This is a genomic window from Leptospira kmetyi serovar Malaysia str. Bejo-Iso9, assembly GCF_000243735.2.
Taxonomy (GTDB): Bacteria; Spirochaetota; Leptospiria; order Leptospirales; family Leptospiraceae; genus Leptospira; species Leptospira kmetyi.
Map to the genome: position 1 here is coordinate 565,001 of NZ_AHMP02000003.1, position 56,316 is coordinate 621,316.

Genomic DNA, 56,316 nt, shown 5'->3' on the forward strand with positions numbered 1-56,316 from the left:
GGCCGGTTTTCCCGCTTTTAAAAGATCGAGAATCTTTTCCAAAACGACCGCGATTTCCTGGGCTTCTTTGTTTCCATTCTTCGCGTTTTTTGCGACTCTTTGGTATTGTTTGTCCGCACTGTCCAAATCGGCGAAGATCAATTCCATGTTTACCACAGCCGCGTCGTCGACCGGGTTCACCTTTCCGTGAACGTGGGTTACGTTTTCGTCTTCGAAAGCGCGCACAACGTGGCAGATCGCGTCGACTTCCCGGATATGGGAAAGAAATTTATTTCCAAGTCCTTCTCCTTGGCTCGCGCCTTTTACAAGACCGGCGATGTCGACGAATTCGATGATTGCAGGAACGATCTTTTGCGGCTTTGCGATTTCGGCCAATCGATCCAGTCTGGAATCCGGAACTTCCACGATTCCTTTGTTCGGTTCGATGGTGCAGAATGGATAATTTTCCATCTGTGCGCCCGCTTTGGTAAGCGCGTTGAAAATAGTGGATTTACCTACGTTGGGAAGGCCTACGATGCCGCAATTCAGACTCATGGAGTCCAGATTTTCCGGGGTCGGTCTATGCGAAAAGTAAAATCGTCATTCCAGTTCCCAGGATTTCCCGGAACCGTCGCTGTTGAGAGAAAAACTTTCCTGCTTCAGTCGAATCAATCGATTTCCCCGAAAGAAAAAATTCAAAACGGAAACTCCGTTCGGAATTCCGGGAGATGCACAACCCGTATAATAAATTCCTTCGTTGAATTTCAGATCCTGAGGCGAATTCAAAAGCCGGATCAAAGTGGCTTCTTCCGTTTTTCCGGAAAAAGCCGAAGACCATTCTTCCGCGGTTTGATCTCCGGTTAAGAATAGAATCTTATCCGATTCCCAAGGAAACTCGATCGCGTTCGTGAGAGTGGAAAACCAAAACTTCAAAGAATCGAATTGCAATTCGAAAGAAGAAGATTCGTTTTTTTTCGGATCGGAATTTTCTTTCATCGAGTTCTTTGTTTCCGAGGAAGAATCTTTGCTCGGTTCCGTTCTCTTTGCGGATTTTTTCGCGGTGGAATTGCCTTGATTCTTTTTTGTTTTCGAGGTTTTGTTTTTCGTTTTAACGTTCTTTTTTTTAGAAGCGGCGTTTTCCGAAGATTTCTGAGGAATCGATTCTTTAGGATCGGGTTCTTTGTTTTCTACATTTGAATTCGTGGGCGTGGATTCTTTGGTTTTCGTTTTTGAATCCGTCGAAGTTGGAACCGAAGTCGACACTGGTTTAGAAACGGAAGTCGAATTCGTTTGGGTTTTGGGAGAATCCTTTGCTACATTCGCTTTTTTGGGTTTTGTTTTTTTCTTTTTCGATTTTGAAGAAGATTTTTTTGATTTCGGCGGAATGTTCGTAGGCTTGGACGTTTCAACTTTCTTTTCGGAAGCAAATGCGATCCAAGGCAAGGTCTTGTTTGCGGAAGAAGGCAAATTCTCCGTTATGTTTTTGGGAAAGATATAAAGATCGTATCCGTTTTGCGCGGCGAGATTCAGTTGTTCGCTCGGGATCTCGGAAGCAAAGGAACCGTAACCGACAAGAAATGCGGTTCCGTTTTCTTGCGCGCGTTTGTTTTTGAGTCGTTTGAAAAACAACGAAGTCGATTTGTAAAACCGGGGTTTATCCGCCTTGGAAGAAGGTTCGCAAACAAATACGACGCTTACGGGGCGGTCTCTAAGACCACCCGTTTCCGAAAATACATTCTGAAAACAGAATATACTTAGAATCAGAAGAACTGCGACGGCTTGTCTACGCGCGGATCGGAACATCGGCGATCGTTTAAAGTCCCACGGATTTCAAAAGTGATTTTTCGAACTTCAGATAATTCTTTTCTTCCTTTTCCTGAAAGAACGCATAACGCGTTTTGTATTCCGGATCTTCCGCCGCGAGAGAACTCTGCATTTCGGCGAGATGAGATTCTTCCTCTTTGAGGATCGCTTTTAAACTTACTGGAATTTTATTTTCTTCCAAAATCCGATCGTATTCTTGATACAAAAAGTCCGCTCTTTCTTCGATAAGATGGGTCACGTAAAGATAGGAAAGAAAGGATTGTCGTTTGCCTTTGATTCCGGCGGAGTTTAGGTTTTTTAAAACCATTCCGTCCAGTCTTTGAAAGTATAAAAACGCCGGAAAACCGCAGTGAAGATTCTCGGATTGATAATCGGGGCAGGAACCCGGTGAAATTCTTTCGCTCATTCTTTTGAAAAAATGCGCGTGTCTCGCTTCTTCCGATGCGTGTCTGAGAATCATTTCTCCCATTCCGAAGCCGCTTTGGGTCGCGAGAATTTTTCGGGAACCCATATGTTCCAAGAACGAAATCGTATTCAACCATCTGGAATGTTGCGCGGGATCTTGGATGATTTTTTCGAGAAAAGAACGGATCGCTTCCGTGGATACGGGAGTTTTTGTCAAAGCTACGGTCATAAGCGTATCCTTCGGGACGCGGCGAAAAAATCATCGCTTTTTAAACTTTCCGTTGGATTTTATGTAGGAAAAGAATTTTGGAATTTTAAAAATCCCATCCCACATGAACATAACTCTAACATCTCTCAGGCAGTACGGAAGTCTCATCAAGTTTTCTCATACCCTATTCGCCCTCCCGTTTGCGGGAATCGCGTTTACGCTCGCTTTCTTAAAAACATACGGAAGATCGGTTTTGGATTGGATCGTTCTTTCGATTCTCATTTTGTTATCCATGGTTCTCGCGAGATCCGCGGCCATGGGTTTTAACCGAATCGTAGACACCGACATAGACGCGAAGAACAAACGAACGCAGGACCGAGAAATTCCTGCGGGGAAGATTTCCAAAAAATCCGCGATCGGTTTCGTGGTTTTATCTTCTCTCGGATTTTTTATCGTGAGTTGGTTCATCAATCCGATGGCCTTCGGACTTTCCTTTCCGACCTTGATCATTCTTTTGGGATATTCTCTCGCAAAACGATTCACTTGGCTTTGTCATTTTATTTTGGGATTTTCCATCGGTCTTGCACCTCTGGCGACTTGGGTTGCGATTCGCGAAGAAATCGTTCTCGAGCCCTTGCTTTGGACGATCGGACTCGCTTTGAACTTGGCGGGATTCGATATTCTGTACGCGCTTCAGGATCAGGACTTCGATCGAAAGGAAGGATTGTATTCCGTTCCCGCGAAGTTCGGAAGAAAAAATTCTTTAACGATCGCGATTGTAAGTCACGTTCTTTGTATCGGTTTACTTTTTTATGCGGGAATCGTTTCCGGACTCGGTCCCGTGTTTTTGATTTTTTTGGCGATCACCGGATATCTTTTGTTCCAAGAACATAAGATCGCAAGGGCCGCTGGGGAGAATTTTTTTCCGCCCAAGTTCTATCAGATTCATTCGTATATTTCTTTGGTTCTTTTCGGCGGTTTGTTGCTCGATCGATTTTTTTACCTCGTGGTTTTAGGTTAGAATGAAACTCGTTTTAGGAATGGCGGGGGCCAGCGGTTCCATCTACGCGGAACGGTTTATAAAAGCCTTATATACTCTGGAAGGAACCACGTTTTTTATCTGCAGCTCCGCTTCTTTGCGCGTTTTCAGGGAAGAGATGGAATGTAAGGTTTCCTCTCCTCGGGAACTTTTGGATTTTATCGAAAACAAATACTCGATTCAAAATTCCAAACATACATTCGAAATCCGTAATTTTGCGGACATAGGCGCGGATATCGCGTCGGGTTCCAATCCTTGGAACGCGATGGCCGTCCTTCCGTGCTCGATGAAAACGATCGCGTCGATCAACGCTGGTTTGACGGAGAATCTGATCGAAAGGGCCGCCGACGTGACCTTAAAGGAAAGAAGAACTCTCGTCCTCGTTCCGAGGGAAGCTCCTTACAATCGGATTCATCTCAAGAACATGTTGGAACTTCACGACGCGGGTGCGACGATTCTTCCGGCTTCTCCGGGATTTTATCAAATGCCGAAGACTTTGGAGGATTTGGGCGATTTTATCAGCGAAAGAGTTTTTAGACTCTTGGGTATGGAATTGGATCTATACCCAAGATGGACTCCTCGGATTTCGGAAGACTAAAACGAATTCGTTTTAGTCGTTTTGTTAAGCGAAATACTCGATGTCGTGAATCTTCTTTTTCAGAGTGGAAGCGTCTTCGTAGTTTTCTTTGGAGATCGCGTTGAACTTCTGAAGATACAAGCCGATCAATTCTTCTCCGGTTTGTCCCGGTAAGGACAAGGCCTTTTTGAAGTTATCCAAATCGAACTCAGGATGTTTCGTGGAAAAATTCTCCACAAGCTGATCCATTTTGATCAACGAAGCTTCTCTTGCGATTCCGGTGGATCTTCTGATTTTCAGGGAAAGATTTGCGAGAGCGTCCAGATATTCCCGGACTCCGCTTTCCTCTTCCGGAAAACTGACCTGTCCTCCGCCTACTTCCCGATTTTTACAGATCTCCACGTATTTGATGACTACGCTATTGAACTGATCCATTCTTTCTTGGATGTAATCGTTGGAAGCTTCTTTAGACGCGGGCATTTCGAAATCGCGGATTTTGATCACGTCGTATTTCTCGATATTTTCGGAAATGACCTTCTTCAATTCTTCATAACTTTCCAACGACACGGGTGGAAATGTTACGACGGGAAAATTTTCGCCGATTTTTAGAAAGCTGACCACTACGTTAGACGCGATGATCTTTCCTCCGGGGCTGAGAGGGTTTTCACCAAATACGTTGCAATATACGATCAAATTGCCCGTAGGGTTTTTTTCGGATCCCTTTTCAAACTTCAAGGTTCACCTCCCATCTCTATGTACAACAGACTCCAAAGCGCGTATTATTCCCACTTTTTTATTTCTTCATTTAAGTTATCGAATATACTTTTGTAAGCTTGATACACGGGACCGTTTTTATCTTTGAGTACGACGGGTTTGCCGTCTTCGCCCGCGTTCATAATGTCCATTGTCAAAGGAATGCCACCGAGTAAGCTTGCCTCGGATGATTCGGCTAACTTCTGCCCTCCGCCCTTGCTAAATATGGCAGAAGCGTGTCCGCACTTCGGACAAATGAATTCGCTCATGTTCTCCACGATTCCAAGAATCGGAACTTTCACCTGAGAAAACATCGCGGTAGCGCGAGTCGCATCCAAGAGCGCAACGGATTGCGGAGTTGTTACGATGACCGCTCCGTTTAAGTCGATCAACTGCGCGAGAGAAAGTTGCACGTCACCGGTTCCGGGTGGAAGATCGATAAAAAGATAATCGAGTTCATCCCATACGATGTCGTATAAAAATTGTTCGACCGCTTTGCCGAGCATCGGTCCTCTCCAGACCACGGGTTGTTTTTCATCGATTAAGAACGAGAATGAAATCAGTTTGATTCCGTCCTTTTCCAAAGGATAGATCTTATCCTCTTCGGCTTTGAGAGCGACTCTTCCGTTGACTCCGAACATCTTTCCGACGGAAGGTCCGTAGATATCCGCGTCTAAAATTCCTACTTTGTAACCGAGAGAAGCCGCGGTCGCCGCGAGATTTACGGTCACGGTGGATTTACCCACGCCGCCTTTTCCGGAACCGATCGCGATCACTTTTTTAACTCCGGGAATTTTATTGGAATCGTCGAGCACGAGTTTCGGATCGACTTCGAACTTGATCTTAACCTTTCCGACTCCTTCGAGTTTGGTCAGGGTCTGACGGATCTGCGCCTCGAGTCCGATTTGAATTCTTCTGTCTTGGCTCGGGGTTTTCAGGAGAATATTCGTTTCTCCTTCTTGAATGTCCAGGGAACCGACCATACCGAGGGATACGATATCCTTTTTGAGTTCGGGGTGTTTGATCTTTGTGAGTTCTCTTTGAATTTTGACTGCTTCGATTGTTGCCATTCTATTCCTTTTCCGAGTAGGAAACTAGGGGAGCTTCCGTAAATTTAGACTGTTCCGTATTATAAGTATATCTTTGAATTTTGACGTTGCGTTTTTGAATTTCCAAGGTGTGAAATCCGCATTCGTGACGACGATCCGAAAGCCTTGTGCTGGACGCCGAATTCACAACGTAATAAGGCAATTCTTCTCCGGGTTGTTTTACCCAATTCGTGTGAACGTGCCCGTGTAGATACGCAAGAGGAGGTTTTTCCTTTAAGAGAGAAGCCACCTCTTCCCGATTGAGAAGTTTATGATGAACCGTTTCCTGTCTGTCCGCGGGATTCCAAATCGGATGATGACAAACCAAAACGTAATCGCCGATTTTTTTCTCCGTGAGAATTTTTTTTGTCTGCGTCACGACTTCCGGTTGAATTCTTCCGTACGCATCGAGAATCGAAAGAGGAACGCTCGAATCCCAACCTACAAAATGAAGATCGCCGATTTTTTTGATTCGGATATAATGCGCGTTATGCGAAATTGATTGGCCGGAAAGATCCGAAAAATATCTTTCGTAAAACGCGTTTTCGCCTACGGACTGTTTCATGTAACGATCGTGGTTGCCGGGAATGTAAAAAACCTTTTCGCGGGGCAGTTCGCTTAACAATTTTCCGGCGGTTCTAAATTCTTCCTCGTGCGATACGTTTGTGATGTCGCCGGATACTACGATCGCGTCCGGTTTCGTTTTTTGGATAAACCCGAGAATGGATTCCCAGATCTCTTTCGGATATTTTTTCTTTCTTCTCAGATTGTAGTTCAGGTAGCCTACGAACATCTTTCCTTTGAGTTGAAAGAAGGGCACTGGGGTCGGAAAGTGTAAGTCTGAAAGGTGAACGATCTTCATTCGGCTTTGAAAAGTTCTAAGATTCCCAACACATCGCCTTTACGAACGATAGATCCTTTCTCTTTTATAATTTGCGTTAGTTTTCCTTTGACGGGAGACTCCATCGGGAAGCAAGCCTTGTCGGTTACGAGCTCTAATACTTCCTGACCGGGTTCTATGGAGTCACCTAACTTCGAATTCCAATGAACAAGTTCGATCTTATCGGTATCGCCTAGGTCCGGCGTGATCAATTCAAAAATATCGGATTTTGGTTCCATGATTTAAAACAAACTTGCGTAAAAGACTTTGCGCATCAATGATACCTAAAAAACTCGGTGGGGATATATGGCAAACCAGAAAACAGCGCTGAAAGGTAGCGAGATTCTGAAAAATATCGAGGCTTTAAAGAAGAAGAAATTCTTTCACCTTGAACTCAAAGGTCTTACAAAACCCACCCGCGATATCTTATCCGAACTCGTAAACGGAATCCTCGATGAAATCGGTGCGAACCCTTTGGCGGGTTTTCATCTCTTTAGCGGTCTTATGGAGGCCCTACTCAACGCGATCAAGGCAAACATCCGCCACATCATCTTCCGAGACGAACTCTTAAAAAAATTAGCCGAGGGAGAATCCAGTCATCAAGACGCGGAAGAACTTTTGGAAATCATCATGGAAACCTCTCTTCTTCGGGACGCGATGCATCGTTATATCGTTCCCGATAAGGTGAAAAAACAAGTGCAGAGCGTTTTATCCTTAGAGGATAAGATTCGCACGAAGAAAAAGGTTCTTTCGGAAACCGAAAAGGTTTTTTTAACGGACGTTCGCGCAAAGATCAAGAAATACAATATGAATATCTCTTTGAAAATTCGGATCACTCCGGAAGAACTCAGCTTTCGGATTCGAAACGATTCTCCGATCCATCATTTGGATTTTCAAAGAATTCAGGATTCCAGAATCAAACATAAGGAACTCTTCGATCAAGGCAATTCGGCCGATTTTTTCCGTCCGGAATTCTTGAACGAAAAAGAAAGCGCGGGTTTCGGAATTGCGATGATCGACGAAGGATTTTATTCCATCGGTTTGAATCCGTTGGATCTTCTTACGATCACATCCGGAGCAAGAACCACGACCGTTTACATGAAGTATCCGATCGCCGGTTTAAAAATGGATTTTTGAGATAGATTCGATTTCGATTTTTTTGAATTTCTTCGTTTTGTTTTGTTAAGCGACTTCGGAAAGTCGCTTAACAATTCTTAGATAGAAAAATCGAACCTGGATTCGCGTTCTTTCTCGGCATCTCGTTTCCCGTTCGATCCTTGATTCTTTTATTTAGGATCGATCCGATAGATCTTGCCGCTTCCGAAATCGCTTAAGTAAACTTTTCCCGCCGCGTCTTTTCCGAAAGAAGAAATCAAAACCGGCCATTTCCCTAACGTATAAACTTTTTTGGCGGGTTGACCGGAAACCTCGGGAAGTTCCAAAGCCCAGATTCTTCCGGAAACGAAATCCGCAAAAACGTATTTTCCGTTTAAATCAGAGATCGCCTTATTTGAGTAAACGTATCCGCCCGTGATCGATTGCCCTTCTTCCCTTCCGTATTCATAGATCGGATCGCTAAGGCCCTCTTGGCTGCAATTCTGCTTCGGTTCGAAACAATGGGAGGCTTCTTTAATATTCCATCCGTAGTTTTTTCCGGCTTCTACGATGCTTACTTCTTCCCAAAGATCCTGTCCTACGTCGGCTACGATCAATCTTCCTTGAGGATCAAAGCTATATCTCCACGGATTTCTAAAACCGTATGCGAACGTCTCGGGAGCGCAACACGCGTTGTCGATAAAAGGATTGTCCTTCGGAACCGAATATCCTTTTCCACCTTCGGGAGAATTCACGTCGATCCGAAGCATACTTCCGAGTAATGTTTTCGGATTTTGTCCGTTCTTTTTCGGATCGTCCTTCCAACCGCCGTCGCCCCAACCTACATACAAGTAACCGTCCGGTCCGAACGCGAGTTGTCCCGCATTGTGATTCGGATACGGTTGAAACACTTCCATCACGATTCTTTCGGACGTGATTTTGGATTTATCCAATTCTTTCGGAGAAGAAACGATCCATTCGCTCACACGGCTTGTGTCCTTTCCGTTTACCTTAAGAACGTAGTTGAGATAGAGTTTTCCATTCTTTGCAAAGTCCGGATGAAACGCGAGACCGAGAAGTCCTTGTTCCGCTTCGGAAAGAACATTCAAAGTCAATAATATTCCGCTTTCGTTTTTGCGAACCTTGCCCCAACGTAAGGTCCCTTTTTGTTCCGTGACGAGAAAGGTTTCGTTTTCTCCCGGAGGGAATTGAATGTCCGTGGGTTGTTGAAAACCCGCCGAAACTTCTTTCAGAGAAATGACTATTTTTTCCTTGGTTGCGTCTTTACCCGAATAGTTCGGTTGGAGAAGATTCGGATCGCCTTCGGACTTGTACTTATCGGGCGCGCCCAATACTTCTACGAGGGTTTTTTGAATCCATTCGCAACCGTTCAAAAATGCAAGCGACGCAAACAGAACGAAGGCGATGGAAATTTTTTTCCAATCGGGACGAAAAGGAAACCTAACGTTTGAAATTTGTAATGGAGATTGCATGGACCTATATGCCTCTCTTTTTCAAAAGAGGTCAAATAGAATCCGTGTTCTTTTTTTAAAGAATATACTGACTCAGATCCTTATCCTGAATCACACCTTGCAAACGATCGGCGACGTATTTACCGTCGATCTTTACCTTTCTCTGATTTTCCGGAAGATCCGGGCCTTCGAAACTAACTTCTTCGAGAAGACGTTCCAAAATCGTGTTGAGTCTTCTGGCTCCGATGTTCTCGTGTTTTTCGTTCATGTCGTAGGCGATTCTTGCGATTTCCTGAATTCCATCGGGCGAGAATTCCAAATGAATCCCGTCCGTGGAAAGCAAAGCTTCATACTGTCTTGTCAAAGAAGAACGAGGCGCCGTGAGAATTTTTTCAAAGTCTTCTCTGGAAAGTTTTTCCAGTTCGACTCGGATCGGAAATCTTCCCTGCAACTCCGGAATCAAATCCGAAGGTTTTGTCATATGAAACGCGCCCGCCGCGATAAAAAGAATATGATCGGTTTTGACAGGACCGATCTTTGTGTTTACCGTCGCACCTTCGACGATGGGAAGAAGATCTCTTTGAACCCCTTCTCTCGAAACGTCGGCTCCGCTTTTTCCTTCCCTTCCCGCGATCTTATCGATTTCGTCCAGAAAGATGATTCCCATCTCTTCCACTCTGCGGAGCGCTTCTCTTTGCACCTTGTCGGGATCTAAAAGTTTTTCAGCTTCGGATTCTTCCAAGGCCTTCAACGCTTCCTGAATTTTGAGTTTTCTTTTTTTATTCTTTTTCGGGAGCATATCTCCCAAAACGTTTTGCAGTTGATTGTCCAGATCGTCCAAGTTGCCGGCTCCGAACACCTGAAGCATCGGAATTTGGGAAGCGCTCGGATTCGGAAGATCGAGTTCCACTTCTTGATCGTCCAGTTTTCCGGTTTTTAATTTCTTTCTCATAAATTCTCTGGTTTCGAGAAAATGAGTTTTTCTTTCCTCTTCATCGGCTAACGGTGATGAGGCGGCAAAGCCCATTCCTTGTCCGCCGTGTTTGTTTTCACCGGGAAACGGAAGAAGAATGTCAAGAAGCGCCTCTTCCGCTTTTTGTTTTGCGGTTTCTTCCACCTTGGTTCTAAATTCTTGTTTTACCAGATTCATGGAGATTACGGCGAGATCCCGGATCATGGATTCCACATCTCTTCCGACATAGCCGACCTCGGTATATTTCGTAGCTTCCACTTTTAAAAAGGGCGCTCCGCAGAGTTTGGAAAGTCTTCTTGCGATTTCCGTTTTTCCCACTCCGGTCGGTCCGATCATGATGATGTTTTTCGGATAAATCTCCTCTCTCATTTCCGGATCCAGTTTTTTACGTCTGGTTCTGTTTCTGAGAGCGATGGCGACCGCCTTCTTCGCGTTCTTTTGGCCGATGATATGTTCGTCCAACTTGGTTACGATTTCCCGAGGAGAAAGTTCCTCTTCGGCGGACGATATGAGGTCTTGGTCTTTTGGATGATCTGTCATAACTGTATCTTTAAAGAATTTCTTCTATCGTGATATGATCGTTCGTATAAATGCAAATCTCCGCCGCGATTTTCATCGAGGATTCCACGATTTCTTTTGCCGAAAGATTCGTGTGATTGTAAAGGGCTTGCGCGGCGGCTAATGCGTAGTTTCCGCCGGAACCGATCGCGATCACACCTTCGTCCGGAGAAATTACGTCCCCGGTTCCCGAGATCAAAAAAGATTCTTCCTTGTCCGCGACGATCAACAACGCTTCGAGTCGTCGAAGCATTCTGTCCGTTCTCCATTCTCTTGCAAGTTCCACCGCGCTTCTGGAAAGACTTCCTCCGAATTCCTGAACCTTTTTTTCGAAAAGTTCGAACAGAGTAAACGCGTCCGCCGCAGAGCCCGCAAAGCCGGAAAGAATTTTACCGTCGTAAAGCCTTCTTACTTTTTTCGCCGTATTTTTCATGACGGTGTTTCCCATGGAAACTTGTCCGTCTCCTCCGATGGCTACTTTTCCGTTTTTGCGTACACAAAGAATTGTTGTGGAACGAATTTTATTTTCTGGCATGGGGATGGGCCTTTCTATAAACCTCTTTGATTTTTTCCTTACTCACGCTCAAATAAATCTGAGTCGTGGAAAGGGAAGAATGTCCGAGCAATTCCTGCACCGCTCTGATATCCGCACCCGCGTCGAGAAGATCGGTCGCAAAGGTATGTCTGAATTTATGGGGTGTGATCGTTTTTTCCCAACCCATTTTTTTTCTTCTTTCATTCAAAATATAACGTACGCCCCGGGTCGTCAGTTTCTTTCCTTTTTGATTCAGAAAAATTTCCTCGGCTTCGGGGAAAAATCCGTTTCGATACTCCAGATATTTTTGAAGAGAAGCGACCGCTTCCTTACCGAAGTATACGAATCTTTCCTTTTGACCCTTTCCGAGAACTTTGAGAATCGTTAGATCCTTGGAGAGCGCTGAAAGTTTCGCGTTCACAAGCTCGAAAACGCGGAGCCCGGAAGAATATAAAACTTCGATCATGGCCCTGTCTCGGATGTCCAAAATCTCCGAGGTTCTTTCCGCTTCGAATTCCAAAATTTCTTCGGTTTCGTTGATTCTAAAATTTTTCGGAATTTCCCTTCTTACCTTGGGAAAGCTGATCTGCATCGCGGGATTGGAAACGATCAAATCTTCTCGGAGAAGCACCTTGTAGAAGGTTCTGAGCGAGGATAATTTTCTGCTCTGAGATCTTCGGTCGAGTCCGTGTTGTTTGGCGAGATACGCGAAGTAGGAACGGATATCGACGGGTTCGATCTGAAGAATATCGAGTTGTTCTTTTTGACAAAAGTCGAAGAAGAATTTCAGATCGATGCTGTATGCGTTTAACGTATTCTGCGAATAATTCTTTTCGATTCTTAGGTAAGTGATGAATTTCTCAGCCGCCTCGTTTTGCGACGCGGATGCGAATTGCGGAAGTCGGAAAGGATAATCGCCCAATTGAATACTCCGTAAATAATTTCTTTACAGCGCGATCGGACTTAACTTCGTTTTAGCTAAGGAAAGGTCGCGCGAACCGAAGCGCTTGGGCCCGGTTCTATTTATTTATCGGAGAGTTTCTGAAATCCGTTTTTCCTTTCTCGGATCCAATCGGAGATTTTTTGCAAAGACAACTTGACCAGCTCGGGAATTTTTTCTCGTTCTTCGGGACGAAAATTGGAGAGTACATAATCGGGAACTTCCGATGCTGTCGAAGGTTTTCCGACTCCGAATCGCAAACGGAAGAATGTATTGGTTCCGAGTTTTTCGACGATGTCTCTGAGACCGTTGTGACCCGCGTGCCCGCCGCCGCCTTTGAGTTTCAATTTTCCGAATTCAAAATCGATTTCGTCGTGGATGACCAAAATGTTTTCGGGAACAATTCCGTTCTTCTTTGCGATTTCCGCAACGGCCTTTCCGGAAAGATTCATAAACTCGAGAGGTTTCAGATAAAAGAGAGTGATTCCGTCCTCGTCCGTTCTCGCAAGGGAATACTTGGAGTTCGTTTGATAAACGCCTCCGGAAGAAGAATCTAAAAACGCGTCGAGGATCACAAAACCGATGTTATGCCGGTTGTGTACGTATTTCTGGCCGGGATTTCCGATTCCCACCAATAAAAGTTTTAGGTTTGCCATGGTTGCAGGATCTGATTGAGCATTTTTTCCGTTGCATGAACGGCCGCAATCGTTTGATCCGGGTGAACTCCCATCGTTTTAAAAGTCTGATCCTCTTCCAAATCGAAAGATTTGTTCCAGGTAATCATGGTTTCCACGAGCGCGTCCGTTTTTCCGCCGGGAGGAATTCTTACCTCGTAGTCCAAGAGTTTCGGAATGCTGATTCCCAAGCGGTTCGTGATTTTCGTAAGAGCGTTCATAAACGCGTCGTATCCGCCGTCTCCTTCCGAAATTTCCTTGTGAACCTTTCCCTGATATTCGATTTCGATCTGAGCGTGCGGTCTGATTCCGATGCCGGAATGTATATTACAAGATTTGATTGTAAGAACCTTTTCTCCGGTTCTACCGGAAACGTCTGCGATGATAAACGGAAGATCTTCCGGAGTTACGAGTTTGTTCTGATCTCCGAGTTCGATCACTCTTTCGAGTACTTTTTGAAGCACGACGTCGCTGAGCACCATTCCGAGTTGTTTTACGTTTTCGGAGATGCTCGCTTTGCCCGCGAGTTTGCCTAACGCGTAACTTCTTTTTCTTCCGAAACGTTCGGGGAGAATCGGGTTTGCGTACAGATTTCCTTTTTTATCCCCGTCCGCGTGAACTCCCGCGGTTTGTGTGAACACGTCTTCTCCCACGATCGGTCTGTTTGCGGAGATTCTTTTTCCGCTGAACACTTCCACAAGTCGACTCGCTTCCGTGATCGATAATTCGTTTACGTTCGTCTTCGCTCCGGATTTATCGTGGATCGCGGTGATGAGGGCTTCCAACGGAGTATTTCCCGCTCGTTCTCCGAGACCGTTCATGGATGCGTGAAGTCCTTTGACCCCGGCGCGGATCGCCTGGAGACTATTCGCTACGGAAAGATCGTAGTCGTTGTGTCCGTGAAATTCGAAATGAAGATTCGGATATTTTTGAAGAAGGGAATCCACTCCTTGAAACGTTTCTTCGGGAGAAAGAACGCCTAACGTGTCGGGAAGAAAAATCCTTTCTATATGTTCCTTGCTCAAGTGTTCCACAAGGGCCATCACGTAGTCGGGGCTGTTTCTAAAACCGTTCGACCAATCTTCCAGATATACGTTGACTCTGAGTCCGTTTTTGATCGCGTATTCGATGACGAAGGAAACGTCCGTGAAAAATTCCTTAGGAGTTTTGTTTAACTGTTTTTCCAAGTGATGCAAAGAACCCTTGGTAAGAAGATTCAAAACCTTTGCGCCGCTGTCCCGAATCCAATCCACGGTTTTGTTTCCGTCCACAAATCCCAGAAGTTCGATTCGATCCGTGAGTTTTTCGGATTCGGCCCATTCTATGATTTTTTGTACGGTTTCAAATTCTCCCTTGGAAACGCGGGCGGATGCAATTTCGACTCGATCCACATTGAGTTTTTGTAATAAGAATTTAGCAATATTCAGTTTTTCGGAAGTGGAAAAGCTGACTCCTCTGGTTTGCTCTCCGTCTCTCAGGGTTACGTCTAAAATTTCCAATCTAGTTTCTGTTTTTGTCATCTGAGATACCTTTTGAGAGTTTCCTTATCCGGACCTAGTATTTCGACCAAGGTGGAACCCGGGTTGGAAATTCCGTATGTCGAATAGTCGATCTCTTTTAGAAAATCGTGGGACCGGATCGTATCCATCGCCAATTTTTTAAGAATTCCTTCTCCGATTCCGTGAACGATTTCAATCAGAGTTTCTCCGGCTAAAAATGCTTCCTGGATTTCCCTTTCGAGTTTCTGCTGCGCTTCCTCGAACCGTAGCTTTCGGATATAGATCGTTTTCGCGCCTGAATATCCTGATTTGACGGAATTTTTTTTCATCGATCCGGGACTCTCTTCTTCGTACCAGTGTTTTTTTGTTCGGGAGTACAGAAAACAAAGAATTTCATTTTTTATGCTTTCACTCTCTGAGCGATTCGGTACAATTTTCAATCCATCCATCCTATCAAAATGAGGCAGGTTCTAAAACCTTGAGCGAACAACCAGAATCCAAAACGGAAACGGCAAAGTTAGTGGATAAAAAACGAATCGCGATCTGCGGGGGAACCCTCGGCCGCGAGAATCGGTATTACGTTCGGGGTCAGGTTGTGGACGCGGGAATCACGGAGGAGATGCGGGACGATTCTCGCTGGGATTTGATGAACGGACTTTTCGAAGGTCAGGAAACGGAAATCACCCCGTTTTTGGATTACGGTTTAGAACCGGTTCGAAAACCCATTTTGGTCGCGGAAATCTGGGACGAATCGGACAATCTCGTCCATCAATCTCCCGAAATCAAAGGAGACGACGGAGGATTTTTCTTTCACGAATTCACGAAACCTTTGAGTCCCGGAAAGTATACGTTTCGCATTCATTTTAGAAGATTGGATTCCTACAGACAATTCACAAAGGATATCGCGTATCTCAATCAAAAAGGAAAGAGCGAAATTTCCGGTCAATCCCTGATCGGAAAAGGCAAACTCCGAATTCTTCCCGAAAACTTCGACGGTTACGTTACAACCTCGGACATCGATCAAACGTATTTGGCGACGGACATTCATTCGAACAAGGGGAAACTTTCCACGTTATTCGAAACACCGCAGCAAAAACTTCCTCTTCCGGGAATGCCTGCTTTGTATCGGGAAATCCGAATGGCAACCGATGATTCTCCCCTTTGTTTTATTTCCGCAAGTCCTCATTTTTTTAGAAGAACCCTTTTGACCACGATTCGAAATCATTCCATCGTTACGGAATCTTTGCATCTCAAATATCTCGAAGGAACGATCAAAGGGATCGTGGAAAAATTTTGGGATTCGGTGACCCATCCGACGAAATTTATCACCGATGGAATTTTAGGCTCCGTGGAAAGAATCCGAAAGTTCGCGGGCGCTTCGTTTCAAAGTTTGTTCGATCAGATGAGTTATAAACTTACGATTCTTCTTCGGGATCGTTTGTATCTTCCCACGAACGCGAAGGAAATTCTGATCGGAGACAACACCGAAAGCGACTATCTCATCTTTATCCTGTATCAATACATTCTTTGCGGTAAAATGAAGGGAAAAGAACTCGAAGAATACTTGTATCGTTTGAACTTTTTAGGAAGGGACGCGATCACAAGAGACGCCGCGAAAACGATTCAGGAACTCGGGGATGAAAACCGAAAGATTCACGGAGACGTGAATTCGGTTTCCTTGGTTCTCATCAATAAAACTTCGCAAGGCCCCGATGAAGAGGAAATGCACTGGAACGTTCAGAGCGCTCTTCCCGCGGGAATCGATCCTTTCAAACAAAAAGAAGTTCATCCGTACATTCTTACTGAGGGCGCTCCCGGTTTCGCGGTCGTATTGCAGGACAATGGAATCTTGGATACTTCCGCCGTGTTTCGGATCGTCGCGGAAATGGCGGGAGAATGGATGGAAGGAAAAGTGATCGATTCCGTCGCGCTTATGGATTGGATTCGAAATTTGACTCTTCCCGGAGATTATCAGGACGAAAAGGATCTGATCCTGGAAGGTCTTAAAAAAGCCCTGGAAAAGGAAGAGATTTCTTAAAATCTAATTTAGAATTTTAGAATCTTTGGAATATTAGAACTTTATAAAATTCTTGTCGCTTCTGTTTTTGAATATAGCGTTTTCCGATTGTCGCTCTTTTGTGCTTGGCTGGCGATTCTTGTTTTGCAGTTTGCGGTTCGTATTAACGATGCGGTCTTTTGTTTTACCGAGAATTGGCGGCTTTGGCCGCTTTTGTTTTTTGTCTTCGGTGCCAAAAAAACAGAATCGCAATCAGCGCGATGAGAGTGACGATGATTCTATTATAAATTTCTAAAAAGCCCAGAACGTCTTCCCAATGCGAACCGAGATAGAAACCGGAGCCGATTAAAATTCCGCACCAAAGAATCACCGCTCCCGTAAACACTCCGAAAAAAAGAATCGGATTCATCTTTACCATTCCGGCGACGATCGAAACAAAAAACCGAATTCCCGCCGAAAACCGACTGAACAAAACGACTACGATCGAATTTCTTTGAAACCAGGATAACGTCTTGTCGATCGATTCTTCGTCGTAGAGCGAATCCTTAAACGGAAATTCCTTTTTTTGGATCCATTGCAGAAAAACTTCTCCGAAACGATACATGATCCAGGCCCCGAATAAGTTTCCCGCCAAGGTGCTTGTTACCAGCTCCACCCAACCGAAAGAATGTAGATTTCTCGCCACGAGAAAACCGCCGAACACGGTGATCGTATCTCCGGGCCAAGGAGGAAAAACGTTTTCCGCAAAGTTGGAAAAGGCGAAAAAGAGCCAGAGAAAAATCGGGTCCGTTTCGGAAAGACGGTTGAGAATTTGGATCAGCGTTTCCTGAAAAGTCATGAAGTATGAATAAAAGAATTGTCAGTGATCGACCATAGGGTTCAAGTAAAAAAAGTGAACCCTACTCGTTTCCATTCTTTCCATCGTTTGACCCTCGGCCTGGCCGTATCTTTCCTGTTTTTTTGTATCACCGCATCCGCGTTCGGCGACACGCCGAATTCGAAAAAAACGGAATTGTATCGTTACAATAAACTCACCTTACAAAACAATCCGGTTCGAAACCCGAGATCGCTTCCGATCGAATTTGTTCCCGAAGGTTCGGATCTGATTTATTCCACCGAACTCAAATCGGAACGAGGATATTTCGATACGAAGGAATCCTTTCTTCTTTTTACGCACGTATTCCAAAAGAAACAAATGGAAGTGTATTACGCTTCGATTTTTAAATCCCTTTATTGGAAGGTTTTGCAGGAAGAAATCACGGATTCCAAAACCGTGATTATGGCCGAAAGCCAAAACAAAAAAGTGGTCACGATTCAAATCGAAGCCGTGGATATCGGAAGCAGAATCAAACTGTTTTATAAAAAATCGGGAAACTAAGTCCATGCTCGAGCCTGTTCATCATTCGAATCCGGAACCCGGAAAATATACGTTTTTGATTTTTTTCTCGATTCTATTTATCTTTGCGATCGGAGTTTTTTTTCTCGTATTTCGGCCTTATTTGTATTCTTCCTTGATGGCCTTGATCTTATATCTCGCGACTCGAAGACAACACAAACTTTTGAAAGGATATTTGGGCGAAAAGTTTCAATGGCTCGTACCTTGGATCATGATCACGCTCGTATCGATGATCGTTTTGATTCCTTCGTACTTCGTGATCCGCACGTTGATCGGGGAAGCGCTTTCCATTCTTTTTAAACTGAGAATTTCGTTAAGCGAAGACAAGGTCATCGAAACCCTGATGAACTTCGCGATGCTCACCGATTTCATCACGGACAACGAATTCTTCTGGGTCAAGGTTCCCGAGATCTACGGAGAATTTGCGGAGAACTACGTCGACATTCTGAACTTGGACAGCATCTACGGAATTTTGAGCAACGCGTCTTCGTTTATCTTGGGAAACATAGAATTGCCGACCGGGATTTTGATGAATTTGTTCTTCGCACTTTTGGTTTTGTTCTTTCTGTATCAGGACGGGAAAAAAGTGGAACGATTCATTTTGGACAATCTTCCCTTTTCCAGACAACTCGAGGAACAAGTGGGAAGAAAGGTTACTTCCGCGGTGCAAACCGTGATTCGAGGAAATCTAATCATTTCGATTCTGCAAGGAACTGCGATTTATATTCTTCTTTTGATCGCCGGAATTTCGAGTCCGTTTTTATACGCGAGCTTGGCGGCGTTCTTTTCGATCATTCCGGTTGTCGGAACATCCGTGGTTTGGCTTCCGATCGGACTTTACATTCTCTTTTTGGAAAACAATCCGATGATGGCCGTTTTTTTTATGGGAAGCGGACTTTTCTTTTATCTCGCTCTGGAGAATTTCGTAAAACCGAGAATGCTCGATAAAAAACTGCAGGTGCATCCGCTTTTGATTTTTCTTTCCCTCATCGGAGGAATCAAAGAATTCGGAATCATGGGACTCGTGGTTGGGCCCGTCGCGGTCACGTTAGTCGTCATTCTTTGGGATTTTTGGAAACTCTACCGCAGAGAACTCATCTTGAGCAAGGGACATCGATAGACATTGGAAGATTCCAAACCTCTTTCCGTTTCGGAAGTCACGAGGATTCTTAAAAACATCATCACCGGATCCAAAGACTTAAAGAATATTTGGGTTCGGGGAGAAATCTCCAATTACAGCAAGGCGAGTTCCGGTCATATCTACTTTTCCCTAAAAGACTCGGGATCGTTGATCCGTTGCACTTTTTTCAACTATTCCAATAAGAATTACTCTGGAAAACCCCTTTCGGACGGAAAGGAAATCCAGGTTTACGGAACGGTCACCTTGTATGAGGCCGGAGGTTCTTACAATCTGAACGTAAGCCGAGTGGAAGAATTGGGTCAGGGAGATATTCTTCTTCAGATCGAAAGACTCAAACAAAAGCTCGCGGCGGAAGGAATTTTCGATCCGGAAAGAAAAAGGAGAATTCCTTCCTTTCCGAAAACCTTGGGAATCGCAACCTCGCCTTCCGGCGCGGCCATCGAAGATATTATAAAAATTGCACGTTCCCGTTTTCCGGGAATCAACATTCTCATCGCTCCTTGTGTGGTTCAAGGCGAGGACGCGCCCGATTCCATCACGGCCGCGATCGAAGAACTGAACAAACCCGCTTGGGAAGTGGACGTGATCATAGCGGGCCGAGGCGGAGGAAGTTTCGAGGATCTTATGGCGTTTAACGACGAAAAGGTGGTTCGGGCTTATGCGAATTCCAGGGTTCCGATCATTTCCGCCGTGGGTCACCAGACCGACGTTTTGTTAAGCGACTTCGCCGCCGATTTTGCGACTCCGACGCCGACCGCCGCGGCGGAACACGCGATTCCCAAAGAAGAGGACGTTCTTCAGTTTTTATCCCAATTGGAAGGAAGACTTAGAACGTCGCTTCTCGCGCGGGTTTCCTCGAGCAAGGATCGGCTGAGACTTTTATCCGGAAAGTTCATCTTTAAGGAACCGATGCAACTCCTCAACCAAAGAAGCCAAAGAGTCGACGAACTCGGAATCCGTCTGCAAAAGGCGGTTTCGAACAAGATGGATTTGGCCAAGGTGAGATTGGAACGATACGACAATCTTACATCAAAGATTCGTAATATTCTTTTTAACAAAAAACAAAAGGCGGAATTTTGGACCTCCAAGGTGGAGGACTTATCCCCGTCCGCTACGATGAAACGCGGATATTCCATTCTCAGGAATCAAAAAGGAAAAATCATACGATCTCCGGAAGAAACGAAGCCGGAAGAAGAATTGCAGGTTTTGCTTTCCGGCGGAACGATGCAGGTGATCAGAAAAGGAAGATAAGATGGCAGAATCAAAATCAAAAATTTCATTCGAAGAAGCGTTGATGGAACTCGAACAAATCGCGGAAAAACTCGAGCGCCAGGATTTCAGTTTGGAAGAATCCCTCAAAGCCTATGAACGAGGAATGGAACTCAAAAAAATCTGCCAAGGAATTTTAGATACTGCGGAAGGAAAGATCGAAGCCTTGACCAAAGACGAAAACAAAAAAACGGTCAAGGCGGGTTTTAAGGGAGAATCCAAATCGGAATCCAAGAATAGTTCCTCTTCTTCGTCGGCGTCGTCCGCAACGTCATCTTCTTCCGAGGAAGAGGATTTATTTTAAGAATCGATCTTTATTACGATGGAATCGGAACATACTCAAAACTGGGAAGAATTGGAAACAAAAAAAGGAACGATCGCGATTCTAAACGATCCACGGGTTCGAATCCCGGATGCAAATTCTTTTTTAGAACTTCTTTTTTCTGCGGCTCAAGATACGATCGTACTTTCCAAACTGAACTTTCCGGATTCTTTTTATGAATTAAAAACTGGAATCGCGGGGGAGATTCTCCAGAAGCTCAGCAATTACAAAAGAAGAATGATCGTTCTCGGAGATTTTTCCGGAATCGAATCGAAGAGCCTAAACGACTTTTTGTATGAATGCAACAAAAACGGGAAGATCGTTTTTACGGATCGTTTGGAGAACGCGATCGATTTGTTGAAAGAAATTCATTGATTTTGAATATTCTAAATTTTGAATTTACTTTCGATTTGTCCTTTTGTTCTCGGCTTAAAACTTCGTTTTCAAATGCGCTTTGAAATCCGCCCTAACTCCGATTTTGGAATCGATACACCCTGCTCTCTTTCTTCCGACCACCGCAAAGTGCAAGGGATCAAATGATAAAATCAATCTAAAGAAAATGAGTTCGGGAGTTGGAGAAGAGTGAGGCGGTTTTTGAGGGGAAATTTTGAACCTTCCGGTGCGATTTTTTTGAAAACACTACACAGAAATTGAGTTTTTTTCCGAACTTTCTTGTAAGAGAATGTCTAACAAAAACCAAAAGGAGAGAAAATCGAGATTTAGGCTGAAGAGACAAAAAGGTGGCTCCCCCTGCTGGGCTCGAACCAGCGACCCAGTGATTAACAGTCACTTGCTCTACCGACTGAGCTAAAGGGGAGTATCCTCGGTAGTTAGGCCTATATTTTCAAAAAGGGGTAAGAGCGCAACCTTAATTTGTCGCATTGGGATGCGTTTTTACAACTTTTTAGAGGAAAAATTTCGAATTGTCGGAAGAGGAAGAGCGAAAAAAAGCTATGGATCATTTTTCCTCTTTCTTAGAGTGACATAATCCCTTCTTACTAGTCTTAACGGAGTCTGAGAGCAAATTTATGAAGCTAAACCGTCATTTTACCGTCGCCCAAAATGGTGAAACGTCCACAATTCAGTGGGCAAAACGAAATTCCCGGATTTCCAATCCGGATGGATCTAAAGTTTTTGAGGCTAACAATATCCTCGTCCCCGAGGGTTGGTCCCAGGTCGCTGTGGACATCCTGGCTCAGAAATATTTCCGGAGAAAAGGAATTCCTAAGTATCTGAAAAAGGTTCAAGAGGAAGGAATTCCCGAGTGGCTTCAAAAATCGGTTCCTGATACAGAAAAATTGGAATCCTTAAAGCCGGAAGATCGTTTCGGCGGCGAGACGAGCGCACTCGAAGTCTTTCATAGACTTGCTGGTTGTTGGACGTACTGGGGATATAAATATAAATACTTCTCCGATGAAGAAAGCGCGAAAGTTTTCTACGATGAAATCGTGTATATGCTCGCGACTCAAATGTCTGCTCCGAATTCTCCCCAGTGGTTTAACACCGGTTTAAACTGGGCTTACGGAATCGACGGAAAATCCCAAGGTCACTACTACGTTGATCCGGCCACCGGAAAGTTGGTTAAATCCGCTTCCGCGTATGAACATCCGCAACCGCACGCATGTTTTATCCAAAGCGTGGACGATGATCTCGTCAACGACGGCGGTATCATGGATCTTTGGGTGCGTGAAGCGCGTCTTTTTAAATACGGTTCCGGAACCGGAACCAACTTCTCCAATTTAAGAGGAGAAAACGAACCTCTTTCCGGCGGAGGAAAAAGCTCCGGTCTGATGAGTTTCTTAAAGATCGGCGATCGCGCCGCAGGTGCGATCAAATCCGGTGGAACGACTCGTCGTGCCGCTAAGATGGTTTGTCTCGACGTCGATCATCCCGATATCGAAAGTTTTATCGATTGGAAAGTGACCGAGGAGAAAAAAGTAGCTTCTCTGGTTACCGGTTCGATGCTCAACAACCGTCATCTCAACGCGATCATGTCCGCTTGTTACGAGATGGAAACCGAAGATCGTTTCGATCCGAAGAAGAATTCTTCCTTAAAGAAAACCATTCTGGAAGCGAAGAAGGTTCTCATTCCGGACAACTACATTAAACGTGTGATCGATCTTGCGAAACAAGGTTACAAAGAAATTCTTTTTGAAGAATTGACCACCGATTGGCAGTCCGACGCTTACAATACCGTTTCCGGTCAGAACAGCAATAACTCGGTTCGCTTAACAAATGAGTTCATGACCGCGGTGGAACAAGACCAACCTTGGAATTTGTATTTCAGAACCGAAAAGGAAAGAGCGAAAGCGGAAGGACGTAAGGCGAAACCTTCTCAAACTCTTCGTGCGAGAGAACTCTGGGAAAAAATTTCCTACGCGGCTTGGGCGAGCGCCGATCCCGGAACTCAATATCATACCACCATCAACGAATGGCATACTTGTCCGGAAGACGGTGCGATCAACGCGTCGAACCCCTGCTCCGAATATATGTTCTTGGATAACACCGCTTGTAACCTCGCATCCGCGAACTTACAAAAATTCGTAAATCTTGAAACGTTGAACTTCGACGTGGAAGGTTTCCGTTATCTTTGCAGACTTTGGACGATCGTTCTCGAAATTTCCGTTACCATGGCTCAATTTCCTTCCAAGGAAATCGCGGAACTTTCCTACAAGTTCCGTACTTTAGGACTCGGTTACGCGAACCTCGGTTCCGTTCTGATGATTCTCGGGATTCCTTACGATTCTCAAGAAGCGATGGCGATTACCGGCGCGATTTCTTCCATCATGCACATGACCGCTTACGCGACTTCCGCAGAGATGGCAAAAGAACAAGGTCCGTTTGCGGGTTATGCGAAGAATAAAAAACATATGCTTCGTGTGATTCGTAACCACAGAAGAGCGGCATACAACGCTCCTTCCGGCGACTACGAAGGTTTAACGATTACTCCTGTGGGAATCAATCCCGCGTTCTGCCCTTCTTATATGCTCAAAGCGGCTCAAGAAGACGCGGATCTTGCGTTGGAACTCGGTGAAAAATACGGTTATAGAAACGCTCAAGTTACCGTAATCGCTCCTACCGGAACGATCGGTCTCGTGATGGATTGTGATACTACCGGTATCGAGCCCGACTTCGCACTCGTTAAGTTCAAAAAACTTGCGGGCGGCGGTTACTTCAAAATCATCAATCAATCCGTTCCTTACGGTTTGAAAAAACTCGGTTATTCTCCTTCCGAAATCGAAGCGATCGTGAACTATTGCAAAGGTCACGCGACTTTGAACGGAGCGCCGATCGTCAACACGCAAGCGTTGAAAGAAAAAGGATTCACGAACGAGATTCTCGAAAAAGTGGAAGCGTCCCTTCCGCTCGCGTTCGACATCAACTTCGCGTTCAACAAGTTCAACCTTGGGGAAGACTTCTTAACCAGAAACTTGGGAATCGCTAAGGAAGTTTTCGACGTCCCCGGATTCTCCCTTCTGGAATACTTAGGTTTTACCAAAGAAGAAATCAACAAAGCGAACGACTACGTTTGCGGAACGATGACGATCGAAAACGCTCCTTTCTTAAAAGAGAAGGATTATCCGGTTTTCGATTGTGCGAACAAATGCGGTAAGTATGGAAAGAGATTCCTTTCCTACGAATCTCATATCCGCACGATGGCGGCGGCTCAACCTTTTATCAGCGGCGCGATTTCCAAAACGATCAATCTTCCCGAAGACGCGGTCGTGGAAGACATTAAAAACGCTTATTTCCTTTCTTGGAAGATGATGATCAAAGCGAACGCCCTTTACAGAGACGGTTCTAAACTTTCTCAACCTCTCAATTCCGTATTAGAACTTTTGAATGGAATCGAAGTGGATGAGCAGGACGAAGTGAGAGAAGCGATGATCTCCAAGGATCCGGTTCAAATTGCGGAGAAGGTAATCACAAAATACATCTCTCACAGAAGAAAACTTCCGAGCAGAAGAGCGGGTTATACTCAGAAGGCGATCGTAGGCGGTCACAAGGTTTATTTAAGAACCGGCGAATACGAAGACGGTCAGATCGGAGAAATCTTTATCGATATGCACAAGGAAGGAGCGGCGTTTAGAAGTTTGATGAACGCGTTCGCGATTTCCGTTTCTCTCGGATTGCAACACGGTGTTCCTTTGGAAGAATACGTGGATGCGTTTACGTTCTTCAAGTTCGAGCCGAACGGAATCGTTTCCGGAAACAAACATATCAAGATGAGCACTTCCGTAATCGATTACATCTTCAGAGAATTGGCGATCACCTATCTCGGAAGATACGATCTCGGACAGGTCGCTCCGGAAGATTTGAGAGGAGACGAGATCGGTTCTAAACGCGCGACTGCGGAATCGAATCACCGTGACACTGTAAGTCCGACGGCTACCGCAACCGCGGTGGCGGATGTCGCTCCAAAGAAGGAAGTGGAAACGATTTCCTATTCTCAGATGATTTCCAAAGAAAGAACTACGGCTCCTACCGGACTCGCTCTTTTGGAAGAAGTCAAACTCGCAAAGATCAAGGGATACACCGGTGATTCTTGTTCCGAGTGCGGTTCTTTTGAGATGGTGAGAAACGGTTCTTGCCTCAAGTGTATGTCCTGCGGCGCGACCACGGGATGTTCCTGATCGTATAAGAATTCCGATCTAAAATCATCTCGGATCGTATGCCCGAACCGGAAAAACTCCGTTCGGGCATTTTTATGTACGTTTGTAGTGAGTTTTCGGTTAGGGTTTTGATTGAATCTTATATGTGGTTTTTTTTATTCTTTTGCGAATCTGTTAGAATCTTAAATTACGCCGTTTTTGATTTCGTATTTTATCAACGCGTTATGCACTTTCTCATAAACAAATCAAATATTTCTATAGAGAATTTTATTTCGGTATTTCAAGAAAACAGAATATTGAAAAAACTTAATTCTTTTGAGTATGTATTCGAATCAAGGAGCGATTGGCGCCGGCGGTCCGGTAAGGCCGGGGATTTTCACTTCCGGTTTTCCCACGGTTCCCAAAACGGGAATACATTTGCTACTGCTTTGTTTTTCCAACAAGGTCAACATATCTTGAATGTCCTGTCTTTCTAACGCGAAATTGCGATCCAGTTCGAGACAAATTCTAAGATTCAATTGCGAAAAGGACATGTTTTCGGAAAGACGGATATTTCCGGTAATATCGAAACGAGCGATCGACGTGTCTAACGTGAAATCGTTGAAGATCAAGTTTCCACCTTGAAGAACAACCTTGGTCAAAAACTTTTTGATCGTAATGTTCTTTAATTCTCCCAAAAGAGGAATTTCTGGAAGTTCCTGAATCATTCCGGAATTGTTTCCCGCGGGAATTTCAAGATCCAGGCTTCCGTTCATTCTTGCGAGGCCCTGATCCAGATTTTCGATCTTACCCTGTCCTTCGAAATTCCGAATCTTAGCGAGAGGTCCGTTTTCGGTGTCGATCTTTAAGGAAACCAATTTGAACTTTCCGTCGAATTTTCGTTTCATTAAACCGAAGAATGAGGTCTTCAAAACCGCCTCTTCCGTTTTGATTTTCAGGTTCGAAGGGGTCGTAACTTCGAGAGTATCCAGAGTCACGTTTCCTAAAACGGAAATGCTCAGGTCTCGAAAATTGATGATGGTCCCCGTTTGCGAGGAGGAAGAATTTAACGAACTGCGTACGATTTCGTCTAACGGAAAAAGCCAGATCGTAAAGATCAGAAAGGAAAAAACTCCCGTCGCGATGAGGATCAGCTTTTGTTTGAGGGTGAAGCGCGGAAGCGTTTCTTCCTCTTCTTCCTGGAGTTCGAGCGTGAGGAATTCCTCCTCTTCGGGAGTAAGGGCCGTTTCTTCCTGGAGTTCTTCTTCTTTTTTCATCGTTTGTTCCCCGTGGCTCGGCTGTAAGTCGACAACTTTACGTTTACGTCATAGACTTCTTTTCCCTGAAACGGCTTTCTAAAATTCAGATACTCCACTCTTGCGTTGATCATCTTATTCTTTTCGATGTCGTAGATCAGACGAAAGACGTTGTCCAAGGTGACCGATCTAAAATTGATATCGATCGTGATCCGGTTGTATTTCTTATCTTCGATCGAATTGGAATCCTTCATCGTCGAAATTTTTTCCTTCAATCCGTATCGTACGAAAATTTCGTCGAGTTTCGCGTAGATCGCGCTTACGTCGGTTTCTCCTCCGGAAGAATCCAAGGATCTAAAATCGTTGAACTCTTGTATGATTTTATCCAATTTCACGGGCGCGGTTCTCGAATCCTGAACCCTTTCCGTTAAACCTTGACGGAGCGTAACGACTTTTCGAATCGCCATAAATACGATCAAAAGAAGAATCGCCCCGATTCCTCCGAGTACGATGAGCCTTTCTCTGGGTTCTAATTTTTCAAGCATGACGATTAAAAAGACTCCTCGGAAGAGATCGGTTTATTGACCACCTTCATCGTAATCGTAAAGGAAACCTTATACGCTTTTACTCCCTGCATCAATCTTTTGTTCGTGACTTCTATGTCCTTAAACATGGGAGATTTTTCCAAGGATCTTTGAACGACTCCGATTTCGCTGAACTCGTTGACCCTACCTCCGATCTTCACAAGATCCTGATCGTAATCGAATTGATCCAATTGAAAGGGTTGCATATCCGAGGAAGGAAAGTTCATGGAAAGTTCGAAAAGAATGTCGAGAATGCTCGGCTTACTTAAGTAGAGTCTGTAAATCTCCGTTTTTTTCTTTTCGTCGTTCTTTAGTTTTCCTGCATATTCTAATATATCCACGTCTTCGGGGGCGGATCTTCCGAAACCTCTTTGGAATTTTTCGGCGAGCATTTTGTCGCTCGCGCTGAGTTTTCTTTTGTCGATTACGATTCCGACAAAAAATACGGTGACCAGGATAAATAAAGAAATCCCGGAAAAAATCAGATGAGGTCTGAATTGGTCGAAGTTAAGAATATTCTTATTGATTCGTTTAACGTGAGGCGTATCGATAAAATCGATCTTGTCTTTTTTCGGGAAACCGAAATGATAACCCATCCCGAAACAAGTCGAGAAAGTGTCTCCGTCCAAGGGAAGGAAATCGTAACGACGCGTAATCAAACCGAGAGAATCTCCGAAAACGGATTCGATTCCTCGAACCTTACTTCCTCCGCCGGAAAGATACAAGACCTCGGGTCTTTCGGTCTCGTTCATCGATACGATACTTCTATGAATTTCGGAGGAAAGTTTTTCCGCGAACTTGGAGGCGCTTTGAAACGCCTTTTTGATATCGGCCACTTTCAGTTTGAATTCTTTTGCGAAAAGATTGAGCCCGTCTTCTTCGCCGGAAAAAGGTTCGAATTGAAGAGAGAGTTTGATCGCTTCCGCTTTTTCAAAAGGGATCTTCAGATCGCCAGCGATCATCTCGGTGAGCGTGTCCCCGCCCATCGAAATATATCTCGTGTGTGCGACTTTTCCTTCGCTGAGAATGTTGAGAATGGTGACTCTTCCGCCTATGTCGGCTTGTGCACAATTCTTATACGTGATTTCCTTGTTCGTATGTTCGGGTACGACCGAAGAAAGGCTGACCGAGTCCACGAACAAACCGCGAAATACGATGTTGCTTCCCAAAAACGGAGAAGTGATAAAATCCAATTCGCTGTGGTGCGCGGAATACGCGATGACGTCCGATTTTTCCTGATCGATTCTCCAGATACTTCCGGTTACCTCGACGGTCTCCATCGGAAACGGGATTCTATTTTCGACTTCGAAAGGAATCACTTCGCGGATCGCTTTGACGGTGGTTAGGGGAATATGAAGTTCTCGTACGAAAAGACGATCCAAGGGAAGATTCAAAACGATGCTCGTTTCACCCGGAAAATACGAGTTGATAAAACGGAGAATATTGTGTCTGTATTCGTCCTCTTCTCCATGGGAGATGCTCATGATTTCGGAACGAAGAATGCTTAACTTTCCGAGAACCTTTTGGAAGAGAACTCCTTTGATCGTGCTCGTTCCGTAGTCGATTGCGAGAAATTGATCGTAAATAAACATCTGTTTTTAATCTTCCATGTAATAGAGCATTTGGTTGTTTGTCAGATCGAAAATTCCGGTGATACGGCGGATCGTTTTGCCGACCTGACCGACCGCGACGATTCGAAAGACTTCTCCTTTGGTTTTGACTCGACCGCCGGAGACATCCGTTCCTTCCCCTGCGAGTTCCTTATAAAGAGTCAAACCGCCCGCAGTGGGAATTTGGAATTCCTGAAATTTCTCGATGTCCTTCAGTTCTTTGATAAAACCGCCCTGCTCCAATTTGAATTTGAGAATTCTCATGGCGGCCTGTTTTGTCATGAAATCGGATAAAGACATCAAAACAAAATATGGCGCCGCGTTCAAGTTGATTCTATCGTCCGAGTTTTGTCCCGCCGGAATGTACGCCGTCAAATTGTTCGCTAAGACGAAATCGCTGTCTCCGATCAGGGCCTTTTCCTCGTCCGATTGAAACGCCTTGGAATACTTTTGATCGAAATCGGCCGGCTTCAAGGAACCGTAAACCGTTTCCCGATCGAACCCTTTGATCGAAACGAGCTCGGAAAGAGAATACATAAAGGAATTCTTATTCTTTCTCGGAGGTTTTAGGGAAGAATAATATAGATCCTCCGCGCCGCCCCCGGTTTCTTGAAGATCGGTATCCATCCAGTCGAAGATCGGAAAAATTTTCTCGCGTTTGATTCCGAGTTTATCGAAAAGTCTCGCGACCATTTCCACCGTGCGGAGATTCTGTTGATTGTCGTCCGGGTTCAAGAGAGAATTCAAATTGATCTTCCCGTCTTCGGAACTGATCTTATAAAAGATCGTTCCCCCGCCCATCGGCAAAGGCGGCGGGTTTAACGCGATCCCGCTTTTATAAAGATATTCTTCCGGAATTTTTTTCAAAGCGCCGAGCGCACCTTGAAAACCGGCCTTCGCAAGAAGAAGGGCCCTGAATCCGTCCGCGTCCGCTTGTGCGATTCTTCTTTCACCTAAGGAACGTTCGCCGAATTCCGTGGCGGTATAAAACGAAGCGGTTCCGATCGCCATCACAAGGATCACGACCATAAAACCTTGTCTGGATCTGCGGAAAAATTTTCGCTTTAAGAACGAATCGTTTCGATTTTTACTTAAAAAGAATTCCCGGGAACGCGAGCGTTTCATAACGGACCTCCTTTTTTCCAGAGTTTACGATCACCTCGATTCGGATCAATCTCGGAAGAACCTTGGTGAGTTTGGAATCCCATTCGTCTTCCCACTTCGCTCCGGTTCTCGAATACTTGAGCTGAAAACTTTTGACGTGCGTCAACAACGTGTATTCCGTTCCGCCGGATTTCGGATAACGGTCGACCATTTCGTCCTCTCTTCGGATCAATTGATAATAATCCGGTACGTCGGGCATGGGTTTGAGATAAAAGGAAACCTCCCGAACCTCGGGCATGGAAGTTTCCTCCGAGTTCGGGTGTGTTGCGGCGAAATCGAGACGATCCTTGCGATCGAGCCCTCGTCCGTCGTTTCTTCCGATAAAGATCAATCTTCGTTGCGTTTGATGAAAGTAACTCATCGCGATCGTACTTCGGATATTCTCCATTGCGAGAAGAATATCCCGTTTGGCCGCGCCGCCGGGAGAAGAGGATTCCCTGGAAATTCGAAGCGCGGTGTAATAGGTGGAAAAAATTCCCGTAAAAATCACGCCCAAAATCATCACCACGATCGAAATTTCGATCAGAGTGAATCCTTTTCGTAGAAAATGAAGTTTGCGGGTATTCATTATAATTTTTGAATATTCTAAATTAATATTGCGCCGACTTGAACGTTTCGGCGGTGTAGGCTTCGGTTCCGCTTCCCGTCGGATATTTGATCGTCACCTTGATTCTGAAAACGCGGATGATTCCCGCGGTGGACGAACCTTGGTTCGCTTGCCCCGATCTTCTCATGATCAGTTTGTTCATTTCGGAATCCCTTCCGCCCAGAAGATCCTCCGGTTTTTGACCTTCCTTTCCGGCGAGTTTGAGAAGATCCATATCCTCCTCGCCGATCACGGTTTCAAAGCTGTAACCCGGATAACCCGGAATTTCCCCCGTGGTTCTATCGGATTGAAGTACGGAAACGGAATCGATCTGCGCCATCTTGATCTTCGCGAGGTGAACCGCGTTCGAAATCACGGCCGCCATTCTCTGTTGTTTGATTCCGTTCGAGATCACCATATACGTATAAGTCATCGCGATTCCGGCTAACGCTAACGCGATCGAAACTTCGATCAGGTTGAATCCTTTTCGAAAAGATCGCGTCTTACCCAAACTTCGGAAAAAACGAATTTTACGGTTGTTGCTGTTCGTTTTCATCCTGGTCTTTCCAATTCTTATCGGTCGCTAAGTTCGAAGAAGTGTGAAACTGTTCCCCTTCCAATACGGAAACTTTGCCGCCGTAACGATATAAAATCAAGGTTCTATAAATCGACGGATCGTTTCCTAAATGAACGCTGTAATCGGCGGCGATCCCGAGATAGGTGTAAGGAACCTTAATGATTCCTTTCGTATAACGAAAACCGCGAATGTCGGTTATGTCGATGATTTCGGATGTGTAAGGAAGTTTCTGAGGTTTAAAGATCAAAACCTCTTTGAGTCCGCTTTCGTCGCGCATCAGTTTTTTGACGCTATACGTATCGTTGTCTATGTCCAATTCCAAAACCATCGTCGTATTGGTAAGAATGGATTTTCGATAACAGAATTCTGCGGCTTGTTTTAAGGTCTGAGCCGCGTCGCTTCCCGATGGAATGATGAAGTTTGCGGCGGTACTTGCAAGAATGCTAATCAACCCAGCGAGTATCGCGATCACAACGATTAACTCGATCAGGGTAAATCCTTTCCGGATATTCTTAACTTTCATAACCGGAAAGGAGGGAAAAAATTATTTTCTACGGAAGTCGGATGGATATTCGTCTTCGTTGAGGATGTTAAAGTCAGCATTCTTCCCTTCCCCGCCTTCTTTTTTATCCTTTCCAAGGGTAACGAGTTGAACGTCGCCGTTCGCGTCTCTTTTGAGTTTATAAGCGCTTCCCCAAGGATCGTTGATCGCCGCTTTTTTGGTGAGAATCGGCTTCCAGTCTTCCGGAACTTCTCCGGTAGTCGGTTTTTCAACGAGCGCTTCCAGACCTTGTTCGTCGGACGGATATGTTCCGTAACGTTGCGCGTATCTTTCCAGATGGGATTGAAGTTCGTAAGCGTCTTTTTTCAGTTTGAGAGCGGCGGTATCGTCGCTGATTTCACCCGGACGAAAGTTGGAATAAACCAGAGCGATCAAAGCTCCTAAGATGATCACAACAACCGCGAGTTCGATCAGCGTAAGACCCTTTCTGTATTTTCTTTTTAATTTGGACAGATTCAATTGAATTCTCCTTATTCTAAACTATATATTCTGAAGTTGTTGCGTCAAGTTGTACATTGGGACCATGATCGAGGCCATAATCGTTCCAATGAGAAGACCCATGACGACGATCATCAACGGTTCCATGGATTGTGTCATCGTTTTAATCGCGGTGTCGACTTCGGTGTCGTAAATATCGGCGAGTTTGTTCATCATCTCCGGAACCCGATCGGAAACCTCTCCCGCGGCGATCATACCGACCACCATTTGGGGAAGAATCACGGAGCCGCTGAACGAAGCCGAAAGTTTTTCACCTTCTTTGATTCTTTCGACAGCGTTTTTGATTTCTTCTCCGAAGATGGAATGATCCACGATTTTTTCCACGATCGTAAGCGTGGTAATCAAAGGAACCCGGTTGCTCAAAAGAATTCCTATGTTTCTTGCGAAGCTGCTCACAAGAACCTTGCGGGCGAGAGAACCTAAGATCGGAATTTTTAATACGAACTCGTCCCAATTCTTTTTACCTTGGGGAGTGTTTTTCCAATAGATAAAACCGACCACACCCGCAAAACCGATCGCGAGAAGAAGCCACCAAAACCCGATGAGAATATCCGAAACTCCGATCACGATTCGAGTGATGAGAGGAAGTTTCGCGTCGAACTGCATAAACAATTCTTGGATCTGAGGAATTACGACGGTTAATAAAAAGATGGTAACGAAAATGGATAAGGAACCCATGATGAACGGATAAACCATCGCCACTTGAACCTTTGCCTTGAGTTCGCTCGATTTTTCCTCGAGCTCCGCAAGACGGGTTAACGTGGCTTCGTAATCTCCGGTTTTTTCTCCAACGGCAACGAGAGAAGGATATTGATTCGGAAAAACGTCCGGATGTTTTTTCATCGCTTCCGAAAGGGAAGAACCTTCCGTGATATTCGCCTGCATTCCGGTTAAAACTTTTCTAAAGTTCTGATTGTCCGTTTGTTCCACGATGCTTGAAAGGGATTTGTCGAGCGGAATTCCGGCGCCGAGTAAGGTCGCGAGTTGCCTTGAAAAAAGTCCGACTTCCTTGCGCGGGATTCTATAAAAGTATTTTGCTAAGAATGGAAAAAGTTCCCGATCTTTTTTTTCGGAGTCCTCGGAAATGTTTCGAACATAAAGACCCTTGTTCTTTAACTTGGATCTCGCGGCTTGAAGCGAAGCGGCGTCTATGATTCCTTTCTCTTCTTTACCTTTTTTGTTGAATGCTACGTAAGAATAAATGGCCATGACGTTTTTAAGTTACCCTGAGGACCTCGTCGATCGTAGTCACGCCGTCGATCACCTTTTTGATTCCGTAATCCTTCAACGTTTGAAAATTGTGTTCGAGAGCGATCTCGTTCAATTGTCCCGCGTCCTTACCTTGTAGGATCGCATGTTTGATATGAGAATTCACCAATAAAAGTTCATAGATCCCCGTTCTTCCCTTAAAACCGGTTCCCATACAATGAGAACATCCCTTGCCTCTGTGAAGCGTTCCGTTTTTCAGAAGTTTTTTGGGAATTCCGATCGATTCGAGTTCGGATGCGGTCGGTTTGTACGATTCTTTACATTGACTGCAGATCACGCGCACAAGTCTTTGCGCCATAAAACCCAACACGGTAGAAGTGATGAGATACGGTTCGATTCCCATATCGACGAGACGGGTTGCGGCGCTCGCGGCGTCGTTTGTGTGAAGCGTAGAAAACACAAGGTGACCGGTAAGAGAAGCTTGGATCGCGATCCTTGCGGTTTCTTCATCCCGAATCTCCCCCACCATGATGACGTCCGGGTCCTGACGAAGAATGGCGCGAAGACCGGTCGCAAAGGTAAGACCGATTTTTTCCTGCATCTGCATTTGGGAGATTCCGTCGATCTGATATTCCACGGGATCTTCGCAGGTGATGATGTTTCTTTCTTCTGTGTTGAGTTCGCTTAACGCGGAATAAAGCGTAGTCGATTTACCGGAACCCGTCGGACCCGTAACCAAAACGATTCCATGCGGTTCGTAAATCAAGGAACGAAGCGACTTGATGAGGTCCGGATAAAATCCCATCGTATCGAGAGAATACTTTTGATCCGTTTTGTTCAAAAGCCTCATTACGATCCGTTCTCCGAACTGACAAGGAATCGTGGAAACCCGAATGTCGATGTCCTTACCGGCAAGTCTGAGTTTGATTCTTCCGTCCTGAGGAAGACGGTTCTCGGCGATGTTCAAATTCGACATGATCTTGATACGGGATGAAATTCCGGCGTGATACGATTTCGGAGGACTGAGCACGTTATGCAAAATACCGTCCACACGATAACGAACCACGAGCGATTTTTCGTACGGTTCGATGTGGATATCCGAAGCCCTTTCATTCACCGCTTGGGAAAGAATGACGTTGACCATCTTGATGATCGGGGCGTCGTCGCTGAGATCGAGGGTTTCGTTTTCGAAGGCTTCCGCGAGTTCGGAAAAACTTCCCTCCATCTCGTTTAACATCTCTTTGGCGGCCGAGGATGTCGTATCGAAATGAGAATGGATGATTCTCATGATCTCCGGTTCCGGAGCGAGAATGAATTCTACGTTATAACCTTTTAAAAAGTTGCGCGCGTCGTCCATCGGATGCAGATCGGACGGATCGGAAACGGCGATCCGAATCGTCTTTTTCGAAAGTTGAAACGGAACGATTCTGCTTCTTTGGATGAGCTTCAACGGAACTTGAAGAAATACGTCTTCCATTCCGGTAAATTCCAGTTTTTCCCGGAACTCAAGATGATAGAGTTTGGATAAGGCGCGGAGAATATCGCTTTCCCCCGCGATTCCTTTTTTTTGAATGATATGACTGAGAGGAAGGTTGTTTTTTTTCTGAACTTTAAGGGAATCTTCCAGATCTTTTTCGGATATGATCCCCTCTTCGATTAGGATATCTCCGAGAGTTTTCACTTTCAATCCCCTCTTTCTTTGATTTCTTTTTCTTTATTAAGAATTCTCTCTCTTTCGAGTTCGTATCTTTCCTGTTGCATTTTCTTTTTCACGGTCATCTTATCCGCGTTTTCTCTACTGTCTAGTATATGCGGTGTGATAAAAACCATCAAGTTCGTCTTCTTGATTTTTTCCGTGGTTCTTTTGAAAAGATGACCCAAATACGGAATGTCTCCGAGCAAAGGAATTTTAATGATTCTTTTTTGTTTATCGTTCGAGATGAGTCCCCCGATGACGATCGATTGTGTGTTTTCAATGGAGATGGAAGTTTTGATTTCTCTTCTGTTGAACGTAGGGTTACCGCCCGAAAGAGCGATCTCAGCGATGTTTTTGATCTCTTGGAAAAGTTCCAAAGTGATCTTGTTGTTCTTATTCACGTGCGGAGTGAACTTGAGTTTGATCCCTGTGGGGCGGTATTCGTAGTTGTCCACGGTTACGGCGTTCGCGCCGCCAAGACCTGCGTTTCTACTCTGGGTTCGAACGGGAACGTCCTGACCGACGCTGATCTCCGCTTCTTGGTTATCCACGGTCAAAACCTGTGGAGCAGACAAAACGTTGAAGTTTTCGTTTCCTTGATTGGCGCTTAAGATCCCGATGATCTGTTCGGAACCCGCTTTTAAAAATCCTAAAGAGAAACCGCTGAGAGTGTTGATGTTCGGATTGATCTGTCCGTTCGAGTTGATGATGTTCGCTTCTTTGGAAAGACCCGAGTTGAACTGACCGAAGGCTTCTCCCTTATATCTCCAGTCGATACCGAAGTCGTTTAAGTCGCTGGAGGTGAGTTCCACGATCAATACTTCCAAGAGAACTTGTTTTCTTGCGGAATCCAAAACCTTGATGATCTTTCTGATTTCGGTCCATTCCGTGTTGGTTGCGGTTACGATCACGGAGTTCGATTCTTTGTGACCGACCGCCTTGATCTTATCAACCTTACCCGGAATTACTCCCTGCGCTTTTTTCTCGGGAGAAATTTCTTCGGATTGAACGACCGGGTTGTCGAGTTTTACAAGGGTCGCGGCGATCTTTTCCGCTTCGCTGTGTTCTAGCGTGTAGATGTGAACGTCTCCCGCGGAGGCGATCGCACCCGGACTTGCTTCTTCCAGTTTCATGTCGAGTTCGTTGACTAAAATCAACAATTTATTGATGTCGGCTGCGGAACCGGAAAGAACGATCGTGTTCGTATTCTTGTAAACGATCACATCGGTGTTCGGAGAAGTCAGACGTTTTAGAATCGGTTCCAATTCTTCCGGTTTTACGTTTTCGACGGGAATGATTTGGGTGATCGTTCTGAAATCGCCCACCTCGTTTTCGGGAATCAAATCCTTTCCGACCCGAACCACGGGAGATCTCGCCAAAGCGTCCTTGATCTTAACGATGGAAATCAGATCCGGTTCTTCTACAACACCGAAGCCTAAACTTTCCAAAACTGATTTCATAAAGATAAATGCGTTTTTGATCGGAATTTCTTTTTGAGAAATGATCGTGATTTTTTTGCCCTTTAAACTTTCGTCCAAAAGAATATTCTTTCTCAGAATGGCGCTCATTCCTTTGAGAAAGTCGTTCAATTCCGTATCTCTCCAGTTTGCGTAAAAGGTTCTTTCTGCGGGTTCTTCTGGCGCGGTCGATTTCGTCTTAACGGAGGTTTTCTTTTTCGATTGGGATAATACGGGTTTGTCCCACACTAAAAACAATAGCATGAGAATCGAAAATACTCTGAAGAATGGAATTTGATTGGTTGTTCCGGGCATTTTTTTTAGTTTCTGATAATAAATTCGTAGGTGAGAATCTGGCTACCTCTTTCCACATCTACCGTAATCTTATCGGCAGTTTTTACGGCTCCCCAGATCTCTAACATTTTTTCGGTTTCGGTCAACGGCATTCCGTTCACCCGTTTTATGATGTCTCCGTTTCTCGCTCCTAACGCGTAAAAAATATGATCCGGCGCAACGCTGTAGATTTTGTATCCGGTGATCTTTCCGTTGATCAAGGCCGGACCGAATCTTCCGTTTTTATAGATGGCCGCCGGGTCTTTTAACTTTCGATTTACGTCTTGTCTTGAAAGAACCTTTCGGATCGTATCCGCCGAGGCCGGTTGCCCACCGTCCGCTTTTGCGCCCGCTTCCGGGTTCAATTTAGCCCTTGCTTCTCCGGGGGTTTGACCGATCTCGACCTTAAGAGCGATCCCTCCCTTTTCTAAAACGACGTAGTTTAATGCGATCGAACGGATCTTATATCCTGCTACGGTTTCTCCCGTCGCAAATTCTTGAGCCTCGGGTTTTCCTTTTTCCACGATCGTAACTCGGGCAAAAGACCAATGTCCGCTCAACGTTCCGGTGATTTTCATTTCCTCGCCTTCTCCCGTATCGGGCGGTGCGGTGGACATTTCACCTTCGGTTTGGATTTCACCGGCTCTCGGGACGATTCCACGGATCAAGTTTCCTTGAACCATTTCTTCGTAGGAAGAAAGCGCGCGGTTGGTTTCCGGTCCCGTTTTTCGAACCGGATTCACGTTGGAACTGACTGTCTGAACGCTTGGATTTAAAAACGCGAGAATGACCGCTCTCAAAAGATACGCAAGAGAATAAGAAAAGAATAATATAACGGGAATGAGCGTATAGAAAGTGTTCTTTCTGAGTTCTAAAAAAATCGCGTTCATAGGGTCGGATCAGTAAATTTTTTCGAGGAAACCGGAAACGTTCCGATTTCCATTCTACTACAGTCTGGCAAATTTACCGGGGTCTAAAGGTGTAACAATCTTCAGCGTCTTTCTCAAAGCCGCGTCCGGATTGATTCTATTACCGTTTAAAAAGACTTCAAAATGGAGATGAGGTCCCGTTGCCGAACCGGTTCTGCCGACGGCACCTATGACCGTTCCCGCGCTGACTCTCGTTCCCTGTTCGATCGTAATTTTCGCGCAATGCGCATACATGGTTTTATAACCGTTTTCGTGATCGATGATGACCGTATTTCCGTATCCGCCGTTGACTCCCGTAAACGAAACGATTCCGTCCGCAGAAGCGAGAATGGGCGCGCCTTGAGAACCGCCGAAATCCAGTCCGGTATGATAACCGCCCGAACCCGTATGAAACGGATCCTTTCTTCTACCGAAACGGGAAGTGACTTTCGCGTTTACGACCGGATAAACGAATACCTTGCGGAATTCTACTTTTTCACGGCTTGCGTTTTTTACCTGAACGGGAATGGAAAGATTTTGACCGAGTTGCAGAGTGGAATTCTTTTTCAAACCGTTGGCCGCGCTGATTTTCTGCACGGAAGTTTTCATCGCTCTTGCGATCTTGGAAAGAGAATCCTTCGGTTTAACGACGTAATTCTTATAAATGATTCCGCTGTGGCTAACGATCTTCGAGGAGATGATCTTGTTGACGCTGATAAAGCTCGGAAGCTCTAAATTGGATTTGTCTTTGTGATAATTGAGGGAATACTTTTCTTCCTGCCAGTTTTCGGGGGACTGGGAGAACAGTTGTTTGATTTTGCGCTCTTCCTTGTCGGAAAAAAAGGAAGAATCCTTATTGGTGTATTCCGAAATCTCCGCGTCGTAATTCTTCAGCGGATCTGCGGAAAGAGAGGTCAGAACCAATGTGGAAATCAGGGGAATAAAAAAAAGTTTTCCATTCACCTTTTTAGTATCGGAACCGGGTCTGGCCGATCTTGAACCTGCTCTTCTGGAGGATTTATTTTTTCTTTTTGTATTCCACGAGTTCATTGGCTATCAGTTTATCCAGATCCTCTATCGTAATTTTTTTGCCGCTGTATTCATCGTTCAATTGATAGATGATCATTCTTCCGATGGCGTATTCCCTTTTATGATCCGCGGGATAACATTTGATCTTCACCATCGAAGGCGTTGATTCCACATAAATCCGAACGAGCATTCCCTTCTTAAAAGTTTCCGTATTGGAGACCTTTTTGTCTTGGGTCAGGTAATAAATTTTTTCCGCGTAGTGTTCGTTGATCTGAGCTACTGCGTCTTTGCGGATCAGTCGGTTTCCGCATCCGGCGAGGAAGAAAAAGATCGCTGGAAGCAGGAAAACGGTGATACGAAACATTTCAGAGCAAAATTACAGAGGCTAAACGTATTTGAAAGGAGTTTTTTTGCAAAAGGCCCCAAACCTCTTTAATTTTTCGATTTCAAGGTCGTTTTTCTAAGACGAAATCGTTATTCTTCCTTCCGGTAAAGAATCTTCCGGAACCGTACTTCCCGAGGAACAAAGTATGAAAAATTCTTGGATCTGTTTGACCGGAGCCAATCTGGAAGGACTCGATGCGTTTGCGGTCGGGGTGGAAATCAATCTCAAGCGGGGATTGCCCCGGTTTATGATTACGGGTCTTGCGGCTCAATCCATTCGGGAATCCACCGAAAGAGTCCGGATCGCACTGGAGAACAGCGGCTATTCCTGTCCGTTCCAGAATATTCTCGTAAACCTTTCCCCCGCCGGAAGAAAAAAGGAAGGCACCCTGCTCGATCTTTCGATCGCCTGCGGGATTCTCGTTTTGACCGGACAGATTTTTCCTTCTGGAAAATTACAAAGAACCCTTCTTTTGGGAGAATTGGGTTTGGACGGAAGTCTCAAACCGTTGAAGGGAGTTTTACCGATTCTTTCGGGAATGCCGTCCGAAAAATACGATACCGTAATTCTTCCCTTTCCCAATCGGGAAGAAGCGTCCTTGCTCAAAAAATTCGAGGTCTTCGGGATCTCGCACTTACGAGAACTCGAGGACGTTTTGGAAAATCGAAAACGACCGGAAGCCAAATCAAGAATTCAAGTCCGAGAGATCGAGATTTTAAAAGATATCGAACTCTATCAGGACCAGATGGTTGCGTTTCGCGCGGCCGAGATCGCGGCCGCCGGTTGGCATCATATTCTTTTTTCGGGACCGCCCGGAATCGGGAAAAGTCTGCTGTCGAAGATGATCGGACTTTTACTTCCTTCTCCCGAAGAAAACGAGGCCTTGGACATTTTGAAAATTCGATCCGCGATTTCTCCTTTGAAAGAATTGATCGCCGAAAGACCGTATCGCGCTCCACACCATACCACTTCGGAAGTAACGTTAGTCGGCGGTTCCCGAGATTTGAGAATGGGAGAAGTCACTCTTGCAAACCGGGGAATTCTATTCTTGGATGAACTCGCGGAATATAAATCGGGAATATTACAAACGCTTCGAGAGCCGATGGAAGAAGGTTCTATCACCGTTTCAAGAATCAGCGGCACCGTGATTTATCCGGCCCACTTTCTGCTCGTCGCGGCGACCAATCCTTGTCCTTGCGGTTTCTACGACGTGAAAGGTGGAAACTGTTCCTGCAGTAAGGATCGAATCAAAAAATACCAGGCGCCCTATTCCGGTCCGTTCCGAGATCGCATCGATTTGGAGGTTCGTATGTTTCCTCTCGGCGAGGAAAAAGAAAAAGAACGAAAGAGAATTCCGATTACTTTGAAGGAATCAAAGGCGAAAATTCAGAAAGCCGCTTTGATCCAAAAGGAACGGTATCGCGGAAACGAGTTTTACTTCAACGGACAACTCAGAGGAAACTTCGTGAATTCGTATCTACAGTTTGATTCCGTTTGCGAGGAAATTTTGGAAAAGGAAATGAGAAACCGAAAGTTGAGCGTTCGTAAGTTCAATCAGATTCGAAAAGTGGCTCGGACGATCGCAGATTTGGAGGAGAAAGAGTTCGTGGAGGCAGATCACCTTCTAGAGGCCCTGAATTTCCAGAATGCCGGAAATTACGGAGAAAACAGGGCCGTCGCTTAATTCCCGTTAAGCGAGAAGTCTATTTTGCAAGAAAGTGGGAGATTTCCATAGCGATCTTATCGATCGCAAAATCGATATAGCTTGGGTCTTCCAATTTCTTTTTATAATCCTCAAATTTTCGCTTCTTTACCGGCATTCCCCGTTTCCGGAGGATGACCGGATCCGGACCAAAATCATCTGATTCGGCCAGATTTCCTAAAATCGTGATGCTCTTCATAGTTACTTCCTTGTAACGATTTAAGGCTCTCTTCCTTGAGAACCCGCAGACAATTTAAGAATTCGGTGGTTGTTGGAAGTACCTTAACGTACTATTTCAGAAGAGGTCAGGATAATATTCACATCCCTTTTTCGCATTTACGGAGACAAGACAGAATGAGACAAAATGATTTTGAAAGGAAAGGTCGGCGGCGATAAACGCTTCCGCGGCTCTTCTCATCCTGTTTTGTTTGGCGGAGTTGAATGCGACGAACGGATGAAATTCCTTAAATTCCTTCCAGAACTTGACTTCGGTAAAATAAAGGACTTCTTCTTTGTTTGAGATTATGTCGATTTCGGCGCGGCCGAAGCGGTAATTTCTTTTGAGGATCGTATGTCCGAGCGAAATCAAAAAATCGGAAGCGATGGATTCTCCCTCGTCTCCTTTGCTTTTTCGAACCGCCGTCAAAGGGAAGAATTTACGCGCTGATTTCCTGGAGATCCACCGGCCGCGAAATGAAAAGGTTCGTTTCCTTCAAAAGATCCACGAGAATCAGATTGCGGACCATTTCACCATATTCATCTTTTATAATACGAATGCAGGGACGGATCGGTTTATCCGGATTTGGACCCAACACTACTCCGATTCTTTTGTCCGAAAGTTCGATACAAGATCCCACGGGATACAAAGAAAGATGACCCAGAAGAGATCGAACCAACTTGAGATCGAATTTTCCAACGTCCATGCTGATCATCGATTTGATCGCTTCGTGCGGAAGAATTTTTTTTCTATGAGGACGATTGGTAACGAGCGCGGAAAAATTATCGGCGATCGCGTAGATTCTCGCTTGTTCCTCGATTGCGGTTCCGGCTAACTTTTGAGGATAACCGTTTCCGTCGTATCGTTCATGGTGTTGAAGCGCCACGATCGCGAGGTTGTTTTTGAGTTTCATCTTTTGGGAAAGAATCTGATAACCCAGAATCGTATGTTTCATGATCGTTTTGAATTCTTCGTCGCTGAGTTGTTCGTTCTTTTCCGAAACCGCGGACGGAACCTTGCACATACCGATATCGGCGAGCAAACAGGAAATCCCGAGATCGATCATCTTCGGTCTGGAATATTCCAGAAGTTTTCCAAGAATCAGAGAATAGAAGGTCGCGTTTGCGATCTGATTGTAGAGATAATAACCGGTCGGATTGTTCGCAAGAATCAGATAGGATATGTTTTGATTGGTCCGTACGAAGTCCGTCAGACGTTCCGCGATCTCTCGCACGGGCGTGACTTCGAGCGGTTTTTCGTCCAAGGTCTTTTTAAAAACGTCCTGAAGGATTTGAGTGGTTTCTCGGAAAAGATTTCCGAACGTCACCTTGATTCGATTCAGGTTGTCGTAAACGGCTTTGAGAGGCTGTAACTCTTCTTCCACGACGGTATTGATGATGATGTCGTCTATGCTTGTTTCCAGAATTTCCGGATCGGAGGAAACGCTTCCGCCTAACTGGAGAATTTCTCCCGCCGTCATAACCTCTCTGATTCCGAACTTATTCAAACGATCTAGGTCGCTGTCGGTTACCGGAGTGTTGGAGGTGATAAATAAATTTTCCTTATCTAAGTAAACGGGTTTTGAGAATCTCATTCCCGGCTTAAGTTCGGATACGGCTAACTTCTTCATTTTAACATTTCCCTTTTTCCGGAATTTGAATCCAATTCCAGGATCATAGAAAAGATCGCACCGACGGCTCTGTATAAATTTTCGGGAATTTCCGACCCGACCGGAAACTCGGAAAGCGATTCTGCAAGAATCGGGTTCTCAACGATCGGAACGAAATTTTTTTGTGCGGTCTTACGAATTACATCTCCCAAAAGGCCGGAGGCCGAAGCGGTGATCACGGGCGCGTTGTCTTTTTGTGGGATGAATTTGAGGGCGACACTGATCATTTACGCATTCCATTCCTTTTGAGTCAGGGACGGTTTATAAGACAAATTGTATCCCTGAAAGCTCACTGACGATTCCATTAAAATTCTCTTAAATTTTTCTTTGTTTTGGCAAGCATGCAAGTACATTTTAAAATTATCAAAAGTGGCGTTGATTTGCAGATCTTCTCCCGAATTTTCCTTCCATAGGAATAGAACCATTGTCTTTCCCGTTTTTTCGGTTTGAATCCGAAATAAGAACTTTTTAGTTTCCTCTTGGGGATCGAAGGTTCCTTCCGCGTTTCCTCCCGAAAACTCCCAACGAAAATAGGGTAATTCGGAATTCCATTCTAAAAAAGGATAATAAGTTTTTAAAATTTTGAACAAAGATGTTTCCGGTGACGCGTCCTTAAATTCGCTTCCGTTCATTTTTTCGGAAAGTTCCCGAACGCTCATTCCCATACTTTCCAATGCATACGGAGAATTTTCGCTTCCTTTCAGCTCTCTTTCTAAGATCCTCAGTTCGATCCCTTTTTTTCCCGACTTTACGGCTAACGTAAGAATTTCTCCCGCGAACAAGGGGGTCGATTCGGAGTTCGTCTTTAACTTTTTTCCAGCGATCGAAATCCAAGCTCCTCCCGGAAAAATTTCCAAAACGAATGCTTTGACGGTTCGGTTCGAAGGAAAACCGGAAAGCTGAGAATGGAGGGAATCGGATTCTTTTCCGAAAAGAAGTCTTATATTTCCCGCCTGAAAGTCTGCAGAAAGTTTCATTCGAACCGGTTCCGTTAAAGTATCTTATCCGACATGTAAAGACCGGAAAAATTCTCGAGCTTTTGTTCGCTCGGTTCAATGATTAGACTTTGAAAGAGGCTGTAGAAATTTTCCGGTAAAACTTCTTCTATGAATATCGGAAAGTCCGTGGCGAAGAATCAGCTCTTCGTGAAGTTTTGTTCCGTATCCCTTGTGTTGGTCGAACTGGTAATCGGGATATTTTTTGGATAAGGAGATCATATAACGGTCCCGATCCACCTTTGCGAGAATGGAGGCCGCCACTATGCTTACGATTCTCAGATCTCCTTTTGTGTAAAAGGAAGAACGACTTTTTAGGAATTTCCATTCCGGATAACGATTGAAGTTATAATTTCCGTCGATCAAAAGCTGGAGAGGCAAAGTCGATTGAGCGGCTCGAATCGCCAGTTTGGAACATCTTCGGATTCCTTCCAGAACCGCGCGGTTGATTCCCTCTTTGTCGATATAACCCGGACTTAAAAAAGTTCGATAAGAGATCTGAGCGGTTTTTAGAATTTCCGGATAAAGGGCTTCCCTTTTTTTCTCGGAGAGTTTTTTGGAATCGGTCAGTCCCCGGAGAATCTTTCCTTCCCGGATCTGCGTTAGAGTGTTTTGGGAAAAGGAGACAAGTGCAACAGAGAGAGGCCCCGCGTAAGGACCTCTTCCGGCTTCGTCGATCCCGCAAGGAATCGATTCTGAGTAAAACCGGAGTTCTTCCGGTTCAAAACGAGTAGAAACTTCCGGCAAACCGGATTATTCTGCCGCAGGAGCCGCAGTCTTTGCCGCCGCCGCAGATTCCTCTTGTTGTTGTCTTTTTCTATCTTCACTCACGAGTGTTTTACCGCCCTTGAGTTCTTTGATACGAGCCGCTTTACCTGCGAGATTTCTGAGGTAGTAAAGTTTCGCTCTTCTTACTTTACCTTTGCGGATGAGTTCGATTTTCGCGATTCTCGGGGAAAACAATGGGAAAATTCTTTCCACACCGATATCGTAGGAAACTCTACGAACCGTGAAAGTTTTTCCGTTTGCTTCGTTTGCGATCGAGATAACGACCCCTTCATAAACCTGGATTCTTTCTTTTCCAGACTCAACAATTTTATAATGTACTTTTACAGTGTCGCCTACGGAAAAGTTTTGTTTTCTTTCTGCGTCCGGAGTTAATACTTCTTTTAAAAGTTGATTCATAATTTCCTCTCTTGATCGGGGTCGATCTTCTTTCTATTTTGTTCCCTCCACGCTTCTATTTGTGCGTGGTTGCCGCTGAGCAGGACGTCAGGAACTTTCCATCCATTGTATTCCGAGGGTTTTGTAAATTGCGGATATTCCAACACATCGGGATGATTGTGTGATTCATCCAGAAGGCTTTCCCCTGCGCCTAAAAAACCCGGCAGAAGTCTGGACACCGCATCCGCTATACAAATGCTGGCCAAATCCCCGGCAGATAATACATAATTTCCAAGGGACATTTCCATGTCAACTAGATGTTCTGCTACACGGTGATCCACGCCTTCATAGTAACCGGAAATGAAAGTAATCGGTTTTCCAGACTCTTTGAGTTTAGTTGCGATGCCTTGGTGAAACGGAACTCCGGACGGAGATGTGAGAATTACGATTCCCTTATCTTCTCCCAAGGATGAAAGCGCTTTGTGGATCGGTTCCACACGAAGGAGCATTCCCGGCCCACCGCCGTAAATCGTGTCGTCTACTCGATTGTGTTTGTTTCCCGAGAAATTTCTTAACTGAATTACGTTTACGGAGAATACGCCCGACTCGATCGCCTTTTGTTGAAGACCTTCGGAGAAATAAGACTGAATCTTTTCGGGAAAGAGTGTGATGAAATTAAACGTCATTCCAAACCTCCGGTTGTATCAAAACGATCGTCTTCTTTTGCAGATCCACTTCACCCACAAAAACGTGTATGAACGGAACCAGGACTTCTTCCCCTTCCGGTTTTGCAAAGATAAGAATCGGATGCGCGGGATTGTCTTGAACTTCGGTGAGTTTCCATTCTAAATTCTTACCAGACTCGTCGATCGCGCTTAAACCGATCAGTTCTCGAATGTAAAACTCGTCCTTGGTTTTGATCTTTGGAAGTTTATTTTGTGGTAAATGAAGAATTCCGCCGATCCACTTTTCCGCTTCATCCGGTGTGGAAACACCTTCGAAACGAACTACGAACTTTCCGCTGTGTGGACGGATTTCCAAAAGAGTAATTTCTTTTGGTTGGAAGCTCGGATCAGGTTTTGTAAGTCTTAGGGAAATCGGAAGTTTGATTTCAGTGAGAGCCGATTCTCGGACATTCAAACGCAACCACCCTTTGATTCCAAAGGGTTTGCCCAATTGTCCGAGTGAAATCCACTCTTCAGTCAATGATTTCTAAGGAGAAGTTTTTTCCTGCTTTAACGGAAGCCGCAGTAAGAATCGCGCGCAGGGATTTTGCAATACGACCGTTCTTACCGATGACCTTTCCCACGTCTTTCGGGGAAACTCTGAGTTCGATGATGTTTTGTTCTTCTCCTTCGATTTCCCGAATTACGATTTCTTCGGGAAATTCAACGAGAGAAGCAACAATGTACTTCAGTAATTCTTCCATTACTTCTTCAGAGTGGTTTTGTATTCAGCCCAGATTCCTGCGTTTTTAAACAGGTTCAGAACGGTTCCAGTTGGTTGAGCGCCGTTTTTTAGCCAGGTAAGAATTTTTTCTTTATTGAAAGTAGTTTGTTCTTTGATTTGAGCCGGATGATAATGACCCACGATATCCACGAACTTTCCGTCTCTAGGAGCTCTGCTGTCCGCGGCGACAATTCTATAATGAGGATCGTGTTTGGTTCCAGTTCTTTGTAATCTAAGCTTTACCAAGGGATATTTTCCTTTTAACCCATTCTATACTTTCGGATCGAGGACGATCGAAAAAAGAATGCATGATTTTTACCAATATTGGACAATATGTCCCCCTGTCAAGAAATGATCTGACAGAAAAGACGAGGTTCTTTACTTTGCCAAAGATTTGAGATTCTTTGCGTTGTCTACGGGATTTCCCGTTTTATAAAGTCCGGCCCCGACGACTACGATATCCACTCCGTTCTTCTTCAACTCTTGGATGTTGGTATCGTTTACCCCTCCGTCCACTTCGAGTTCGATCGCTCTGGATCCGATCAGCTCTTTTGCTTTACGGATTTTTTCCATTCCGTTTGCGATAAACTTTTGTCCGTAAAAGCCCGGTTCCACGGTCATCAGAAGGATCAGATCCACATAAGGAAGAACGTTTTCTAAGTGAGAAACGGGAGTTCCCGGATTCAAGGAAACTCCTACTTTGGTTCCGTGGCTTTTGATTTCCTGAGCGAGTCGTACCGGAAAGTCGGTTGTCTCGATGTGAAAGGTCATACAATAAGGATTGAGTTCGTAGTATTTTGCGACGTGATTCTCCGGTTTGGAAACCATCAAATGAACGTCTAACGGAATCGATGTGAGCGCTTTTACTTCTTTGCTGAGCGCCTCTCCAAAACTGATCTGAGGGACGAAATTTCCGTCCATCACGTCCATGTGCATAAGATCGATCGCCTTCGGATCGTAATCGGGAACGGTTTTTCCGAGTTCTGTAAGTTTAGTAGCTAAGATGGATGCGGAGATTTTCAAAGTTCACTCTCGTAGGATTTGGATTTTACTTTGGAATCGGTTGCGTCGAGCAAGGTCAATTTGGCCGCTCCTTTTCGATAGAATACGGTTTGAAATTTTTCTCCGTCTTTGAGCGTAACGGGAAGTGTTAGGACATCCGCTTCTTCTTGATTCTGAGATTTTAAAACCGCTTTGTAGTTTCCGTCGTCTCCGACCTCGTAAGAAAACAATTCGTAACCGCTTTCCACCGCGAGTTCGGGTTCGAAATAGAATACTTTGAAACGGATTTCATCCCCTTCCAATCTTGCTGAAGAAACGAGTCCGTTTTCGGAGCGAACTCTTGTGTTTATGATTTCTTCCACCCTACTTTTGATTCCGGAACGAGTGAGACTTTTTTGAACCAAAGGAAACGACGCGCCTTGGAAAGAAGTCGGGGAAAATTCTTCCTTGGTTTTGCTTGGAGCCTTGGTCACGAGTAAGAATACTTTTTCTCTTGCCGAAGTATTTTTTCCCGCCTCGGGAATCTGATCGATTACGGTGTTCGGAAGTTGATCCGCTTGCGGTTCAATGTAAGTGATTCCGCCGATCTGCATTTCCACATAGGTTTCTCCCGAAAGAACTTTTTGGAGATTGGCTCTTGCGGAGTCGATGGATTGTCCTCTGACATCGGGAACGATCAATCGGTCGAGTCCCACGTTTACGGTGAGAACGATTTTACTTCCCGCTTCGATTTCTCTTCCGGGACGAATGGATTGATATAGAATGATTCCGTCGGTTTTGTCGGGATAACGTTTGTTTTCCAGACGCACTTTGAGTTGGAGACGATTGAGTTCGTTGTGAACTTCCGGATAGGATTTTCCGATCAGGTCGGGGATGATTACCTTTGCCGTACTTTTGGTTCTAACGAATACGACTAAGAAGGCCGCGCTGAAAAATAAAAGAAGACCGGCCGCTAAGAATAAGATGTAACCTCCGATCGGAAGATACTTTTCTTTGATTTGTTCCTGATTCACCCGAATGTTTCCCCTTCTTGGATTCTGAAACCGTTGAGAAAATCGGATGCAGACATCCTGTTTTTATTTTCCGGTTGCAATTCCAGAATTTCCAGAAATCTACCATCACCACACTGTGTAAGAAGGCCTTTTTTGTCCAACCGTTTCAATTTGCCAGGGCCTGGATTCGATTCGGGAGCCAGGGAAGAAGGTGCGGTTTTCAGAATGTTCATCCTTTTCCCTCGGAACGTGGTATTTCCCACAGCGTCCGGGTATAAGGCGCGAACCCGGTTGTGAAGTTCCTCCGCTCCGAGGTTCCAATCCAAAATTCTATCCTCGGGTTTGATTTTTCCGCAGTACGTCGCCTTCTCGGAATCTTGGGGAGTCGCTGAAAACGGTTTTCCGTCGAATTCTTTTAAGAGTTGAAGGATCGCCGAGATCCCGGCGTCGGTAATCTTATCCATCAAGGTCCCGGTATTGTCCTCGAGAGAAATCTCCACTTCCTTCGAAAGAAGAATATCTCCTTCGTCCATTTTCTCACCGATGTATTGAATCGTGATTCCGGATTTTGTATAACCTTTCCAAAGAGCGGTTTGCACCGGAGACGCTCCGCGCAGATCCGGCAACAAGGAGCCGTGTAAGTTGATTGAGGTCAGGGGCGCGTGCGCATAGACTTCTTTGGGAAGAATGGAACCGTATGCGAACACAACATACAGATCCGCCGGAAAGGAACCGAAGTCCGCGAGGGCTTTTTCTTTTTCCTTCTTAATCGATTCGTATTGGAAGACGGGAATGTTATAAGCGATCGCCGTTTTTTTTACGGGACCGGGTTCTGGAGTTTTGCTACGGCCCTTGGGGCGATCCGGGTTCGTTACGACGAATAAAACTTCCGCAAGTTTTGAATCGAGGAGCGCTTGTAAAAGTTTTGCGGAATGTTCCGGGGTTCCAAAGTAGCCGAGTTTCATAGATGTCACACCAAGTCCAAAGGATCGAAGTCGATTTCCAAATACACTTTTTTGGAGAGTTTCAAAGGACGAATTTCTTTTTTAAAAATTTCCCTCCACGCGTTCAAGGAGGACGTTTTGAGAATGATATGATTGCGGAAGTTGGAATCGATTCTATAAAACGGACAAGGGGCGGGTCCGAGCAACACCGTATCTTTGGAAGGGAAGAATTTTTTAAGAGCCGAAAAAACGAGTTCGATCGTTTCGAGAGAAATCTGTTCGTCTTTGGAACGGGAAACGATTCGAACGAGCCTCGAAAACGGCGGATAAAAAAGATCCTTTCGAACCGGAATTTCAGATTCATAAAATTGAATATAGTCTTGATGGGTCGCCATCTGAATCACGGGATGATCGGGAGCGTTCGTTTCGATCAAAACTTCTCCCTTGAGTTTGGAGCGCCCCGCCCTTCCCGCAACCTGAGTCAAAAGAGAAAAGACCCTTTCGTTGGCTCGAAAGTCCGGAAGTCCGAGTCCGATCCCCGCGTTTAAAACGCCGACTAACGTAACCTGGGAAGCGTCGAGTCCTTTCGCAATCATCTGCGTTCCGGTGAGAATGTCGATTTCTCCTCCGAGAAGACGGGATATAACTTCGTTTAACAAACTTCGATCCTGAATCGAATCCTGATCCAGTCGTTCCACTCTCGTATTCGGAAACGCTTCGAGAAGATTCTCCTCCAGCTTCTGTGTTCCGGTTCCCTTGAGGGTCAGACTTTCCCCCATTCTTTTTTCCAAAGAATCGAGAGTCTCTGTATGTCCGCAGAGATGACAGATCGCCGTTCCTTTTTTATGGTAACAGAGATTGGTCGTGCAGTTCGGACAAGGAACATACGAAGATGTAGCCGGAGAATAAATCAAAGGACTATAACCCCTTCGATTCAAAAGAAGAATGACCTGTTCTTTTTTATCCAATCGTTGTTTGATCGCGAACGAAAGTTCGGAGCTAAGAACGTTAGACTCCTTTTGATTCTCCACGATCCGGACCGTGGGGGGCACGACCCCTTCCGGTCTTTTGGTAAGCGTATGGAGATGGATCTTTCCTTCTATCGCTAAGTGATAAATTTCCAAGGAAGGTGTGGCCGTTCCCATCACGAGAACCGCGTTGTTGGTTTTGCATCTTTGCATCGCAACCTGACGCGCGTGATAACGAGGACTCGAATGTTCCTTAAAGGAAGAATCATGATCCTCGTCTATGATGACAAGACCCAGATTGGAAACCGGAGCGAAGACCGCGCTTCTCGTTCCGACCGCGATTCTTTTTTTACCGCTTAAGAGTTCGTTGTATGCCTTGAACTTTTCCGAAACCTTGAGCGCGGAATGTAGAACCGCGAGTTGACCCGGAAAGATCAGTTCCAGTTTTCGAATGATATGAAACGTCAAACTGATTTCGGGAACGAGAAGAATCACGGAGCGGTTCGGAGTTTCCAGAGCCTTTCGGATGAGATGGATATAAACCTCCGTTTTGCCCGAGCCGGTGATTCCGAACAAAAGATGCGCCGCGGTTTGTCCGAACGTGGAAAGAATATTTTGATAAGCGACTTCCTGTTCTTCGTTGAGTTTGACGGGTTTTCCTTCCGCATCCGAAGGAAAGGCTTCGAGTTTGACCTGTCTTCTTCCCGCTGGAATCATCTTGTAGATACATTCTCCAAGAGAAGCAATGTATTGATCCTTCATCCAATACGCGAGATCGATTTGTTCCTGAAGAACGATCGGGGTTTTGTCGATGATCTTTTCCAAGGGAAAAACCTTGTAGTTCGGTTCGTTTTGATGAACGGATACGATGATCCCTTCTTCTTCCCGGTTTCTGAGTTTGGCGAGAACGCGCACTCCGACCGGAGTGTTCGCGGGGACTTCGTATGTGAACGTATCCTCTTCGATCGGAAGATCGAAGGCGACTTCCGCATAATAAATCAAATTACGTCCTTGAGTTTGTTTTGAAAAAGCGCGAGCTGGGAAAGAATACTTTCTTTGATCGAGATCTCTTCCTTTTTGATCGTCTCGAATTCGAAGGATTCTTTGTCGCCTTTGAAGTTTTTCCGTTTGGTTTCGATGGCCGAAATCGCTTCGGGGGATCGTAACACGATCATGGGAATACCGGGAAGGAAGTCTAACGTTCTTCCCATCATTTCAAGGGCTTTCTCTTTTCCGTAAACCGCGATCGCGCTCGTTCCCAAAAGAATGATTCCTTTGATCTTTTCGGAATCGATCGTTTCCTTAACCTGGGTTTCGCATTTTTCGGTTCTCAGTTTCCAATCCTGCGCGTTCGATTTGGAATGCGCGAAGATACAAGCCGGATATTCCTGATAATAAAATTCCTTATGACTGAAACCGAACTGTTTTTGGATCATTCTTCCGAAAAGATCCTCCGATTCCTTGTTTCTAAAAATCTGATCGGGAGAGGTTTTTGAAAACGAAGGTCTTCCGGGGGCGATTTCACCCGTATAATGAAGTACTAATATAGGTTTTCTTCCCTTAACGAGAAAGTTACGGACCGCGCTGATTCTATCCGCGCAGAGTTTGCACACGAAATTTCGTTCCGCGGCCTTGGCCGGTCTGCGGACCTGAATTCCTTCCGCTTCCAGTTCCAAATCGTCCGAGCGGGAACCTTGTCCGGAAGGATTCCATTCCTCTTTCCAAACGAGTTCCGTCGTTTCGGGAGGTTTTTCGCCCGAGAATTGAAGGATCGGAACCTGTTTTTTTTGGATCAAAAACCGGAGATCGCCCAGGATTCTTCCTAAACCGGTGAGAATTTCCTTATCCATCCGTGTACTGATCCGAAGAAATGTTAAGCGACTTCATCTTTCGATAGAGGTGGGAACGTTCGATCCCGAGAACTCGAGACGTGCGGGTTACGTTCCCTTCGTTGGTTTGCAACGTTTTTATAATATACTGTCTTTCGAATTCTTCCTTTGCCTTTCGGAAGTCTCCGAGTTCCACCATTTCGTTGGCTGTTTTGAATCCTTTCAGCGCGTCTCTTGCGTCGTTTGCGGTGATCGTCGCGCCGACGGTCATGATACAAAGTCTTTCCATGATGTTTTTGAGTTCCCGGATGTTTCCCGGCCAGAAGTGATTCTGGAGAATGGAAACGGCCTCGGATTCTATTTTCTTCGGAGGAAGATTGTTTTCCTCCAAGGTTCTCGCGATGTAATAATCGACCAGCAAAGGAATGTCCGAGGTTCGTTCTCGCAACGGCGGAATCGTGATCGGAATTACGTTCAAACGATAATACAAATCCTCTCTGAACTTTCCGTCTCGAATCGCCTCTTCCACGGGGATATTGGTTGCGGCTATGATGCGAACGTCCACCGTGATGGTTTCCGTGCTTCCCAATTTTTCGAATCTTTGTTCCTGAAGAATCCGCAACACTTTCGCCTGTGTGGACAAGGACATATCGCAGATCTCATCGAGAAAAAGAGTTCCTCCGTTGGCGGCTTCGAACTTTCCGATTCTCGAATCGGTGGCTCCCGTAAAAGCGCCCTTTGTAAAACCGAAAAGTTCCGATTCGATGAGTTCTTCCGGAATCGCCGCGCAGTTCATCTCGACGAAAGGCTGATCGGCTCTTTTAGAATTTTTGAATATAGTTTTGGCGACGAGTTCCTTTCCGGTTCCATTCTCCCCGTAAATAAAAACGCGGGCGTTGGTCGCGGCGGCTTGTGCGATCGCGAACTTCACTTTTTGGATCGCGGGAGAGTTTCCTAGAATTTCATCGTATTCTAATTTAATATCGGAAACGGGACTTTTATCGTCGGGTTTGATTACGTTCTCGATCGCTTGTAAAACCTTTTCGATGGAAAGAGGTTTTTCCAAAAAATCGACGGCGCCTTTTTTCGTCGCGGCCACCGCGATCTCGATCGTTCCATGACCGGAGATCATCAAAATAGGAAGAGTCGGATATAATTTTTTACATTCGTCGAGTACGACGATTCCGTCCTCTTTGCCGAGCCAAACGTCCAAAAGAATCAGAGAAGGTCTTTCGTTTTTGAGTTGTTTGAGCAAAGTTTTGCCGGTGGAAAACGTTTCCACTTCGAAATTCTCATCCTCCAAAATATCCTTGAGGGATTTTCGGATTTCAGGTTCGTCGTCGGCGATAAAAATTTTCATGGAATGTAAACGGTTAAGAAACGGGCAACTCGATTTGAAACCGGCAACCGCCCATACTGGAAGAATCTATCGAGATATGCCCGTTGTGGTCAATCACACTTTTCTGAACGATCGCAAGACCGATCCCCGACGTATTGTTGTTTTTGGTCGAGTAATAAGGTTCGAAAACTTTTTGTTTCAGCTCGGGTGAAATTCCGATTCCGTTGTCCTCGATCGAGATAACCGCCACTCTTCGCATAATCTTTCTCGTGGTGGAAGCGGAGATATGAATCAGTCCGATATAATCCGAGGTTTCTTCCTTTTCCCGTTTTCGTTCGATGGCCTCGATGGAATTTTTCACGAGATTGGTGAGAACCCTCAAAATAATTTTTTGATCTAAAAAAAGCTGAGGAAACCCTTTTGCGACGTTCGTCGTAATCTTGATCTGAGGCGTGTGTTCGAAAAGTTTTACCGCTTCGAGAATGATCGGTTCCAAATTTTGATTGATGAGTTTCGGCGCGGGCATACGCGCAAAGTCCGAGAATTCGTTCACAAGATGTTCGAGAACTCGAACCTGTTTGATGATCGTATCCGTTCCCGTGGAAACGATCTCGCGGAACTGTTCGATATTTTCCGATTTCATCTTTCTGCGAATTCTTTCCGCGGAAAGTTGAATCGGCGTTAAAGGATTTTTGATCTCGTGCGCCATTCTTTGCGCCACTTCCTTCCAAGCGGCGATTCTTTGACTTCGCATTAATTCCGCGTCTTTGGATTTTAAATCCTGGACCATCTGATTGAAGGAATCGATGAGCGCGCCGATCTCTCCGGCCTCCCGGATTTCCAAGCTGATATCCGTTTCCCCCATGGAAATTTTTTGAGTCGCATTCGCGAGTTCTATGATCGGTCTTGAGATTTTTCTCGCGAACAAAAGGGAAAAGTAAATCGCCAAAAGAAAGATGGAAACCGTAATGATGCTAAACGTTAGACGAATTCGATACGGAAGTTTTTCCTTGGCTAAGTCCGCTCGGTCGTAGTTTCTTCTTGTGGAGATGAGAGAATATACGATCTTCTCTTCTCCTTTGTGGATTCGAATTCCGGTCTGCAAAGAATAACTGCCGACCGGAAACGGAACGCGTATGAAATACATACAATAATCCGGTCTGTAACTTAGAAACTCCTTCCAAGTGGAAGTTTTGGAAAAACTTTTGAAATTCTTTTCGAGAGGTCTGTATTTCAAACCCCGATTTTCCAAAATGGATTTTTCCTTATCGTAGATTCCCACGTAGAATTCGTCGCTTTGGATCAGATTGAGTTTGGACGCGCCCGCGACGAGGGATTCCAAGTTGAGAGGTTGTATTCTTAAAAAACTTTCGAGCAGTCTCGTTTTTTCCACGAGAAGTTTCTTTTTGGGAATTTCCTCGTTCGAGATCAACGTTTCTCCCGAAGAAAGGGCCTCTTCAATATCGATCCCGTAAAAACGTTCGTAGAGTTTTCCGGTGATGTTCGAGGAAAGAAAAAGAATGGGCACCGAAGGAAGAAGCGCTACGAAAATAAACGATAACGTTAGACGATATCGGATCGAACTTTTGAGTCTTCCCGTTTCCAGGTTTCGTTTGTTTCTATAAAAGTAGGAAATCAGAAGGGAAAGGGAAAACAGAGGAATGAAATAGAAGATATAAACTACGATCCGATCCAAAAAACCTATATCGTCCGCAAAGGAATCCTGACCAGAAAACTGGATCGCTTCCGCCAAAACCACGGAAAGAAGAATGATCAATCCGAGGATCAAAAGATCCCTGAGATAATATCTGGTTTCGTCGTTCATAGTTTCATCGTCGATTTTGTTAAACGAAATCGTTGTTTACGATATTGCTGAGAGCCTCCAGGGCTTCGTCTTCCTTTTCTCCAGCGACTTGAATTTTGAATTCGTTTCCTGGCGCGAGTGCGAGCATCATGAGTCCCATGATACTTTTTCCGTTCACGACTACGTCGTCCTTTACTACCGTAATTTCGCAGGGGAACTTGGACGCGCAGTTTACGAAGACCGAAGCCGGTCTTGCGTGCATACCGGTTCCGTTTTCATTGATTTTGAGGAGAATTTCTTTCAACTTTACCCTGCTGTAAATACTGACTCAGTTTTTGATTGAATTCTTGCGCGGCGTTTTTGCCGAGTTTGCGCAGACGCTGGTTCATCGCCGCGGTTTCCACGATGATCGGAATGTTTCTTCCCGGTCGAACGGGAACCCGAATCAAAGGGATCTGAACGCCTAACAATTCTTCGGTGGGATTTTCAAGACCGGTTCTGTCGAAGTCCTTGTCTTCGGTCCATTCTTCCAAATGAATGATGAGTTCTATGAGTTTGTGATCGCGGACCGAACCGATTCCGAATATATCCTTAATATTCAAAATTCCTAATCCACGGATTTCCATGTGATGTCGCAATAAATCCGAACAGGTTCCGATAAGATAACTTTCGGAAAGTCTTCGGATCTCCACCATGTCGTCGGCGACGAGACGATGTCCCCTTTCGATGAGTTCGAGAGCGGTTTCGCTTTTTCCCACTCCGCTTTTTCCCGAAAGGAGAATTCCGATTCCGAAAACCTCGATCAAAACCCCGTGTCGCATCGTTCTCGGCGCGAGACTTCGATCCAAAATTCCGGAGATCAACGTGATGAACTTATGCGTGGAAACGTCCGAGATCATAAGAGGGATTCCGAGTTGTTCGCAATTCTCCATAAAAATCGGAGGGGGCATGTTTCCGTGCGTGAAGATGATGCAGTTGAGATGAAAACTAAAAAACTCCGCGGCGATTTTTTTCAGATCTTCGGGAGTTCTGGAAGTGATGTAAGCCCATTCTCCCTTGCCGAAAATTTGGATCCGATCGTGCGCGAAACTTTCGTAAAAGCCGGTGAGGGAAAGTCCGGGGCGGTTGATCTCGGACATGTTGATTCGATTC

General features: G+C 45.1%; 60 protein-coding genes and 1 tRNA gene (2 of these 61 only partly in view). 11 read left to right on the forward strand and 50 right to left on the reverse strand.

What is annotated here, in order from left to right; genetic code table 11:
- The 3 genes in view from ychF to LEP1GSC052_RS05025 are tightly spaced (at most 45 nt apart) and all read right to left on the reverse strand, a layout consistent with a single transcriptional unit that may run on beyond the window.
- On the reverse strand, positions 1-534 hold the start of the coding sequence (gene ychF / locus LEP1GSC052_RS05015; protein ID WP_020985674.1) for a redox-regulated ATPase YchF. 564 nt of this gene lie to the left of the window's left edge; 534 of the gene's 1,098 nt are visible here — the first part of the coding sequence; it begins with the start codon at positions 532-534; the stop codon falls past the left edge of the window.
- 45 nt (positions 535-579) lie between these two features.
- Entirely contained in the window at positions 580-1,782 is a 1,203-nt protein-coding gene (locus tag LEP1GSC052_RS05020) for an LIC11612 family fibronectin-binding protein (protein ID WP_020985767.1), read from the reverse strand.
- Between the two features lie 10 nt (positions 1,783-1,792).
- Entirely contained in the window at positions 1,793-2,437 is a 645-nt protein-coding gene (locus LEP1GSC052_RS05025; protein WP_010574733.1) for a hypothetical protein, read from the reverse strand.
- Between the two features lie 103 nt (positions 2,438-2,540).
- On the opposite strand from LEP1GSC052_RS05025, the gene LEP1GSC052_RS05030 reads away from it, so the two are divergent.
- Positions 2,541-3,437 (forward strand): 4-hydroxybenzoate octaprenyltransferase, encoded by an 897-nt coding sequence (locus LEP1GSC052_RS05030; RefSeq protein ID WP_010574734.1) that lies wholly within the window; start codon positions 2,541-2,543, stop codon positions 3,435-3,437.
- Between the two features lies 1 nt (position 3,438).
- Complete coding sequence (locus LEP1GSC052_RS05035; protein WP_010574735.1) at positions 3,439-4,053, forward strand: UbiX family flavin prenyltransferase; 615 nt, start codon at positions 3,439-3,441, stop codon at positions 4,051-4,053.
- Positions 4,054-4,077: 24 nt separating this feature from the next.
- Here the strand turns inward: LEP1GSC052_RS05035 and LEP1GSC052_RS05040 are convergent, their stop codons facing one another.
- The 4 genes from LEP1GSC052_RS05040 to LEP1GSC052_RS05055 are packed head-to-tail and all read right to left on the reverse strand — an operon-like array spanning position 4,078 to position 6,992.
- Positions 4,078-4,767, reverse strand: coding sequence for a hypothetical protein (locus tag LEP1GSC052_RS05040; protein ID WP_010574736.1), 690 nt, complete (start codon positions 4,765-4,767; stop codon positions 4,078-4,080).
- Between the two features lie 44 nt (positions 4,768-4,811).
- Positions 4,812-5,855 (reverse strand): Mrp/NBP35 family ATP-binding protein, encoded by a 1,044-nt coding sequence (locus LEP1GSC052_RS05045; protein ID WP_010574737.1) that lies wholly within the window; start codon positions 5,853-5,855, stop codon positions 4,812-4,814.
- Between the two features lies 1 nt (position 5,856).
- Positions 5,857-6,735 carry a metallophosphoesterase family protein gene (locus LEP1GSC052_RS05050; protein WP_020986628.1) on the reverse strand — a complete coding sequence of 293 codons (879 nt, stop codon included), beginning with the start codon at positions 6,733-6,735 and terminating at the stop codon, positions 5,857-5,859.
- Positions 6,732-6,992, reverse strand: a complete 261-nt coding sequence (locus tag LEP1GSC052_RS05055; protein WP_010574738.1) for a lipoyl domain-containing protein — start codon at positions 6,990-6,992, stop codon at positions 6,732-6,734. The genes LEP1GSC052_RS05050 and LEP1GSC052_RS05055 overlap by 4 nt, the downstream gene beginning before the upstream one ends.
- 67 nt (positions 6,993-7,059) lie before the next feature.
- Here LEP1GSC052_RS05055 and LEP1GSC052_RS05060 point away from each other — a divergent pair, with 67 nt between their 5' ends.
- Positions 7,060-7,890, forward strand: a complete 831-nt coding sequence (locus LEP1GSC052_RS05060) for a hypothetical protein (protein WP_010574739.1) — start codon at positions 7,060-7,062, stop codon at positions 7,888-7,890.
- A gap of 149 nt (positions 7,891-8,039) precedes the next feature.
- Here the strand turns inward: LEP1GSC052_RS05060 and LEP1GSC052_RS05065 are convergent, their stop codons facing one another.
- The 7 genes from LEP1GSC052_RS05065 to LEP1GSC052_RS05095 form a co-directional block, all read right to left on the reverse strand.
- A complete protein-coding gene (locus LEP1GSC052_RS05065; protein WP_010574740.1) occupies positions 8,040-9,341 on the reverse strand; it encodes a PQQ-dependent sugar dehydrogenase in 1,302 nt (433 codons plus the stop codon).
- A 55-nt stretch (positions 9,342-9,396) separates the two neighbouring features.
- Positions 9,397-10,833 (reverse strand): ATP-dependent protease ATPase subunit HslU, encoded by a 1,437-nt coding sequence (gene hslU / locus LEP1GSC052_RS05070; RefSeq protein ID WP_020985834.1) that lies wholly within the window; start codon positions 10,831-10,833, stop codon positions 9,397-9,399.
- Between the two features lie 10 nt (positions 10,834-10,843).
- Positions 10,844-11,386 (reverse strand): ATP-dependent protease subunit HslV, encoded by a 543-nt coding sequence (hslV, locus tag LEP1GSC052_RS05075; protein ID WP_010574741.1) that lies wholly within the window; start codon positions 11,384-11,386, stop codon positions 10,844-10,846.
- The gene (xerC, locus tag LEP1GSC052_RS05080) at positions 11,373-12,308 is read right to left on the reverse strand and encodes a tyrosine recombinase XerC (protein ID WP_010574742.1); all 936 of its coding nucleotides are present in this window, start codon (positions 12,306-12,308) and stop codon (positions 11,373-11,375) included. Before xerC ends, hslV begins: the two co-directional genes overlap by 14 nt.
- Before the next feature lie 101 nt (positions 12,309-12,409).
- Positions 12,410-12,982 carry an aminoacyl-tRNA hydrolase gene (pth, locus tag LEP1GSC052_RS05085; RefSeq protein WP_010574743.1) on the reverse strand — a complete coding sequence of 191 codons (573 nt, stop codon included), beginning with the start codon at positions 12,980-12,982 and terminating at the stop codon, positions 12,410-12,412.
- On the reverse strand, positions 12,970-14,520 hold the full coding sequence (cimA, locus tag LEP1GSC052_RS05090) for a (R)-citramalate synthase CimA (protein WP_010574744.1): 1,551 nt from the start codon (positions 14,518-14,520) through the stop codon (positions 12,970-12,972). The genes pth and cimA overlap by 13 nt, the downstream gene beginning before the upstream one ends.
- Complete coding sequence (locus LEP1GSC052_RS05095) at positions 14,517-14,828, reverse strand: Smr/MutS family protein (protein ID WP_010574745.1); 312 nt, start codon at positions 14,826-14,828, stop codon at positions 14,517-14,519. The genes cimA and LEP1GSC052_RS05095 overlap by 4 nt, the downstream gene beginning before the upstream one ends.
- A gap of 149 nt (positions 14,829-14,977) precedes the next feature.
- On the opposite strand from LEP1GSC052_RS05095, the gene LEP1GSC052_RS05100 reads away from it, so the two are divergent.
- A complete protein-coding gene (locus LEP1GSC052_RS05100; RefSeq protein WP_010574746.1) occupies positions 14,978-16,537 on the forward strand; it encodes a phosphatase domain-containing protein in 1,560 nt (519 codons plus the stop codon).
- A gap of 163 nt (positions 16,538-16,700) precedes the next feature.
- Here the strand turns inward: LEP1GSC052_RS05100 and LEP1GSC052_RS05105 are convergent, their stop codons facing one another.
- Entirely contained in the window at positions 16,701-17,354 is a 654-nt protein-coding gene (locus LEP1GSC052_RS05105) for a DedA family protein (RefSeq protein WP_010574747.1), read from the reverse strand.
- A gap of 9 nt (positions 17,355-17,363) precedes the next feature.
- Between LEP1GSC052_RS05105 and LEP1GSC052_RS05110 the strand changes: the two genes are divergently transcribed.
- From LEP1GSC052_RS05110 to LEP1GSC052_RS05130, 5 genes are read left to right on the forward strand one after another with little or no spacing between them, the layout of a single operon-like run.
- Positions 17,364-17,894 (forward strand): hypothetical protein, encoded by a 531-nt coding sequence (locus tag LEP1GSC052_RS05110; protein ID WP_240631088.1) that lies wholly within the window; start codon positions 17,364-17,366, stop codon positions 17,892-17,894.
- 4 nt (positions 17,895-17,898) lie between these two features.
- Complete coding sequence (locus LEP1GSC052_RS05115; RefSeq protein WP_010574749.1) at positions 17,899-19,032, forward strand: AI-2E family transporter; 1,134 nt, start codon at positions 17,899-17,901, stop codon at positions 19,030-19,032.
- A 3-nt stretch (positions 19,033-19,035) separates the two neighbouring features.
- Entirely contained in the window at positions 19,036-20,304 is a 1,269-nt protein-coding gene (gene xseA, locus LEP1GSC052_RS05120; RefSeq protein ID WP_010574750.1) for an exodeoxyribonuclease VII large subunit, read from the forward strand.
- A 1-nt stretch (position 20,305) separates the two neighbouring features.
- The gene (locus LEP1GSC052_RS05125; protein WP_010574751.1) at positions 20,306-20,626 is read left to right on the forward strand and encodes an exodeoxyribonuclease VII small subunit; all 321 of its coding nucleotides are present in this window, start codon (positions 20,306-20,308) and stop codon (positions 20,624-20,626) included.
- 18 nt (positions 20,627-20,644) lie between these two features.
- Complete coding sequence (locus LEP1GSC052_RS05130) at positions 20,645-21,019, forward strand: DUF4180 domain-containing protein (protein ID WP_010574752.1); 375 nt, start codon at positions 20,645-20,647, stop codon at positions 21,017-21,019.
- Between the two features lie 366 nt (positions 21,020-21,385).
- Here the strand turns inward: LEP1GSC052_RS05130 and LEP1GSC052_RS05135 are convergent.
- Positions 21,386-21,461: transfer RNA gene (locus LEP1GSC052_RS05135), tRNA-Asn, on the reverse strand.
- Positions 21,462-21,672: 211 nt separating this feature from the next.
- Here LEP1GSC052_RS05135 and LEP1GSC052_RS05140 point away from each other — a divergent pair.
- Positions 21,673-25,278, forward strand: a complete 3,606-nt coding sequence (locus tag LEP1GSC052_RS05140) for a vitamin B12-dependent ribonucleotide reductase (RefSeq protein WP_010574753.1) — start codon at positions 21,673-21,675, stop codon at positions 25,276-25,278.
- 311 nt (positions 25,279-25,589) lie between these two features.
- Here LEP1GSC052_RS05140 and gspN read toward each other — a convergent pair whose 3' ends face one another.
- From gspN to LEP1GSC052_RS05210, 14 genes are read right to left on the reverse strand one after another with little or no spacing between them, the layout of a single operon-like run.
- Entirely contained in the window at positions 25,590-26,513 is a 924-nt protein-coding gene (gspN, locus tag LEP1GSC052_RS05145) for a type II secretion system protein GspN (protein WP_010574754.1), read from the reverse strand.
- Positions 26,510-27,037: a hypothetical protein gene (locus tag LEP1GSC052_RS05150; RefSeq protein ID WP_010574755.1), complete on the reverse strand. Its 528-nt coding sequence runs from the start codon at positions 27,035-27,037 to the stop codon at positions 26,510-26,512. The genes gspN and LEP1GSC052_RS05150 overlap by 4 nt, the downstream gene beginning before the upstream one ends.
- 5 nt (positions 27,038-27,042) lie before the next feature.
- Complete coding sequence (pilM, locus tag LEP1GSC052_RS05155) at positions 27,043-28,668, reverse strand: cell division protein FtsA (protein WP_010574756.1); 1,626 nt, start codon at positions 28,666-28,668, stop codon at positions 27,043-27,045.
- 6 nt (positions 28,669-28,674) lie between these two features.
- On the reverse strand, positions 28,675-29,811 hold the full coding sequence (locus tag LEP1GSC052_RS05160) for a type II secretion system minor pseudopilin (protein ID WP_010574757.1): 1,137 nt from the start codon (positions 29,809-29,811) through the stop codon (positions 28,675-28,677).
- The gene (locus tag LEP1GSC052_RS05165) at positions 29,774-30,418 is read right to left on the reverse strand and encodes a type II secretion system protein GspJ (protein ID WP_010574758.1); all 645 of its coding nucleotides are present in this window, start codon (positions 30,416-30,418) and stop codon (positions 29,774-29,776) included. The genes LEP1GSC052_RS05160 and LEP1GSC052_RS05165 overlap by 38 nt, the downstream gene beginning before the upstream one ends.
- 22 nt (positions 30,419-30,440) lie before the next feature.
- Positions 30,441-30,992 (reverse strand): type II secretion system protein, encoded by a 552-nt coding sequence (locus tag LEP1GSC052_RS05170; protein ID WP_010574759.1) that lies wholly within the window; start codon positions 30,990-30,992, stop codon positions 30,441-30,443.
- Positions 30,967-31,536, reverse strand: a complete 570-nt coding sequence (locus LEP1GSC052_RS05175; RefSeq protein ID WP_010574760.1) for a pilus assembly FimT family protein — start codon at positions 31,534-31,536, stop codon at positions 30,967-30,969. The genes LEP1GSC052_RS05170 and LEP1GSC052_RS05175 overlap by 26 nt, the downstream gene beginning before the upstream one ends.
- A 21-nt stretch (positions 31,537-31,557) precedes the next feature.
- Positions 31,558-32,034, reverse strand: a complete 477-nt coding sequence (gene gspG, locus LEP1GSC052_RS05180) for a type II secretion system major pseudopilin GspG (protein ID WP_010574761.1) — start codon at positions 32,032-32,034, stop codon at positions 31,558-31,560.
- Between the two features lie 21 nt (positions 32,035-32,055).
- Positions 32,056-33,282, reverse strand: coding sequence for a type II secretion system F family protein (locus LEP1GSC052_RS05185; RefSeq protein WP_010574762.1), 1,227 nt, complete (start codon positions 33,280-33,282; stop codon positions 32,056-32,058).
- Between the two features lie 7 nt (positions 33,283-33,289).
- A complete protein-coding gene (gene gspE / locus LEP1GSC052_RS05190; RefSeq protein ID WP_040913301.1) occupies positions 33,290-34,963 on the reverse strand; it encodes a type II secretion system ATPase GspE in 1,674 nt (557 codons plus the stop codon).
- Positions 34,964-34,965: 2 nt separating this feature from the next.
- The gene (gene gspD, locus LEP1GSC052_RS05195) at positions 34,966-36,750 is read right to left on the reverse strand and encodes a type II secretion system secretin GspD (protein WP_010574763.1); all 1,785 of its coding nucleotides are present in this window, start codon (positions 36,748-36,750) and stop codon (positions 34,966-34,968) included.
- A 5-nt stretch (positions 36,751-36,755) separates the two neighbouring features.
- Positions 36,756-37,658, reverse strand: a complete 903-nt coding sequence (locus LEP1GSC052_RS05200; protein WP_010574764.1) for a general secretion pathway protein GspC — start codon at positions 37,656-37,658, stop codon at positions 36,756-36,758.
- 57 nt (positions 37,659-37,715) lie between these two features.
- A complete protein-coding gene (locus LEP1GSC052_RS05205; protein WP_010574765.1) occupies positions 37,716-38,726 on the reverse strand; it encodes a M23 family metallopeptidase in 1,011 nt (336 codons plus the stop codon).
- A complete protein-coding gene (locus LEP1GSC052_RS05210) occupies positions 38,695-39,069 on the reverse strand; it encodes a type II secretion system-associated lipoprotein (protein ID WP_010574766.1) in 375 nt (124 codons plus the stop codon). The genes LEP1GSC052_RS05205 and LEP1GSC052_RS05210 overlap by 32 nt, the downstream gene beginning before the upstream one ends.
- Before the next feature lie 166 nt (positions 39,070-39,235).
- Between LEP1GSC052_RS05210 and LEP1GSC052_RS05215 the strand changes: the two genes are divergently transcribed.
- The gene (locus LEP1GSC052_RS05215; protein WP_010574767.1) at positions 39,236-40,774 is read left to right on the forward strand and encodes a YifB family Mg chelatase-like AAA ATPase; all 1,539 of its coding nucleotides are present in this window, start codon (positions 39,236-39,238) and stop codon (positions 40,772-40,774) included.
- Positions 40,775-40,793: 19 nt separating this feature from the next.
- Here the strand turns inward: LEP1GSC052_RS05215 and LEP1GSC052_RS05220 are convergent, their stop codons facing one another.
- From LEP1GSC052_RS05220 to hprK, 20 genes are all read right to left on the reverse strand, one after another.
- Positions 40,794-40,991: a hypothetical protein gene (locus LEP1GSC052_RS05220; protein ID WP_000836436.1), complete on the reverse strand. Its 198-nt coding sequence runs from the start codon at positions 40,989-40,991 to the stop codon at positions 40,794-40,796.
- Between the two features lie 96 nt (positions 40,992-41,087).
- Positions 41,088-41,438, reverse strand: coding sequence for a YraN family protein (locus tag LEP1GSC052_RS05225; protein ID WP_010574768.1), 351 nt, complete (start codon positions 41,436-41,438; stop codon positions 41,088-41,090).
- 10 nt (positions 41,439-41,448) lie between these two features.
- On the reverse strand, positions 41,449-42,639 hold the full coding sequence (locus tag LEP1GSC052_RS05230) for an HD-GYP domain-containing protein (protein WP_010574769.1): 1,191 nt from the start codon (positions 42,637-42,639) through the stop codon (positions 41,449-41,451).
- On the reverse strand, positions 42,636-42,905 hold the full coding sequence (locus LEP1GSC052_RS05235) for an EscU/YscU/HrcU family type III secretion system export apparatus switch protein (RefSeq protein WP_010574770.1): 270 nt from the start codon (positions 42,903-42,905) through the stop codon (positions 42,636-42,638). Before LEP1GSC052_RS05235 ends, LEP1GSC052_RS05230 begins: the two co-directional genes overlap by 4 nt.
- The gene (locus tag LEP1GSC052_RS05240) at positions 42,906-43,655 is read right to left on the reverse strand and encodes a hypothetical protein (protein ID WP_010574771.1); all 750 of its coding nucleotides are present in this window, start codon (positions 43,653-43,655) and stop codon (positions 42,906-42,908) included. It abuts the gene before it with no gap.
- 75 nt (positions 43,656-43,730) lie between these two features.
- On the reverse strand, positions 43,731-44,420 hold the full coding sequence (locus tag LEP1GSC052_RS05245) for a ribonuclease HII (RefSeq protein ID WP_010574772.1): 690 nt from the start codon (positions 44,418-44,420) through the stop codon (positions 43,731-43,733).
- A gap of 6 nt (positions 44,421-44,426) precedes the next feature.
- A complete protein-coding gene (rplS, locus tag LEP1GSC052_RS05250) occupies positions 44,427-44,858 on the reverse strand; it encodes a 50S ribosomal protein L19 (RefSeq protein WP_010574773.1) in 432 nt (143 codons plus the stop codon).
- Complete coding sequence (trmD, locus tag LEP1GSC052_RS05255) at positions 44,855-45,523, reverse strand: tRNA (guanosine(37)-N1)-methyltransferase TrmD (RefSeq protein ID WP_010574774.1); 669 nt, start codon at positions 45,521-45,523, stop codon at positions 44,855-44,857. Before trmD ends, rplS begins: the two co-directional genes overlap by 4 nt.
- Positions 45,513-46,043 (reverse strand): ribosome maturation factor RimM, encoded by a 531-nt coding sequence (gene rimM, locus LEP1GSC052_RS05260; protein ID WP_010574775.1) that lies wholly within the window; start codon positions 46,041-46,043, stop codon positions 45,513-45,515. Before rimM ends, trmD begins: the two co-directional genes overlap by 11 nt.
- Positions 46,036-46,266, reverse strand: coding sequence for a KH domain-containing protein (locus LEP1GSC052_RS05265; RefSeq protein WP_000391865.1), 231 nt, complete (start codon positions 46,264-46,266; stop codon positions 46,036-46,038). The genes rimM and LEP1GSC052_RS05265 overlap by 8 nt, the downstream gene beginning before the upstream one ends.
- Entirely contained in the window at positions 46,266-46,532 is a 267-nt protein-coding gene (gene rpsP, locus LEP1GSC052_RS05270) for a 30S ribosomal protein S16 (protein WP_002176633.1), read from the reverse strand. Before rpsP ends, LEP1GSC052_RS05265 begins: the two co-directional genes overlap by 1 nt.
- Positions 46,533-46,664: 132 nt before the next feature.
- A complete protein-coding gene (gene rpe, locus LEP1GSC052_RS05275) occupies positions 46,665-47,309 on the reverse strand; it encodes a ribulose-phosphate 3-epimerase (RefSeq protein ID WP_010574776.1) in 645 nt (214 codons plus the stop codon).
- The gene (locus LEP1GSC052_RS05280) at positions 47,306-48,301 is read right to left on the reverse strand and encodes a PASTA domain-containing protein (protein ID WP_010574777.1); all 996 of its coding nucleotides are present in this window, start codon (positions 48,299-48,301) and stop codon (positions 47,306-47,308) included. Before LEP1GSC052_RS05280 ends, rpe begins: the two co-directional genes overlap by 4 nt.
- Positions 48,298-49,245, reverse strand: a complete 948-nt coding sequence (fmt, locus tag LEP1GSC052_RS05285; protein ID WP_020986568.1) for a methionyl-tRNA formyltransferase — start codon at positions 49,243-49,245, stop codon at positions 48,298-48,300. Before fmt ends, LEP1GSC052_RS05280 begins: the two co-directional genes overlap by 4 nt.
- 5 nt (positions 49,246-49,250) lie before the next feature.
- Positions 49,251-51,194 carry a replication restart helicase PriA gene (gene priA, locus LEP1GSC052_RS05290; protein WP_020985661.1) on the reverse strand — a complete coding sequence of 648 codons (1,944 nt, stop codon included), beginning with the start codon at positions 51,192-51,194 and terminating at the stop codon, positions 49,251-49,253.
- A complete protein-coding gene (locus tag LEP1GSC052_RS05295; RefSeq protein WP_020985625.1) occupies positions 51,191-52,042 on the reverse strand; it encodes a hypothetical protein in 852 nt (283 codons plus the stop codon). The genes priA and LEP1GSC052_RS05295 overlap by 4 nt, the downstream gene beginning before the upstream one ends.
- Complete coding sequence (locus tag LEP1GSC052_RS05300; RefSeq protein ID WP_010574779.1) at positions 52,035-53,381, reverse strand: sigma-54-dependent transcriptional regulator; 1,347 nt, start codon at positions 53,379-53,381, stop codon at positions 52,035-52,037. The genes LEP1GSC052_RS05295 and LEP1GSC052_RS05300 overlap by 8 nt, the downstream gene beginning before the upstream one ends.
- Before the next feature lie 13 nt (positions 53,382-53,394).
- On the reverse strand, positions 53,395-55,185 hold the full coding sequence (locus LEP1GSC052_RS05305; protein ID WP_020985839.1) for an LIC_11548 family sensor histidine kinase: 1,791 nt from the start codon (positions 55,183-55,185) through the stop codon (positions 53,395-53,397).
- Positions 55,186-55,204: 19 nt separating this feature from the next.
- Positions 55,205-55,468 carry an HPr family phosphocarrier protein gene (locus LEP1GSC052_RS05310; protein ID WP_010574781.1) on the reverse strand — a complete coding sequence of 88 codons (264 nt, stop codon included), beginning with the start codon at positions 55,466-55,468 and terminating at the stop codon, positions 55,205-55,207.
- Positions 55,440-56,316 carry the 3' portion of an HPr(Ser) kinase/phosphatase gene (gene hprK / locus LEP1GSC052_RS05315; RefSeq protein WP_020985998.1) on the reverse strand. It continues 89 nt past the right edge of the window, so 877 of the gene's 966 nt are visible here — the last part of the coding sequence; its start codon lies off the right edge, out of view; its stop codon occupies positions 55,440-55,442. The genes LEP1GSC052_RS05310 and hprK overlap by 29 nt, the downstream gene beginning before the upstream one ends.

What these genes read in the sequence shown, in the direction of transcription:
- LEP1GSC052_RS05295 (WP_020985625.1), bottom strand. Translation starts at nt 52,042, where the DNA reads ATGGATAAGGAAATTCTCACCGGTTTAGGAAGAATCCTGGGCGATCTC.
- LEP1GSC052_RS05210 (WP_010574766.1), bottom strand. Translation starts at nt 39,069, where the DNA reads ATGTTTCGTATCACCGTTTTCCTGCTTCCAGCGATCTTTTTCTTCCTC.
- trmD (WP_010574774.1), bottom strand. Translation starts at nt 45,523, where the DNA reads ATGACGTTTAATTTCATCACACTCTTTCCCGAAAAGATTCAGTCTTAT.
- cimA (WP_010574744.1), bottom strand. Translation starts at nt 14,520, where the DNA reads ATGACAAAAACAGAAACTAGATTGGAAATTTTAGACGTAACCCTGAGA.
- LEP1GSC052_RS05030 (WP_010574734.1), top strand. Translation starts at nt 2,541, where the DNA reads ATGAACATAACTCTAACATCTCTCAGGCAGTACGGAAGTCTCATCAAG.
- hslU (WP_020985834.1), bottom strand. Translation starts at nt 10,833, where the DNA reads ATGACAGATCATCCAAAAGACCAAGACCTCATATCGTCCGCCGAAGAG.
- LEP1GSC052_RS05025 (WP_010574733.1), bottom strand. Translation starts at nt 2,437, where the DNA reads ATGACCGTAGCTTTGACAAAAACTCCCGTATCCACGGAAGCGATCCGT.
- LEP1GSC052_RS05170 (WP_010574759.1), bottom strand. Translation starts at nt 30,992, where the DNA reads ATGAAAACGAACAGCAACAACCGTAAAATTCGTTTTTTCCGAAGTTTG.
- LEP1GSC052_RS05220 (WP_000836436.1), bottom strand. Translation starts at nt 40,991, where the DNA reads ATGAAGAGCATCACGATTTTAGGAAATCTGGCCGAATCAGATGATTTT.
- LEP1GSC052_RS05305 (WP_020985839.1), bottom strand. Translation starts at nt 55,185, where the DNA reads ATGAACGACGAAACCAGATATTATCTCAGGGATCTTTTGATCCTCGGA.
- LEP1GSC052_RS05200 (WP_010574764.1), bottom strand. Translation starts at nt 37,658, where the DNA reads ATGAACGCGATTTTTTTAGAACTCAGAAAGAACACTTTCTATACGCTC.
- gspN (WP_010574754.1), bottom strand. Translation starts at nt 26,513, where the DNA reads ATGAAAAAAGAAGAAGAACTCCAGGAAGAAACGGCCCTTACTCCCGAA.
- LEP1GSC052_RS05300 (WP_010574779.1), bottom strand. Translation starts at nt 53,381, where the DNA reads ATGAAAATTTTTATCGCCGACGACGAACCTGAAATCCGAAAATCCCTC.
- rplS (WP_010574773.1), bottom strand. Translation starts at nt 44,858, where the DNA reads ATGAATCAACTTTTAAAAGAAGTATTAACTCCGGACGCAGAAAGAAAA.
- LEP1GSC052_RS05160 (WP_010574757.1), bottom strand. Translation starts at nt 29,811, where the DNA reads ATGAAACGCTCGCGTTCCCGGGAATTCTTTTTAAGTAAAAATCGAAAC.
- LEP1GSC052_RS05240 (WP_010574771.1), bottom strand. Translation starts at nt 43,655, where the DNA reads ATGAAACTTTCTGCAGACTTTCAGGCGGGAAATATAAGACTTCTTTTC.
- LEP1GSC052_RS05095 (WP_010574745.1), bottom strand. Translation starts at nt 14,828, where the DNA reads ATGAAAAAAAATTCCGTCAAATCAGGATATTCAGGCGCGAAAACGATC.
- LEP1GSC052_RS05065 (WP_010574740.1), bottom strand. Translation starts at nt 9,341, where the DNA reads ATGCAATCTCCATTACAAATTTCAAACGTTAGGTTTCCTTTTCGTCCC.
- LEP1GSC052_RS05105 (WP_010574747.1), bottom strand. Translation starts at nt 17,354, where the DNA reads ATGACTTTTCAGGAAACGCTGATCCAAATTCTCAACCGTCTTTCCGAA.
- LEP1GSC052_RS05185 (WP_010574762.1), bottom strand. Translation starts at nt 33,282, where the DNA reads ATGGCCATTTATTCTTACGTAGCATTCAACAAAAAAGGTAAAGAAGAG.
- LEP1GSC052_RS05140 (WP_010574753.1), top strand. Translation starts at nt 21,673, where the DNA reads ATGAAGCTAAACCGTCATTTTACCGTCGCCCAAAATGGTGAAACGTCC.
- LEP1GSC052_RS05130 (WP_010574752.1), top strand. Translation starts at nt 20,645, where the DNA reads ATGGAATCGGAACATACTCAAAACTGGGAAGAATTGGAAACAAAAAAA.
- LEP1GSC052_RS05055 (WP_010574738.1), bottom strand. Translation starts at nt 6,992, where the DNA reads ATGGAACCAAAATCCGATATTTTTGAATTGATCACGCCGGACCTAGGC.
- LEP1GSC052_RS05205 (WP_010574765.1), bottom strand. Translation starts at nt 38,726, where the DNA reads ATGAACTCGTGGAATACAAAAAGAAAAAATAAATCCTCCAGAAGAGCA.
- LEP1GSC052_RS05060 (WP_010574739.1), top strand. Translation starts at nt 7,060, where the DNA reads ATGGCAAACCAGAAAACAGCGCTGAAAGGTAGCGAGATTCTGAAAAAT.
- LEP1GSC052_RS05215 (WP_010574767.1), top strand. Translation starts at nt 39,236, where the DNA reads ATGAAAAATTCTTGGATCTGTTTGACCGGAGCCAATCTGGAAGGACTC.
- LEP1GSC052_RS05265 (WP_000391865.1), bottom strand. Translation starts at nt 46,266, where the DNA reads ATGGAAGAATTACTGAAGTACATTGTTGCTTCTCTCGTTGAATTTCCC.
- LEP1GSC052_RS05045 (WP_010574737.1), bottom strand. Translation starts at nt 5,855, where the DNA reads ATGGCAACAATCGAAGCAGTCAAAATTCAAAGAGAACTCACAAAGATC.
- LEP1GSC052_RS05175 (WP_010574760.1), bottom strand. Translation starts at nt 31,536, where the DNA reads ATGAAAGTTAAGAATATCCGGAAAGGATTTACCCTGATCGAGTTAATC.
- pilM (WP_010574756.1), bottom strand. Translation starts at nt 28,668, where the DNA reads ATGTTTATTTACGATCAATTTCTCGCAATCGACTACGGAACGAGCACG.
- LEP1GSC052_RS05230 (WP_010574769.1), bottom strand. Translation starts at nt 42,639, where the DNA reads ATGAAGAAGTTAGCCGTATCCGAACTTAAGCCGGGAATGAGATTCTCA.
- LEP1GSC052_RS05150 (WP_010574755.1), bottom strand. Translation starts at nt 27,037, where the DNA reads ATGCTTGAAAAATTAGAACCCAGAGAAAGGCTCATCGTACTCGGAGGA.
- LEP1GSC052_RS05035 (WP_010574735.1), top strand. Translation starts at nt 3,439, where the DNA reads ATGAAACTCGTTTTAGGAATGGCGGGGGCCAGCGGTTCCATCTACGCG.
- LEP1GSC052_RS05235 (WP_010574770.1), bottom strand. Translation starts at nt 42,905, where the DNA reads ATGATCAGTGTCGCCCTCAAATTCATCCCACAAAAAGACAACGCGCCC.
- fmt (WP_020986568.1), bottom strand. Translation starts at nt 49,245, where the DNA reads ATGAAACTCGGCTACTTTGGAACCCCGGAACATTCCGCAAAACTTTTA.
- LEP1GSC052_RS05125 (WP_010574751.1), top strand. Translation starts at nt 20,306, where the DNA reads ATGGCAGAATCAAAATCAAAAATTTCATTCGAAGAAGCGTTGATGGAA.
- LEP1GSC052_RS05115 (WP_010574749.1), top strand. Translation starts at nt 17,899, where the DNA reads ATGCTCGAGCCTGTTCATCATTCGAATCCGGAACCCGGAAAATATACG.
- LEP1GSC052_RS05050 (WP_020986628.1), bottom strand. Translation starts at nt 6,735, where the DNA reads ATGAAGATCGTTCACCTTTCAGACTTACACTTTCCGACCCCAGTGCCC.
- gspD (WP_010574763.1), bottom strand. Translation starts at nt 36,750, where the DNA reads ATGCCCGGAACAACCAATCAAATTCCATTCTTCAGAGTATTTTCGATT.
- pth (WP_010574743.1), bottom strand. Translation starts at nt 12,982, where the DNA reads ATGGCAAACCTAAAACTTTTATTGGTGGGAATCGGAAATCCCGGCCAG.
- LEP1GSC052_RS05020 (WP_020985767.1), bottom strand. Translation starts at nt 1,782, where the DNA reads ATGTTCCGATCCGCGCGTAGACAAGCCGTCGCAGTTCTTCTGATTCTA.
- LEP1GSC052_RS05165 (WP_010574758.1), bottom strand. Translation starts at nt 30,418, where the DNA reads ATGAATACCCGCAAACTTCATTTTCTACGAAAAGGATTCACTCTGATC.
- hslV (WP_010574741.1), bottom strand. Translation starts at nt 11,386, where the DNA reads ATGCCAGAAAATAAAATTCGTTCCACAACAATTCTTTGTGTACGCAAA.